The sequence below is a fragment of the Vibrio sp. D417a genome (assembly GCF_030248595.1).
GTDB classification, from domain to species: domain Bacteria; phylum Pseudomonadota; class Gammaproteobacteria; order Enterobacterales; family Vibrionaceae; genus Vibrio; species Vibrio alginolyticus.
Genome location: NZ_JAHGAM010000001.1, coordinates 173015 through 230685, shown reverse-complemented (window position 1 = coordinate 230685; position 57671 = coordinate 173015). Strand labels below are relative to the sequence as shown.

Annotated in this window: 49 protein-coding genes (2 of these 49 running past the window's edge); 33 read left to right on the top strand and 16 right to left on the bottom strand. The window is 45.1% G+C overall.

Translation table 11 applies throughout. The annotated features are described in order from the left end of the window. A protein-coding gene (locus KI742_RS01100) for an AraC family transcriptional regulator (RefSeq protein WP_132937005.1) crosses the window boundary here: on the top strand, window positions 1-163 show its 3' end. It extends 860 nt beyond the left edge of the window; the window shows 163 of its 1023 coding nt (coding positions 861-1023); the start codon falls outside the window, past its left edge; it ends in the stop codon at window positions 161-163. Window positions 164-183: 20 nt separating this feature from the next. On the opposite strand, the gene KI742_RS01095 is transcribed toward KI742_RS01100, so the two are convergent. Continuing rightward, a complete protein-coding gene (locus KI742_RS01095) occupies window positions 184-1617 on the bottom strand; it encodes a PLP-dependent aminotransferase family protein (protein WP_081248204.1) in 1434 nt (477 codons plus the stop codon). 271 nt (window positions 1618-1888) lie between these two features. On the opposite strand from KI742_RS01095, the gene doeA reads away from it, so the two are divergent. From doeA to KI742_RS01065, 6 genes are all read left to right on the top strand, one after another. Next, complete coding sequence (gene doeA, locus KI742_RS01090; RefSeq protein WP_005373780.1) at window positions 1889-3076, top strand: ectoine hydrolase DoeA; 1188 nt, start codon at window positions 1889-1891, stop codon at window positions 3074-3076. 54 nt (window positions 3077-3130) lie between these two features. Then, the gene (gene doeB, locus KI742_RS01085) at window positions 3131-4138 is read left to right on the top strand and encodes a N(2)-acetyl-L-2,4-diaminobutanoate deacetylase DoeB (protein ID WP_005373782.1); all 1008 of its coding nucleotides are present in this window, start codon (window positions 3131-3133) and stop codon (window positions 4136-4138) included. 123 nt (window positions 4139-4261) lie between these two features. Further along, window positions 4262-4741: an Lrp/AsnC family transcriptional regulator gene (locus KI742_RS01080; protein ID WP_005373784.1), complete on the top strand. Its 480-nt coding sequence runs from the start codon at window positions 4262-4264 to the stop codon at window positions 4739-4741. Window positions 4742-4896: 155 nt separating this feature from the next. After that, entirely contained in the window at window positions 4897-6417 is a 1521-nt protein-coding gene (locus KI742_RS01075) for an NAD-dependent succinate-semialdehyde dehydrogenase (RefSeq protein WP_285384957.1), read from the top strand. A 41-nt stretch (window positions 6418-6458) separates the two neighbouring features. Continuing rightward, the gene (locus tag KI742_RS01070; protein WP_285384958.1) at window positions 6459-7862 is read left to right on the top strand and encodes an aspartate aminotransferase family protein; all 1404 of its coding nucleotides are present in this window, start codon (window positions 6459-6461) and stop codon (window positions 7860-7862) included. 172 nt (window positions 7863-8034) lie between these two features. Then, on the top strand, window positions 8035-8556 hold the full coding sequence (locus KI742_RS01065; RefSeq protein WP_186585493.1) for a DUF2058 domain-containing protein: 522 nt from the start codon (window positions 8035-8037) through the stop codon (window positions 8554-8556). Between the two features lie 92 nt (window positions 8557-8648). On the opposite strand, the gene KI742_RS01060 is transcribed toward KI742_RS01065, so the two are convergent. The 3 genes from KI742_RS01060 to KI742_RS01050 all read right to left on the bottom strand — a co-directional run bounded on the left by KI742_RS01060 (window position 8649) and on the right by KI742_RS01050 (window position 10622). Beyond that, complete coding sequence (locus KI742_RS01060) at window positions 8649-9263, bottom strand: LysE family translocator (protein ID WP_285384960.1); 615 nt, start codon at window positions 9261-9263, stop codon at window positions 8649-8651. A gap of 77 nt (window positions 9264-9340) precedes the next feature. After that, window positions 9341-9733, bottom strand: coding sequence for a ribosome recycling factor family protein (locus tag KI742_RS01055; RefSeq protein WP_017819813.1), 393 nt, complete (start codon window positions 9731-9733; stop codon window positions 9341-9343). Between the two features lie 19 nt (window positions 9734-9752). After that, a complete protein-coding gene (locus tag KI742_RS01050; RefSeq protein ID WP_005373812.1) occupies window positions 9753-10622 on the bottom strand; it encodes a LysR family transcriptional regulator in 870 nt (289 codons plus the stop codon). A 105-nt stretch (window positions 10623-10727) separates the two neighbouring features. Here KI742_RS01050 and KI742_RS01045 point away from each other — a divergent pair, with 105 nt between their 5' ends. Both KI742_RS01045 and ansB read left to right on the top strand, forming a co-directional pair. Then, entirely contained in the window at window positions 10728-11984 is a 1257-nt protein-coding gene (locus KI742_RS01045; protein ID WP_005387066.1) for an adenylosuccinate synthase, read from the top strand. Between the two features lie 370 nt (window positions 11985-12354). Continuing rightward, window positions 12355-13419: an L-asparaginase 2 gene (gene ansB, locus KI742_RS01040; RefSeq protein ID WP_285384961.1), complete on the top strand. Its 1065-nt coding sequence runs from the start codon at window positions 12355-12357 to the stop codon at window positions 13417-13419. A 76-nt stretch (window positions 13420-13495) separates the two neighbouring features. Here the strand turns inward: ansB and KI742_RS01035 are convergent, their stop codons facing one another. Next, on the bottom strand, window positions 13496-14332 hold the full coding sequence (locus tag KI742_RS01035; RefSeq protein ID WP_005373820.1) for a pyruvate, water dikinase regulatory protein: 837 nt from the start codon (window positions 14330-14332) through the stop codon (window positions 13496-13498). 251 nt (window positions 14333-14583) lie between these two features. On the opposite strand from KI742_RS01035, the gene ppsA reads away from it, so the two are divergent. The 4 genes from ppsA (at window position 14584) to tyrS (ending at window position 20247) form a co-directional block, all read left to right on the top strand. Next, the gene (gene ppsA / locus KI742_RS01030) at window positions 14584-16956 is read left to right on the top strand and encodes a phosphoenolpyruvate synthase (protein WP_005373822.1); all 2373 of its coding nucleotides are present in this window, start codon (window positions 14584-14586) and stop codon (window positions 16954-16956) included. Between the two features lie 170 nt (window positions 16957-17126). Next, window positions 17127-17906, top strand: coding sequence for a hypothetical protein (locus tag KI742_RS01025; protein WP_005373824.1), 780 nt, complete (start codon window positions 17127-17129; stop codon window positions 17904-17906). Window positions 17907-18099: 193 nt separating this feature from the next. Next, a complete protein-coding gene (locus tag KI742_RS01020) occupies window positions 18100-18906 on the top strand; it encodes a response regulator transcription factor (protein WP_206970464.1) in 807 nt (268 codons plus the stop codon). Window positions 18907-18987: 81 nt separating this feature from the next. After that, window positions 18988-20247 (top strand): tyrosine--tRNA ligase, encoded by a 1260-nt coding sequence (gene tyrS, locus KI742_RS01015; protein WP_206970382.1) that lies wholly within the window; start codon window positions 18988-18990, stop codon window positions 20245-20247. Between the two features lie 106 nt (window positions 20248-20353). On the opposite strand, the gene KI742_RS01010 is transcribed toward tyrS, so the two are convergent. Both KI742_RS01010 and KI742_RS01005 read right to left on the bottom strand, forming a co-directional pair. After that, on the bottom strand, window positions 20354-21388 hold the full coding sequence (locus KI742_RS01010) for a PotD/PotF family extracellular solute-binding protein (RefSeq protein WP_047102765.1): 1035 nt from the start codon (window positions 21386-21388) through the stop codon (window positions 20354-20356). A gap of 137 nt (window positions 21389-21525) precedes the next feature. Then, window positions 21526-21885, bottom strand: coding sequence for a DUF6559 family protein (locus KI742_RS01005; RefSeq protein WP_054577718.1), 360 nt, complete (start codon window positions 21883-21885; stop codon window positions 21526-21528). A gap of 167 nt (window positions 21886-22052) precedes the next feature. Here KI742_RS01005 and KI742_RS01000 point away from each other — a divergent pair, with 167 nt between their 5' ends. Further along, complete coding sequence (locus KI742_RS01000; RefSeq protein ID WP_206970384.1) at window positions 22053-22307, top strand: hypothetical protein; 255 nt, start codon at window positions 22053-22055, stop codon at window positions 22305-22307. 101 nt (window positions 22308-22408) lie between these two features. On the opposite strand, the gene KI742_RS00995 is transcribed toward KI742_RS01000, so the two are convergent. Beyond that, on the bottom strand, window positions 22409-24817 hold the full coding sequence (locus KI742_RS00995; RefSeq protein WP_285384964.1) for a glycoside hydrolase family 2 protein: 2409 nt from the start codon (window positions 24815-24817) through the stop codon (window positions 22409-22411). Window positions 24818-25120: 303 nt separating this feature from the next. Here KI742_RS00995 and KI742_RS00990 point away from each other — a divergent pair, with 303 nt between their 5' ends. Next, window positions 25121-26707 carry a BCCT family transporter gene (locus KI742_RS00990; protein WP_005373846.1) on the top strand — a complete coding sequence of 529 codons (1587 nt, stop codon included), beginning with the start codon at window positions 25121-25123 and terminating at the stop codon, window positions 26705-26707. Between the two features lie 62 nt (window positions 26708-26769). On the opposite strand, the gene KI742_RS00985 is transcribed toward KI742_RS00990, so the two are convergent. After that, on the bottom strand, window positions 26770-27498 hold the full coding sequence (locus tag KI742_RS00985; protein WP_085569182.1) for a UTRA domain-containing protein: 729 nt from the start codon (window positions 27496-27498) through the stop codon (window positions 26770-26772). 210 nt (window positions 27499-27708) lie between these two features. On the opposite strand from KI742_RS00985, the gene KI742_RS00980 reads away from it, so the two are divergent. The 9 genes from KI742_RS00980 (at window position 27709) to KI742_RS00940 (ending at window position 38231) form a co-directional block, all read left to right on the top strand. After that, window positions 27709-28776, top strand: coding sequence for an ABC transporter substrate-binding protein (locus KI742_RS00980; protein WP_005373851.1), 1068 nt, complete (start codon window positions 27709-27711; stop codon window positions 28774-28776). A gap of 12 nt (window positions 28777-28788) precedes the next feature. After that, complete coding sequence (locus KI742_RS00975) at window positions 28789-29613, top strand: alkaline phosphatase family protein (RefSeq protein ID WP_054574544.1); 825 nt, start codon at window positions 28789-28791, stop codon at window positions 29611-29613. Further along, window positions 29610-30500, top strand: coding sequence for an ABC transporter permease subunit (locus tag KI742_RS00970; protein WP_262635986.1), 891 nt, complete (start codon window positions 29610-29612; stop codon window positions 30498-30500). Before KI742_RS00975 ends, KI742_RS00970 begins: the two co-directional genes overlap by 4 nt. A gap of 2 nt (window positions 30501-30502) precedes the next feature. Next, window positions 30503-31291, top strand: coding sequence for an ABC transporter permease (locus KI742_RS00965; protein WP_005373859.1), 789 nt, complete (start codon window positions 30503-30505; stop codon window positions 31289-31291). Beyond that, window positions 31288-32307, top strand: a complete 1020-nt coding sequence (locus tag KI742_RS00960) for an ABC transporter ATP-binding protein (RefSeq protein ID WP_005373862.1) — start codon at window positions 31288-31290, stop codon at window positions 32305-32307. The genes KI742_RS00965 and KI742_RS00960 overlap by 4 nt, the downstream gene beginning before the upstream one ends. 2 nt (window positions 32308-32309) lie before the next feature. Continuing rightward, window positions 32310-32969 (top strand): HAD family phosphatase, encoded by a 660-nt coding sequence (locus KI742_RS00955; RefSeq protein WP_213972651.1) that lies wholly within the window; start codon window positions 32310-32312, stop codon window positions 32967-32969. A 192-nt stretch (window positions 32970-33161) separates the two neighbouring features. After that, a complete protein-coding gene (locus KI742_RS00950; RefSeq protein ID WP_158173376.1) occupies window positions 33162-33818 on the top strand; it encodes a TetR/AcrR family transcriptional regulator in 657 nt (218 codons plus the stop codon). After that, window positions 33805-35133: an efflux RND transporter periplasmic adaptor subunit gene (locus KI742_RS00945; protein WP_042523281.1), complete on the top strand. Its 1329-nt coding sequence runs from the start codon at window positions 33805-33807 to the stop codon at window positions 35131-35133. Before KI742_RS00950 ends, KI742_RS00945 begins: the two co-directional genes overlap by 14 nt. Next, window positions 35130-38231 (top strand): efflux RND transporter permease subunit, encoded by a 3102-nt coding sequence (locus KI742_RS00940; protein ID WP_176311435.1) that lies wholly within the window; start codon window positions 35130-35132, stop codon window positions 38229-38231. The genes KI742_RS00945 and KI742_RS00940 overlap by 4 nt, the downstream gene beginning before the upstream one ends. A 482-nt stretch (window positions 38232-38713) precedes the next feature. Here KI742_RS00940 and KI742_RS00935 read toward each other — a convergent pair whose 3' ends face one another. From KI742_RS00935 to KI742_RS00915, 5 genes are all read right to left on the bottom strand, one after another. Then, the gene (locus tag KI742_RS00935; RefSeq protein ID WP_151515783.1) at window positions 38714-39577 is read right to left on the bottom strand and encodes a DNAase; all 864 of its coding nucleotides are present in this window, start codon (window positions 39575-39577) and stop codon (window positions 38714-38716) included. A gap of 164 nt (window positions 39578-39741) precedes the next feature. After that, a complete protein-coding gene (locus KI742_RS00930) occupies window positions 39742-40590 on the bottom strand; it encodes a DNAase (protein WP_151515784.1) in 849 nt (282 codons plus the stop codon). Between the two features lie 395 nt (window positions 40591-40985). After that, complete coding sequence (locus KI742_RS00925; protein WP_005373876.1) at window positions 40986-41252, bottom strand: hypothetical protein; 267 nt, start codon at window positions 41250-41252, stop codon at window positions 40986-40988. Window positions 41253-41576: 324 nt separating this feature from the next. Further along, on the bottom strand, window positions 41577-44735 hold the full coding sequence (locus KI742_RS00920; protein WP_285384965.1) for an efflux RND transporter permease subunit: 3159 nt from the start codon (window positions 44733-44735) through the stop codon (window positions 41577-41579). Between the two features lie 13 nt (window positions 44736-44748). Further along, window positions 44749-45906: an efflux RND transporter periplasmic adaptor subunit gene (locus tag KI742_RS00915; protein ID WP_285384966.1), complete on the bottom strand. Its 1158-nt coding sequence runs from the start codon at window positions 45904-45906 to the stop codon at window positions 44749-44751. A 518-nt stretch (window positions 45907-46424) separates the two neighbouring features. On the opposite strand from KI742_RS00915, the gene KI742_RS00910 reads away from it, so the two are divergent. Both KI742_RS00910 and KI742_RS00905 read left to right on the top strand, forming a co-directional pair. Next, complete coding sequence (locus KI742_RS00910; RefSeq protein ID WP_285384967.1) at window positions 46425-47942, top strand: phospholipase D family protein; 1518 nt, start codon at window positions 46425-46427, stop codon at window positions 47940-47942. 90 nt (window positions 47943-48032) lie between these two features. Beyond that, the gene (locus KI742_RS00905; RefSeq protein ID WP_285384969.1) at window positions 48033-48620 is read left to right on the top strand and encodes a bifunctional 2-polyprenyl-6-hydroxyphenol methylase/3-demethylubiquinol 3-O-methyltransferase UbiG; all 588 of its coding nucleotides are present in this window, start codon (window positions 48033-48035) and stop codon (window positions 48618-48620) included. Between the two features lie 54 nt (window positions 48621-48674). Here KI742_RS00905 and KI742_RS00900 read toward each other — a convergent pair whose 3' ends face one another. Next, window positions 48675-49145, bottom strand: a complete 471-nt coding sequence (locus tag KI742_RS00900) for an ASCH domain-containing protein (RefSeq protein ID WP_138939740.1) — start codon at window positions 49143-49145, stop codon at window positions 48675-48677. Between the two features lie 200 nt (window positions 49146-49345). Between KI742_RS00900 and KI742_RS00895 the strand changes: the two genes are divergently transcribed. Both KI742_RS00895 and KI742_RS00890 read left to right on the top strand, forming a co-directional pair. Further along, on the top strand, window positions 49346-50191 hold the full coding sequence (locus KI742_RS00895; RefSeq protein WP_005373890.1) for a tetratricopeptide repeat protein: 846 nt from the start codon (window positions 49346-49348) through the stop codon (window positions 50189-50191). Window positions 50192-50204: 13 nt separating this feature from the next. Then, entirely contained in the window at window positions 50205-50600 is a 396-nt protein-coding gene (locus tag KI742_RS00890; protein ID WP_005373896.1) for a DUF2391 family protein, read from the top strand. A 9-nt stretch (window positions 50601-50609) separates the two neighbouring features. On the opposite strand, the gene soxR is transcribed toward KI742_RS00890, so the two are convergent. Then, window positions 50610-51044 (bottom strand): redox-sensitive transcriptional activator SoxR, encoded by a 435-nt coding sequence (gene soxR / locus KI742_RS00885; RefSeq protein ID WP_005373898.1) that lies wholly within the window; start codon window positions 51042-51044, stop codon window positions 50610-50612. A 201-nt stretch (window positions 51045-51245) separates the two neighbouring features. On the opposite strand from soxR, the gene KI742_RS00880 reads away from it, so the two are divergent. The 5 genes from KI742_RS00880 to fusA all read left to right on the top strand — a co-directional run. Further along, on the top strand, window positions 51246-52454 hold the full coding sequence (locus KI742_RS00880; RefSeq protein WP_042523295.1) for an MFS transporter: 1209 nt from the start codon (window positions 51246-51248) through the stop codon (window positions 52452-52454). A gap of 154 nt (window positions 52455-52608) precedes the next feature. After that, window positions 52609-53490: a LysR family transcriptional regulator gene (locus KI742_RS00875; RefSeq protein WP_085569193.1), complete on the top strand. Its 882-nt coding sequence runs from the start codon at window positions 52609-52611 to the stop codon at window positions 53488-53490. Window positions 53491-53591: 101 nt separating this feature from the next. After that, the gene (gene dgcN, locus KI742_RS00870; RefSeq protein WP_285385018.1) at window positions 53592-54596 is read left to right on the top strand and encodes an N-acetyltransferase DgcN; all 1005 of its coding nucleotides are present in this window, start codon (window positions 53592-53594) and stop codon (window positions 54594-54596) included. Window positions 54597-54646: 50 nt separating this feature from the next. Next, window positions 54647-55639, top strand: a complete 993-nt coding sequence (dgcA, locus tag KI742_RS00865; protein WP_285384970.1) for an N-acetyl-D-Glu racemase DgcA — start codon at window positions 54647-54649, stop codon at window positions 55637-55639. Window positions 55640-55932: 293 nt separating this feature from the next. Next, window positions 55933-57671, top strand: partial view of an elongation factor G gene (fusA, locus tag KI742_RS00860; RefSeq protein ID WP_285384971.1) — the 5' portion only. The gene runs 286 nt beyond the window's last position; only the first 1739 of its 2025 coding nucleotides appear in the window; it begins with the start codon at window positions 55933-55935; the stop codon falls past the right edge of the window.

Sequence of the window (57671 nt, the reverse complement as noted above, 5' to 3'; positions counted from 1 at the left end):
GCGATTGCATGAGAATATTCAGAGTATTACCGATATCGCGTTGCAACTGGGCTATGCAGAAACTGCGGTCTTCAGCCGCCACTTTCGCCGTTGGACGGGGAAATCGCCGAGACAATGGCGACAAGAAAAAACTCAGTTACAAACGTTTAAGCCCATCAGATAAAAGCATAGATAACCTATCGCTCAGACCAAAAAGTGTGAGGTGGGAGGGTTGGTATCGAGAATTTCAGCAATCACAGATAACCCGTGTTTGATGTAGCCTCGGTTTGTTTCTGCTCCCAAGCTGATTCGCACGTAAGGCATTGGCTGATTAGTATCGAGAACAAACGGTTTATATCCAGTGATCTGCACCCCTGAACGCTTTGCCGAAGCAACCAGGTCATCGCTATTCCACTGCTCGGGTAGTCTCAACCAAATGTGCTGTCCATTCGGGTGCGAGCTATAAACATGCCCTTCTAAAGCGGCTTTTGCTATTCGCTGTCGCTTAGCAAACTCATTGACTTGAAAGCGAATAAGTCGATTTAACGTACCGTTTTCGATCCACAAATGAGCGACTTCAAATGGTAATGGAGTCGCAGACCAACTCGTTGCCGCTAAACGACCAATCGCGTGCTGCAAAAAATGACGTGGGACCGTCAGATAGCCAGTGCGCATGCCTGGCGCTACAACTTTGGTTAAACTGGTGACATAGAAAGCTTGTTCGGGTAACAATGTGGCAAGGGGTGGGACACGGTTAGGTTCTAGTGCTCCATACACGTCATCTTCAATTACATAGATGTCGTATTGCTGCGCAATATTCGCTATCGCCTCTCGGCGTGCAACATCCATATGCGCACTAGTCGGGTTAGCCATGCTCGGTGTGCAACACAATACCTTGATTGGTTTGTGTTTACATGCCCATTCAAATGCATCCGGCGTTATACCAAACTCATCCATTTCAAGTGGTTGCAACTTAAATCCAAGCATTCTCGAGCGAGAGATCAAGCCATGATCAACCAAGTGACCACAAGCAACTACATCACCGTGTTCAACAACTGTGCTTAAAGCCAACGTTAAACCATGGCATGCACCATTTGTGAGTAATATTTGATCGGCACCTACATCCAGCCCTTGGCTACTTAGAAATCGTGCTCCTGACTCAATATGATGAGGCTGACCTGTTACCGGCTTTGCTTTACTGATCAAACCACGATTGTTTGTTTGCCCAGCAATCTCCATTAACGCCTGATTAAAAAGCGTAATGTGGCGATCGGTCACCACTGGATGTGCAATCGACATATCAATTTCATCCGGCGTTTCTTTCATCTCTTGTGTCAGCATGAACTCCGTGTCCGTACTTTCATCCACAAAACCTGATTTGACAAAAGTACCATTCCCAACCCAAGACTCGATCGCCCCTTTTTTCTCTGCATAACCATATGCATGGCTCACCGTTTGTACGCTGACGCCAATTTGCTCTGCAAACTCACGATGTGTGGGTAATCGAGTCCCCGGTTTTAGATAACCACTGCGGACACATTCGACAAGATAGTTACCAATGGAGATGTATTTAGCGGTGCCTGGCCGAATGATCGGGTTCAAAGAAATTGTCATGACACAATATTTTAATTGATTCATTTTTAACGCTCATTGTAACTTCCATTTAACAAATGGCGAACTTTAACTCACAAAACGAGGTGAAATGCACAAAAATAAACCACAATTGTAATGATTGACATGAAATGTATGGGTTAAACAAACATGTTAAACAGCATCGTTCAATCCAAATACAACCCCAGAGGTAAATTGCAATCATTTTTAACGCAGATCTGGCTAGCTGGTAGAAGGTAGAAATACCTCAGCGTCTCCGAAGGCCCATAAGGCGTCGGATTTCTAACAAGGAGAAAATATGAGAGGCGTTGCTTTGCATTTTACACTGGATGAGTTCCAGGATCGGTTAACGAAAGTTCGGCAATCAATGGAAGAAAGAGAATTGGATGTCCTTATCATTCATGACCCTTCTAACATGGCGTGGCTGACAGGCTATGATGGGTGGTCTTTTTACGTGCCACAATGTGTCGTTGTTGGTCCATCTGATGAACCCGTTTGGTTTGGACGCTGCCAAGATGCCAACGGAGCATACAGGACTGCGTATATGTCGGCAGAAAACATCACCTACTATCCAGACCATTATGTAATGAATCCGCCGCTACACCCGATGGATTTCCTGGTCGAAGCCGTACTGGCTCCGCGCCTTTGGGATCGTGGTCGTATCGGTGTAGAAAAAGATAACTATTACTTTAGCGCCACCGCTTACGAATCACTCACTACGCACCTACCGAATGCTCAACTTCTCGATGCAACCGGACTAGTCAACTGGTGCCGCGCCGTTAAATCCGATCAAGAACTGGCATACATGTACCGTGCCGCTCGCATTGTTGAAAATATGCACCGCGTCGCGTTCGACATGATTGAACCAGGATTACCGAAACACCACCTTGTTGCCGAGATTAACCGCCAAGCCGTGCTCGGGCATGAAGACCACTTTGGCGATTACACCGCGATTGTGCCGCTTTTGCCATCAGGTTCTGATGCTTCCGCACCTCACCTGACTTGGGATGACAGACCCTTCAAGAAAGGCGAAGGGACGTTTTTTGAAATTGCAGGGGCGCACCGCCGTTACCATTGTCCACTCTCACGCACTATTTTTCTTGGCGAGCCTGACGACAAGTTCAAACGAGCCGACGAAGCCCTAACTTTAGGACTTGAAGCAGGCCTAAAAGTGGCAAAGCCCGGAAATACCTGCGCCGACATCGCCAATGCACTAAACCAGGTTCTCGATAAAGCGGGATTCTCACGCGAAGGTGCCCGTTGTGGCTATCCAATAGGTTTGAGCTACCCGCCAGATTGGGGGGAACGAACCATGAGTTTGCGAGACACCGATAAAACCATCTTGAGAGAAGGCATGACATTCCATTTTATGCCGGGGCTGTGGTTCAAAGATTGGGGGTTAGAAACAACGGAAAGTATCGTCATTACCCATGATGGAGCAAAAACATTGTGTGACTTTCCACGCCACTTATTTGTTAAACACTAATTTTTCAAACCTTAAGCTCTGTTGAGCCAGGTCTGAGAACTAAAAGGACTTGATATGCAAAAAAGCTCGATCACAGCCACCATAGACTTTGACCGAGAAGGTGTACAGCACGGCTTTTTAACGCTGCCCTATTCACATGACGACTCCGCTTGGGGCAGTATTATGATACCTATCACCGTGATCAAAAATGGTCACGGACCAACCGCACTGCTTACTGGCGGTAATCACGGAGACGAATACGAAGGCATCACCAGCCTGCTAAAATTGACGAACTCGCTTCAGGCAGATCAAATCCAAGGTCGTGTCATTATTGTACCCATGATGAACTTACCTGCGGTACAAAATGCCTCACGTACGTCGTTTATCGATAAAGGGAATTTAAATCGCAGCTTTCCCGGCAACCCCATAGGCACAGTGACCGAGAAAATTGCGGATTATTTTACTCGTTACCTAGTTCCTAAGTGCGATTTTGCGTTAGACATTCACTCAGGTGGTAAAACGTTAGATATCGTTCCGTTCGCCGCTGCCCATCGTCTCGACAATCTCGATCAAGAAGAAGCCTGCATATTAGGTGCAAAACTGTTTGGCGCACCTTACACCATGATCTTGCTCGAAATGGACGCCACCAGCCTGTATGACACTGCCGTGGAGTCTCAGGGAAAAATCTTTGTTACCACCGAACTAAGAGGAGGCGGAACCAGCACTCCAGAAACCATCGCTTATTCCGACCGTGGCATTCGCAACTTCTTACGCTTCTCAGGCAACTTGCCCGGTGACTACGAACAACCAACCCAACCAACTAAGTTATTAGATATGCCTGATGCAAGTTGTTATGTGCAAAGCCAGCACCACGGCATCACAGAATACTTATTTGATCTTGGCGATACCGTCAAAAAGGGAGATGTATTAGTGAGAATCTTCTCGACCGAGCGCACAGGTACCGCCCCCGTTGAGTACAAGTCACAGCGCAATGGTATTTTCGCGGCGCGTCGTTTTCCTGCTATGGTGAATATCGGTGACACTATCGCAGTTATAGCCGAAGACTGCGGCGAGATAGGCTGATTGAAAAGCCAACTAAAGAAATCAAAACAAATGGCATACCAGAAGCAAACTGGAAAGCACCTTATAACAGCGACCAGTCATCAGCCTTTATGAAATGATTAGTATTCAACAGGGAGACTCATAATGCGCCTCGATCGCTACGACGTAAAAATTCTACAAATACTTCATGATAATGGTCGTATCACCAAATCTCACCTTGCCGAGGCCATCAACCTATCCGTGAGCCCTTGCTGGGAGCGCGTCAAAAAACTGGAAGAAGCAGGCATCATTGAAGGCTACGGAGCAAAAGTAAATACCGATATTTTGTTCAAACGAACGTCAGTTATGGTTGAAGTTACGCTCAAAGAACACAACGCCCAAGCGTTCAAACGCTTCGAGCAACTGGTTCAACATTCACCAGAAGTCACTGATTGCTATGCCACGGGCGGTGGTGTCGATTACATCCTTAAAATTCAGTCAGAAGATATCGACCAATATCAGCGGCTTATCGACAACTGGTTAGACTCAGATGTGGGCATTGAGCGCTACTTTACTTACATTGTGACAAAAACAATCAAACGTGATGCGGGCACATTCGAAGTAAACCAAAACGCTTTGTTATAAAAGGGAAAATGCGCATCAGGCGTTAACAGAAAAAACACCATATTTAACGGCACTAAAAAGAAAGTTCTGACGTTTTAAACCTCGGTATCAGAAATTATTTCGGTCACTTCTCCATTACAGTTTCATTATGGACAACGATGCTGGGAGAAGGACTCATGACAGCACTGCACAGCTTACACGCTGAAGAATTAAAAGCCTCGCACGACATGATGGCGATAATGAAAGACGTACGTTTGGTGAGAGGTTTAGCGTACGTGAATGGCAAATGGGTAAGTGGTGATCAATTTCATCCGGTGGATAATCCAGCAGATGGCACGGTCATCGGTTACATCACTAAGCTATCTCAGCAACAACTCTATCAAGCGATTGATGAAGCCGACCAAGCCTTTCGTCAATGGCGAAAAATGCAAGCAGAAGAGCGCGCTGAAATTCTCATGCGTTGGCACGACCTGATTCTAGAATCAAAGCAAGATCTTGCTCATTTGATGGTGATGGAGCAAGGAAAAACACTAGGTGATGCTGTAGGTGAGATTGACTACGGCGCATCCTTTGTTCGTTGGTTTGCCGAAGAAGCACGCCGCTGTTATGGCGAAACCATCCCAAGTCATATTCCGAATGCGCAGCTATCAACGGTGCGCGAGCCAATTGGTGTCGCAGCACTGATTACGCCATGGAACTTTCCTAATGCCATGATCACACGCAAAGCCGCAGCCGCACTAGCAATAGGCTGTCCGGTGCTCATTAAGCCCGCCAGTGAAACGCCTTTTTCTGCGTTAGCGTTGGCAGAGTTAGCAGACCGAGCTGGCTTTCCACCTGGTGTATTTAACGTGATCACTGGCGATGCGGTGATGGTGTCACAAACCTTGTGTCACTCCGATAAAGTCAAAGCGCTCTCGTTCACAGGCTCAACTCGAGTAGGCAAACTGTTGCTACGCGACGCGGCACAAACCGTGAAGAAGTGCAGTATGGAGCTCGGTGGTAACGCTCCTTTCATCGTGCTGCCAGATATGGATGTCGAGCAAGCAGCCAAAGCCGCCGTGGATGCGAAGTTTCAAGCCGCAGGACAAGACTGCTTGGCCGCAAACCGTGTTTTCGTCCCTGACGATAAGTACGAAGCGTTTTTGGAAGCGTTTGCCAAAGAAATGAGCCACATCGTTTTGGGCAATGGTTTAGACGAAAAAACCACCATGGGACCACTTATTAATCGCACTGCGGTGGATAAAGCGCATGATTTGGTGCGTGACGCGCTCGACAAAGGCGCACGATTGGTAGCGGGATACCACCAGCCCGTACCAGGCGAAAACTTCTTCGCGCCGACATTGCTAGCCGATGTCACCCCTGAAATGGCGGTGTATCGCGAAGAGAATTTTTGTCCTGTGGCAGGCGTATTGCCTTACCAAGACTTAGATACCGTGATTGAAATGAGCAACGACACTGAATACGGCTTAGCTGCCTATGTTTATGGTCACGATATCCACCAAATTTGGCACTGCATGCGCGGTTTGGAGTTTGGCATGGTGAGCGTGAACTCCGTCAAAATGACAGGGCACCCTATCCCATTCGGCGGCGTGAAACAGTCTGGTCTTGGACGAGAAGGAAGCCGTCACGGATTTGAAGAATACAGCGAAATCAAATACTGCTGCTTAGGCGCTTTACCAACCGTCAGTGGCAGTTGAGACACGAAATATGGATATCCAATTATTCGAGGAGAAGGATCATGAGTAACAAAACCCAACAACTTTTAGAGATCGATCGTCAGAGAGTATTTCATGCCTCAACCCACCTGAAGCAGTATGCGGCCGGGGAGCTTCCGGGAAGAATGATCTCGAGCGGAAGCGGAATACGCATCACCGATTCAGAAGGCATCGAGCTGATAGACGGCTTTGCCGGGTTGTATTGTGTAAACATTGGCTATGGCAGGACCGAAATGGCCGATGCGATTTATGAGCAAGCCAAAGAACTGGCGTACTACCACACGTACGTCGGTCATACGAACGAAGCGCTCGTGACACTGTCAGATCGCATCATCAAAATGGCGCCTGAAGGCATGAGCAAAGTTTACTACGGCATGTCAGGCAGCGACGCGAACGAAACTCAACTTAAGTTGGTATGGTATTACAACAATGCTCGTGGTCTACCAGAGAAGAAAAAAATCATTTCGCGTAACCGCGGCTACCATGGTTCAAGTATCGCGTCCGGTTCAATGACAGGTTTGCCGCTGTTCCACGCCCATTTTGATTTACCACTTGAGCGTATCAAACACACCATCGCGCCATATTATTATCGCCGTGAAGACGAGAGTATGTCTGAGCTAGAATTCTCTCAATATTGCGCAGATCAACTCGAAGCGATGATCTTGGAAGAAGGCCCAGAAACGGTAGCAGCAATGATTGCAGAACCAGTGCTCGGTACTGGCGGTATTGTGCCACCACCAGCATGGTACTGGCAGGCGATTCGCAAAGTGCTCGACAAATACGATGTGCTCTTGATTGCGGATGAAGTGGTGTGTGGCTTTGGTCGCCTCGGCTCCGATTTTGGCTCACTGCACTACGACATGAAACCAGATCTCATCACGGTAGCGAAAGGGTTAACCTCAGCGTATCAACCGCTGTCTGGCGTGATCGTCGGTGAACGAGTTTGGAGTGTGCTAGAAAACGGCACCGACCAATGGGGCGCTATCGGACACGGTTATACCTACTCTGGTCACCCAATGGGAGCGGCAGCCGCGAACTGCAACCTCGATATCATTGAACGTGAAGGCTTGGTAAAAAACGCGGCCGAAGTCGGCGCTTACTTGCAGCAACGCATGGCGGAGACGTTTAGCGATCATCCATTGGTCGGTGATACTCGTGGCGTTGGCTTGTTGCATGCGTTGGAGTTTTCTTCAGACAAGCTCCGCCGTGCACACTTTGATCCAAACTTGAAAGTAGGCCCGCAAATCGCGGCTGCCTGTTTAGAGCAAGGCTTAATCGCTCGCGCCATGCCACATGGTGACATCCTCGGATTTGCTCCACCGCTTATCGCGAACCGTAACGATATAGACACCATTGTCGACAAAGCGCATCAAGCGGTAAACAAAGTGATGGATAACCTTGTCACATCTAAACAGTGGCAGCCATAACCCACCTAGATTTCAGTAACGCTCGCGGGCTTTGGAGAAGGCCCGCTTTGCACTTTCCATTAAAGAGATAACAAGCCAACCAAACATTTTAGACCCATAGAAAGCACTATTATTTACTACAAGTGGCAATAGTGGGTAAAATGCCCAAAATTGCGCACTAACTGGATAAAACATGGCAAAACTTACCCTTCAAGAACAAATGCTGAAAGCTGGCTTAGTTAATGAAAAGAAACTAAAGAAAGCGAAGAAAGGCTCTAAAAAATCACGCGTTCAAGCACGCGAAGTAAAAGCGGCGGTTGAAGAGAATAAACGCCAACAGTTAGAGCGTGATAAACAATTGAGCGAGCAGCAAAATGCTGAGCGATTAAATAAAGAGATCAAAGCGCAGATCAATCAATTGATTGAGATGAACAAGATCGACTTAAAAGATGGCGACATCAAATACAACTTCACTCACGGTACGCTAGTGAAATCACTTTATGTAGATTCACTTATCCGCGAGCAGTTGATCAAAGGTATTTTGGCAATCGCAATTGTTGGTGAAAGCTATGTTGTCATTCCACGTGGAGTAGCGAATAAAATTGCTCAACGTGATGAGTCCGTCATCATCGAACAAAAAGAATCTGAATCGGACATTCCAGCAGAAGACGACCCATACGCAGATTTCGTCGTGCCTGACGATTTGATGTGGTAACAATAAATAATCGATGCATCAACTAAAAGAGCCGCTGATGTAACATCAGCGGCTCTTTTTATAGAAAAATAATCTACAGAGATGATGTGTTGTTATTGCTTACTTAGTAGCCAATTCGCCCCTGATGCGGCTAAAAACAACGAACATCCGCGATTGAAACGTTTCGCCATTTTTGGATTTGAAAACCAGTGTCTCAAGTACAAACCAAAGATGGCATAAATTGAAATGGCGACCATTTCTAATATCAAAAACGTCGATCCAAGGGCAAAAAACTGCTCTTGAACGTTGGCACTGGCATCAACAAATTGCGGCAAGAATGCAGTAAAAATAAGAATCGCTTTCGGGTTGCCAGCAGCAAGCGTAAATTCTTGCTTCGCAAGTCCTGCGTAGTTGCGCGAATTGTCTAAGTCAGAGATCGGGCTGGACTCTGAGCGCCAAAGGTTAAACGCAATCCACAGTAGATACAGCGCCCCTACCAGCTTTATTGCCAAAAATAGCATTTCTGACGTATACAAAATCACAGCCAGACCTGATGCAGACAACGCAATCATCGCTGAAAAAGCAGCAATTCTGCCTAAACTGGCCGTAAACGCGGCCCTAAAGCCGTAACAACGAGCATTATTCATTGCCAATAAATTGTTTGGGCCTGGAGCCATATTTAGAGCAAAGCAAGCAGGAATAAAAAGGAGAAGCTGCCAAATATCCATAATAAAATGGTCTTAGTGAGTGATTTTGATCGGTACCCTAACATCTGTTAATAAAGTGAGTAAACCACAAACCGATCTTAAAGCAACTCAGCATCAAATCGTGCCGTGCGAGCTTGAACTAACGTGCAGTTCGTTTCAGCCATCAGCTCCGCTAAGGTGATGTTTGGGTTTTGTCTCACCAAACGTATCAACTTCACGTCCAAAGGTTCCAATTTGTCTTGGTGAGCAAGTAGAGCTTGTTCGATTTTGTTGATCGCAAATCGCATCGTCTCTGCTTCTTCGTTTTTGAGATGCTCTAAAAACGCTTTTACATCCAAAGCCTCGCCCGAGATTTGCCAGTGACGAGATCGTCTAATTCGCTTAAGATCGCACTGTTTTTCTGCTGCGAGTGTTTTCGCTCGCTTGGCATGGTCGCCCCCAATACGGTGAATCAAGGATGGGAGCGAAATCGTAATCTTCGTCTCTTTCATGGCCTTTTCTTTCATCGTCTTAGCCCTCAACCACCGACACATTCTCGCCAACCCAAGCCAACAACTGTTTTGCCGCTTTGGATAACACCTGATTTTGACGCACGATGTAGCCGAAATCAGTGTTTGGAAAACTTGGCAAAGGCGTAACTTCACGAGAAAGCTTTAATCTCGGATCGAGCGAGAAATCCGGCACAATAGCAGTCCCAAACCCCGCTTCCGCCCAGTCGATTTGTGCTTCTACACTGCCCACTTCCATCACGCGATGCTTAGGCAGATTTAGCTCAGGTAAAGACGCATCAATCAGCTCTCGGGTTCGAGTATCGTGCCCTAGCAGGATTAGCGTCTGGCTCTCTTTTCGATTGTCTTGCCACTCAAAAATGTTATCGCCAAACGCACACCAGTGAATTTGCGTGAGAGGCGTAAAATGCAGCGGTTGACTCTCTTTTTGTGCGATAACAAAGCCGATATCGGCACGCGCACTTTTCACCAAATCCACCGCTTGAGAAGATGTGGTGTTGAACAATGCCAAGTCGATCCCCGGATATTCACTTTTGAATTGCTGAAATGGTTTGATAAGCAGTAAACGGGAAACAATATCGCTCGCCGCAATAGAAAGCGTCCCCTGCGTAAGATCGTTGATGGCATTGAGATCTGACTGACAAATTTGCAGCTCATTGAGCATCCGCTGCGCCGTAGCTAACAAACGCTTCCCCGCTTGCGTCAACTGCACGGGATTTCGCTCAATCAATTTCGTGCGCGTGGCTTGCTCCAACTGCTTGATATGCAAACTTACGTTCGGCTGCGTCATGTGCAGTTCCGTCGCTGTTTTACCAAAGTGTTTTACCTCTGCAAGAGTGACGAAGGTTCGCAGCCAGTTCAAATCTAACATTGCCAATTCCGATATGAGATTCTTATCAAGTTAATGAGTATAATTAATTTCTCTTATTATGGCGAACGTCTTAAGATTTTTGCATCTGTTTTTGGAGATTAAATTATGTCGTCTATCGTTGTTGTGGGTGCAAACTGGGGTGATGAAGGCAAAGGCCGCATCGTTGACTTTTTGGCAGAGCAAGCTTCTGCGAGCATTCGTTTCCAAGGTGGTAACAACGCGGGTCACACCGTGGTTAACGATCTAGGTACGTTTAAGCTGCACCAGCTACCAAGTGGCGTATTCAACCCAGACTGTTTGGCAGTGTTAGGTCCGGGTATGGTTATCAGCCCTGCGTTGCTGTCTCAGGAGATTGCGGAAGTTGAAGAAGCGGGCGTAAAAGTGAATATGTGCATCTCTGATCGCGCAACACTGTGTCTACCTCTACACGCACTAGAAGATACGCTAGAAGAACAACGTTTAGGCGACAAAGCATACGGTTCAACTCGTCAAGGTATTGCACCTGCGTACGGTGACCGCGTGATGAAGAAAGGCATCCTAGTTGGTTGGTTGAAGCAACCAGAAGTATTGGTTGAACGCCTTCAATTCATGATGGATTGGAAACTGCCGCAACTGCGTGCACTTTACCCGACGTTCGAGTTTGAACAAACCGCTGAAGAACTGGCGAACTGGCTGCTAGAAGTCTCTGCACCTTGGCGCGATTCAATTTGCAACGTAACGCTTCCTCTAAAAGAACTACAAGCGAAAGACAAAACTCTATTGTTCGAAGCGCAGCTTGGCGCGGGTCGTGACCTTGTTTACGGTGAGTACCCTTGGACAACATCTTCTAACGTTGTATCAATGTACGCGGGTATCGGTAGTGGCCTTCCGGCACTTCGTCCTGAACGCGTTATTGCGGTTGCAAAAGCATTCAGCTCATCAGTAGGTACTGGTACGTTGATCACTGCAATGGAAGAGCAAGACGCTTTCCGCGAACTTGCTGGCGAGTTCGGTGCAACTACGGGTCGTCCACGCGACATGGGCTACTTCGACGCAGTCGCTACGAAGAATGGCGTTGAACTGCAAGCCGCAACTGAAATTGCACTAACGAAAGTAGACTGTTTGACTGGCCTTAACGATCTGAAAATCTGTGTTGGCTACGAAGGCGACCACAGCAAAAACCCAATCTGGCCTCAAACTGCCTCTCTTGCGCCAATCTACGAGAAGATGGAAAGCTGGAGCGAGGACATCACAGGTTGTCGTAAGTTTGAAGAGCTTCCAGTAGCAGCACAGAAATACGTTCTACGCATTGAGGAACTCATGGGCGTACCAGTAAAAATGGTGTCTGTGGGTCCTGGTCGTGAACAAATGATTATGCGATAAGATGTGAATTAACACATCATTGGCAAGCGGCTTTTATCTGTTCCGGGGTAAAGCCGCTTTTTTTTACACTGTAAACTTTGGAAAATTGCACGGCTAAATTCATGTTTAATAACCTCATCACGAGACTCCTACCTCCTTTATTTATAAATCAATAAATTATAGGACTTAACACGTTGTGCACGTTACTAGCACATCTCACTTGTTAAAGAAGCACGTCAATTAGGTTAACTGGTTGATTTGATATTCTTTAAATGATTAGTTGATCACGATCTTCATCTGCAATTTGTTGAACTAGTACTCAAAAAATCTAACCCGCTGTTTTTAGGATAGATGAGTTCCCCAACATCCAACCTAACAGCAGGTGATTCCCATGACGAAAAATCTTTTCCGCCTCAGTACGATAACCCTTGGTTTGTGCCTTAGTTCTTTGTCTTTCGCGCAATCCGATCTTCCGAACATTAAAATTCTTGCCACTGGCGGCACCATAGCAGGCGCAGGTCAATCTGCAACAGAATCAAACTACACAGCAGGTAAAGTCGGCGTTGAATCATTGATTTCTGCGGTGCCGAGTATGACCAAGATTGCCGATATTTCTGGAGAGCAAGTGGTCAGTATCGGTTCACAAGATATGAATGATGAAGTGTGGCTAAAATTATCGAAAAGAGTTAATGAGCTACTCGCTCAAGATGATGTTGACGGCATCGTCATTACTCATGGTACGGATACGTTAGAGGAAACCGCTTACTTCCTTGATCTGACCGTCAAGAGCAAAAAGCCTGTCGTGATCGTCGGTGCAATGCGTCCTTCCACCGCAATGAGTGCTGATGGACCAGTCAACTTATACAATGCAGTCGTAACAGCCACCGATGAAGATTCAGAAGGACGTGGCGTGCTAGTCGCAATGAATGACACGATTTTCGATGCGCGAGATGTGACAAAAACCAATACAACCTCCGTCAGCACTTTCCAGTCACCCAACTTTGGTGCTATCGGCTACATTCATAATAGCGATGCCAAATATCAACGAAGCCCAGAGCGTAAACATACGACAGAAACCCCACTCGATGTATCAAAGCTTACTAAGTTGCCTAAGGTCGGTATTGTTTATAACTATGCAAATGCCTCCAATTTGCCAGTGAAAGCCTTTGTGGATGCGAAGTTTGACGGCATCGTAAGTGCTGGTGTCGGTAATGGTAACTTGTACCACACTGTGTTTGATGAGCTAGAGAAAGCGAGTAAAGATGGCGTTGTTGTTGTAAGAAGCTCCCGAACGCCTAGCGGCTCAACCACTTTGGATGCTGAAATTGATGACGAAAAATACGGCTTTGTTGCCGCTGGTACATTGAACCCGCAAAAAGCACGTATCTTACTGATGCTGTCACTGACTCAGACCAAAAACTATCAAGACATCCAAAAGATGTTCCAATACTATTAATTCTGTCTAAGGTTCATTTGATAGAGGAGGTACACACCTTACCTCCTCTTACACATAGCGACATGAGCGTCTCTTGTTAGCCAAACAAGCGACGCTTCATTCCTGCTTTTTCCAGAATACGCGTAGTAATTTCCTCAACAGACAGAGAGGACGTATTGATATATGGGATCGCCTCTCTTCTAAACAACGCCTCAACAGTGTCTAGCTCCAGCTTGCACTGCTCTGTGCTAGCGTAATCACTTCCAGACAAACGATTCTCACGGATTTCAGTCAAGCGCTCGGGATCGATCGTCAGCCCAAACAACTTATGACGATGGATCTCAAACTCAGGTAACAAACGCATCATCTTCACATCTTCCGCAATAAACGGATAGTTCACAACACGTAAACCAAATTGCATCGCCATATACAAGCTAGTCGGCGTTTTTCCACTGCGCGACACGCCAAGTAAGATGATATCAGCTTGCTCCAACCCTTTTAGCGTAATGCCATCATCATGCGCCAATGTATATTCAATGGCCGCAATACGGTCGAAATAGGTATCGGAATCTTTCCCCACGCTGCGAGAACGCTGCAACTTAGGCTTTGGTGCCATCTGAATGTCGTCTTGCACTTTCTGCACAATGCTTTCCAAAACATCGTAACTGTATGCCGGCGCTTCAAGCAGCATTTCACGTACTTCTGGAACGACAATTGAGAAAAAGACCAGAGGTTTGACGCCATTGCGCTGGTAGGAAGTTTCAATTTCTTTGACTACGTCAGTAGCTTTGTCCTGGCTTTCTACAAACGGAAAGGTTTTTTCGTTAGGAATGAACGGAAATTGACCGAGAACAACATGCCCTAATGTCTCACATGTTATCGCCGTACCGTCAGAAACATAGAATACATCACGACTTTGGTTATTTATTTGCATTTCTGTTTAATTTTTCAAAATCTTTTGAGTAGGATGGTACACATAATATTAATAAATCAGTTTGGCTTTCAGTTAGGTTCACCACAGCTTTAAAAATTCTTTTGAATTTTTTTCAGCCAGAACGTAATCGTTTGCCTTTGATATCAATCTAAATGAAGCAATGTATGGTCAACGTGTAATAACAGCCAACATGCGATTGTTTAGATCGATTTAAGTCCCCCTACTAAGCTGCAATGTTTCTGGAGAAAGACATGCAAAAGAACACCCTCTGGTTCAATGGCCTATCCATGGATGATGTCGACAAAGTCGGCGGTAAGAATGCTTCACTTGGCGAAATGGTTTCTAACCTAGCAAACGCAGGCGTTTCTGTACCAAATGGTTTTGCGACAACCTCATACGCGTTTAACCAATTCCTTGACCACGAAGGTTTGGATGAGCGTATTCACCAATTACTCGATGAACTAGACGTTGAAGATGTAGAAGCTCTGCGTAAGACAGGTGCAAACATTCGTCAATGGGTATTAGAGGCCCCTTTCCCTGCGGACCTTGAACAAGAAATTCGTGAAAATTACCAAGAACTGATCGAAGGCAATCCTGAGCTTTCAGTCGCAGTTCGTTCATCTGCTACGGCAGAAGACCTACCTGATGCTTCTTTTGCTGGTCAGCAAGAAACGTTTTTGAACGTGAAAGGCATCGACGCAGTACTAGAAGCAACTAAGCACGTTTACGCTTCTCTATTTAACGACCGTGCGATTTCTTACCGCGTTCACCAAGGGTTCGACCACCGTGGCATCTCGCTATCTGCGGGGATCCAACGTATGGTGCGTTCAGATAAAGCCTCGTCGGGTGTTATGTTTACACTAGACACTGAATCGGGTTTCGACCAAGTTGTCTTCATCACCTCTTCATGGGGTCTAGGCGAGATGGTCGTTCAAGGTGCAGTAAACCCTGACGAGTTCTACGTTCACAAGCCAATGCTTGAAGCAGGCGAACACCCAATCGTTAAGAAAACATTTGGTTCTAAGTTGATCAAAATGATCTACTCAGATAACCAAGAAATCGGCAAACAAGTTGATATCGTTGATACTTCTGATGAAGAGCGCAACACGTTCTCATTGAACGACGACGAGATCAAAGAGCTCGCAAAACAAGCAATGATCATCGAAAAGCACTATCAGCGTCCAATGGACATTGAATGGGCAAAAGATGGCATTGATGGCAAGCTGTACATTGTTCAAGCGCGTCCTGAAACCGTATGTTCACAAACGGAACAAAACGTGATTGAGCGCTACGAGCTACAAAACAAAGCGGATGTTTTGGTTGAAGGTCGTGCAATCGGTCAGCGCATCGGTAAAGGCGTGGTTCGCTTGGTTGACTCTCTGGACCAAATGTCTCTAGTCCAAGAAGGTGACGTGCTAGTTACAGACATGACTGACCCAGATTGGGAACCAGTGATGAAAAAAGCATCTGCAATCGTAACCAACCGTGGTGGCCGTACTTGCCACGCTGCCATCATCGCTCGTGAGCTTGGTATTCCTGCAATCGTTGGCTGTGGCGATGCGACAAGCAAGTTAACCGATGGCGCAACCGTGACCGTATCTTGTTCTGAAGGTGAAACGGGCTACGTTTACCAAGGTGAACTTGAATTTGATGTAAAACGCTCTTCTGTTGATGAACTGCCACTGCTACCAACAAAAGTGATGATGAACGTGGGTAACCCTGATCGTGCGTTTGACTTCGCACAAATTCCAAATGAAGGTGTTGGTCTTGCTCGTCTTGAATTCATCATCAATAAGATGATTGGTATCCACCCGAAAGCATTACTTAACTTTGATGCACAAAGCGATGAGCTAAAAGCAGAAATCACTCAGCGTATTCGTGGTTACAAAGATCCTATCGATTTCTACGTAAGCAAACTGACAGAAGGTATCGCAACCATTGCTGCGGCATTTTGGCCGAAACGCGTTATTGTTCGTATGTCTGACTTTAAGTCTAACGAATACAGCAACTTGGTTGGCGGTAAAGCATACGAACCGCATGAAGAAAACCCAATGCTTGGCTTCCGTGGCGCGTCTCGTTACATTTCTCCAGTGTTTGAAGACTGCTTCGAGCTAGAAACTCAAGCAATCAAACGCGTTCGTAACGAAATGGGTCTGAAAAACGTTGAAATCATGATCCCATTTGTGCGTACACCAAGCGAAGCAGCATCAGTGATTGATTTGCTAGCGAAGTTTGATCTGCGCCGTGGCGATCAGGGTCTTAAAGTCATCATGATGTGCGAACTGCCATCCAACGCGGTCCTTGCCGATGAGTTCTTGAAGTACTTTGACGGCTTCTCGATTGGCTCAAACGACATGACTCAGTTAACGCTTGGACTTGATCGTGACTCTGGCGATGTTGCACATCTATTTGATGAGCGCAACCCAGCGGTTAAGGTGATGCTTCAGATGGCGATTGACGCGGCAACAAAAGCAGGCAAATACGTTGGTATTTGTGGTCAAGGCCCATCAGACCACGACGACCTAGCGGAATGGCTAATGGATCAAGGAATTAGCTCTGTATCACTAAACCCAGATACGGTTATCGATACTTGGTTAAAACTAGGTAAAGTTAGCAGCAAGTAACACACGATAAACTCTAGCCCTCACACTCCCCTTGTGAGGGCTTTGTTATTCACACGTCATTTCACAATCAGTTCGTGATTCCTCTCTCAAGTTCGTCATTTAGTCAATTTCATTATCAAAGTCTGATGACCTAAAATGAATGGTATATCGATAACTCCAGAGAGAATTTGATGAAAAAGCCTATCGCACTCCTTACTACATTGATGCTCCTGGCATCCCCTGCTTATGCCGATTGGGATGAAATTTCCAATAAAATGTCTGAGCTTGGCGACGCAGTTTCTGATACTGCACAAGATGCTTGGGACGACACCAAAGCGTTTTCAAAACAAGCGTGGCAAGATTTCACGAATTGGTCCGAGGAAGCGATCAATACCGCAGGCGAATGGACAGAAGCCAGCATCGAGAAGAGCAAAGAATGGATAGATGCTGCCGACAAAAAAATTGATGAGCTGATGGAAGGCGATACGCCAGAAGAAGCTCGCCAAGCCGTGGACTTAATGGCAGATAGCGCTTTGCTCAAGTTATTTAATGAAAAGCCGGAGGCAAAAGCTATTTACGACAACGCGTACGGCTACGCGGTCTTTGATTCTCGTAAATTATCTTTGCTGTTTCACACCAACTCAGGGTCAGGAGTCGCAGTGAATAAGGAAACAGAAGAACGCACTTATATGAATATGTTTGGTTTGGGCGTTGCACTTGGGGCTGGCGGCAAATTTTACCAACAAGTGGTTCTGTTTGAGAGCAAAGAAGATTTTGATACGTTCGTCAACGAAGGATGGGAGGCCACAAGTGAAGCCTCTGCTGTTGCGGGCGAAGATTCAGAGCAACTTTCAAAACAATTTAACAGCGGCGTCGCCGTCTATCAGTTGAACGCTAAAGGTTTACTCATCGATGCTAACGTGTCTGGTTCTAAATATTGGGTTAACGAAGAGCTCACTAACTCGCAGTAATGCATAGCAACTAATCGCTTAAATAAAACCGTTGTTATGCACCCTTATCAATAAGTTAACGTGGATATGATTCCTCAAAACTGAGCACTTACGCAACTTTCTCTATGGAAGTCACCAGAAGATGGCGACTTCCCTTTCTCGTTGGATTGCTTTTGGTTATGCTTGCGCAAAACCACCTGCAATTCGGTATCCCATGCCTGACAATAACTTTAATAATCTGCTAGCAGAAGCAATTTCTGCTCTTAACACGCCTAACTTTACTCCTAAACTTATGCGTGTCATTCGCACTCTTTTTCATTTTGATTGCGCAGTTATTTTAGGTTACCGAGAAGGTAAACATCCTATTTATCTCTACGACTCAATTGAGAACGAGCGAGAGTTACTTTTTCAACGCTACCTTACTGACTCATTTCAAAATGACCCTTTTTTTCTCAAACTAAACGAGACAAAGCAACAAGGCGTATTTACGCTCAAAGACGTGGCGCGTAAAGGCGTTGACTTCACCTCATACTGCGAGCAGTTCTATCATCAAACAGGGTGGAAAGACGAGCTTAGCATGCTAGTCGAAGTTGAATCTGGCCGTTGGGTCATGCTGTACTTCGGATATATGACTGATGGAAAATACTTTTCTCAGCAACAAATCAATAAGCTAAAGCCCTATTTCCCGATAATTCAGTCGCTTTGTCAGCAGCATTGGAAACAAACGGAATTTACCTTTTCTGAGCCTGCTTTTGCACAGAGTGCTTATTCTGGCAGTATGCGATTAGCCATTGAGCAAGCTTTAGCAACGTTTGGCGTAGAATCACTCACCCGTCGCGAACAAGAGGTGGCTTCGCTTCTCGCTCAAGGGTTTGACACCAAAGAAATTGCCGCGCGGTTACACTTAGTTCAAGGCACGGTCAAAAATCATCGAAAGCGAATTTACTCGCAATTAAATGTGTCTTCATTGAGTGAGTTATTCCAGCTTTTCCTCAATCACCTCATTCTCCATTCAAGATAAAAACTGTCCCTTAAGGGATATATCGAGAAAAGGTGTCGCGTTTTAGTCTAAATGTAACAACCACTAAGACAGACAAAAAGAATGACGACACCATTACTGCAAGATTTACAAGATCGTGGCTTGATTGCACAAGCCAGCGATTTGGAAGAAATTCAGACACTTCTCTCACAGCCACAAACCGTTTACTGCGGCTTCGATCCTACAGCTGGCAGCTTGCATATCGGCCACCTCGTGCCTTTGATTATGCTTAAGCGCTTTCAAGATGCCGGACACCAAGCTGTTGCCTTGATTGGCGGTGCAACGGGCATGATTGGCGACCCAAGCTTTAAAGCGACTGAGCGCAGTCTGAACTCAGAGGAAATCGTCTCAGGCTGGGTTAACGATCTTTCTAATCAAATTCAGCAGTTGATGAACCACCAACTGACCAAGCCGATGATCATGGTGAACAACGCTGACTGGATGAAAGTGATCAATGTGATCGACTTCTTCCGCGATGTGGGTAAGCACTTCTCGATCAATACTATGGTCAACCGAGAATCGGTAAAACAACGCCTGCAACGACCTGACCAAGGTATCTCCTTCACCGAATTTAGCTACGCCCTACTGCAATCGTACGATTTTGCCGAGCTAAACCGTCGATACGGTTGCCGTTTGCAAATCGGTGGCAATGACCAATGGGGAAACATCGTCAGCGGGATCGATTTAACTCGCCGTCAAAATGGTGAGCAAGTATTTGGCTTAACTCTGCCGCTGATCACCAAATCCGATGGTACCAAATTTGGCAAAACCGAAGGCGGTGCAGTATGGCTAGATCCTAGCAAGACCTCTCCTTACGCGTTCTACCAGTTCTGGCTTGGCGCAGAAGACGCCGACGTTTACCACTTCCTGCGTTACTACACGTTCTTGAGCTGCGAAGAAATTGCCAGCATTGAAGCGCAAGACCAAGCAAGCCAAGGTAAGCCACAAGCACAACGTATCCTCGCTGAGGAAATGACGCGATTTGTTCATGGCGAAGAAGGCCTAGCTAGCGCCGAGCGCATCACTCAAGCTTTATTCAGCGGTAATGTGCAACAACTGAGTTTGGGTGAATTAAAACAGTTGGAGTTGGATGGTTTACCAAGCATTCAGAGCACACAACAAGATTTGGTTGAGCTGTTGATTGAGTCGGGCTTAGCAAGTTCGAAGCGTGTTGCACGCGAACACATCAGCAACAACGCCATCAGTGTAAACGGTGAAAAAGTGGGGGCTGATAACCCGAGTTTAAGCTTCCCACTGTTTGATCAATATTGGTTACTGCAACGCGGTAAAAAGCACTTCTGCCTCGTAAAGCGTGCCGCGTAGCAACACTCGCAGTACAAAGCCTATAAAAAATTCCCCTCACCACTTTCGTGATGAGGGGAATCCAAATTTGAACGATTTTAAGCCTAACAATAGGCAAAGACGTTGCTTATTGCGTTCTTAAACGTTGCCAGTACTTTTCGTAAATCGCTAACGTTTCTGCGCCAACATCATTAATAAACTCGCCTTTTTTCATGTCTTCTGATGAAGGGAAAATAGTACGGTTATTTTTCAACTCTTCTGGCAATTTGTCACGCCCAGCGTTCGTTGCCGACGCATAACCCAAACTGGTCACGATTTCCGCTTGGTTCTCTGATTGGTACATAAAGTTAATAAATTTATGCGCCAATGCTTTGTTTTTACTGCCAGACGGAATAGTGAAGTTGTCCATCCATAATACCGCGCCCTCTTCCGGCATCACGAACTTCAGCTCAGGCATTTCAACCTGTCCTTGGAATGCGTTGCCGTTCCATTGCATGCCGACCGATGTTTCACCGGACACGTAAGGGACTTGCGGCGCATCTGAGTTATACAGTAATACGTTGTTTTTCAGCGCAACTAGAGAATCAAAAGCCTGTTCGATTTCAGCTTCGTCTTTTGTGTTCACGCTATGGCCATTTTTCTTCAGCGCCATACCGAACACGTCGCGGACGTCATCAATCAACATAACTTGTTGTTCGTATTGAGACTCCCATAAGTCAGCCCATTTTGTCACTGGTTGCTCAACCATGGATTCGTTGTAGCTGATCCCTGTAATGCCCCAAATATAAGGCAGCGAGTAATCATTTTTCGGATCGTGCGCTTGGCCAAGTAAGCCGTCCATTGTGTCTTGCATGTTTGGCACTTGAGCGTGATCTATTTTCGAAAGCAGTCCTTCTCGACCCATTTTTTCAATGAAGTACGCAGAAGCAAAAACCACATCGTAACCAGAACCTTTTAGCAATTTTAGCTTGGTGTACATTGATTCATTATTCTCAAAGGTCGAATAATTAATCGTAACGCCTTCTTGTTTTTCAAACGCTTTTAACGATGCTTCCGGCAAATAGCCACCCCATGCATAAACGTTCAACGTTTTGCTATCTGCATGAGCAAACATGCTGAGCACAAGAGCACTCAGCCCCAATCCTTTGATGATTAATTTCATGGTATGCAATCCAACCAGTCCAGCGACGCGCTGGGATTCGGGTGCATAATTAGGTAATTGTTACCCAATTGAAAGAAAATTTAATTAATCTTTAACAGCAAAAATATTTATCGAATTTATAAAATTAACGCATGTTTTTAATAGCGACTGTGCATACCAAAATGATGAGACATTCCATCTTCCATTCGGCCGCCTTTCCAGCCACCAGAGCCGAGTAAATTAAGCACATCTTGAGCGGTATAGTCGGCACCAGAAAAGAAATCATGCGCCACGTCTGAGCGTATTGCTTGCAACTCTGGTTGGTTTTCCAAATCAAGATGTTGCGGATCCGCATATAATGCCAACGCAATTTTTTGTTGGCACGCGCTTAACTCGCTGGTGCTCGTCTTTACCTGACCAACCGAAAAGTACTCACGACTGCCGTATCCCACCACCAATCTGGTACTCATTAGTTTAATCACTTTCTTAATGCGGCGACGTTGTATAAATCTCAACATGTTTTGTTATTCCTGTATTAAGTTGGCTATGGTCGTATTCTTTTGTTCGAATTAAAACACTCTGTTTTATCCGCGAAATTTCTCTAGCGCTTTTCGCGATGATCGGTTGTATAATACGATCCTGAAATATTTTGTTACGTTACCTCGGTAACCCCTGAGACTGCAACATGAACAACAGCAGATGGGTCGGCTTTATAGGCGGCACGATTGTCTTACTTAGTACCTTTATCCTCTTCGGATCTTCCTTCCACGCTGCTTGGTACCGAATCCCTGCGGAAGCCATTCATGGTATCGCCTTCACTTTGGCTTTTGGTTTAGGGTTAAACAGCCTGCTGGCGTACGCGACGGCAGTGATTACTCTTGCTGCACTATTCTACATTGGCTTTGTCGTTAGCTATCGGGTCCATCAGAAGCTTAAATAAACTTCTGTCTCAACCTGAGCTTAATAACGGATACTTGGTAACTAAAAAGGGAGCAAACGCTCCCTTTTTAGTTATCAGCATATAGATGTTCTATGCCTGCTTTAATCATTAAGGTGGCATACCCTCAACGACTGCTGCATACCTGAAACATCATCACCTAAATACTCAACCGTCATTGGAACCTTGGCCAACAGAGTAAAACTAGAGTCACTGAACCTTCCATCAGCGTCACTCTCCAAATGAACAAAAAACGCAGGCTTATCCGCAATCAATGTAATTCGCCTCCCTTCAATAGAGACACCTATATTGGCTTTCGCTATCGGCAAGGTTTTTAGCTCATGAGTACTAAACCATGTGTTGCTTATTCTGTCTTCACCGATTTGCGCTTCAACATAGAAGAAGCCTGACGTAAGTTCGTCCTTCTCGATCGATTCATCCAATTGCCACAAAATCGTATTGCTGTCTGCTATGACTGTTTGTTCTAAGCTCCAACATTGCTTTTCTTCCCCTTGCCAATCTACCCACTTGAGCAATGCGTTGACGCTTGCGGACTCTTTGGCATCATTGAGCAAATGTAGGCTCAACTCGCCTGTATGCTCGGAAAATACCAAATACTGCGGCGCAAAAAAGCGTTTTGCATGGTAGTGCAACTGCTTCCATCGACCACTGTATTCCAAACTAGACCAAGAACTGACAGGCCAATTGTCGTTGAGTTGCCAGTACAGCATGCCGCGACAAACTGGAGAAATGGCACGCCAATGATCGCATGCAGTTTTGATCGCGATTGCCTGCTGAACTTGACTTAAATACAGCATGCTCTCAAATCCAGAGGGAAAACGAAAATAGCGCGTGAACATCTCTGTGATAATACTATTACCACGAGGGTTCTTCTGATGTTGTTCGAAAGCTGGGGATGTAATATTCCAGTCTTGCTCAGGGACAAACCGCTTAACTTCAGCAAAAGATGGCCAAGATTGAAAACCAAACTCAGAGCAAAAACGAGGATTCACGTCAAGGTAGGCACTGAATGATTTTCCTGAATGCCAAACGTCCCAAAAGTGCATATCGCCTTTACTATCATCATGCCACGCATCACCGAAATCCAGTTCACCATTACATGGGGAACTTGGCCAGAAACGGCGAGTGCTATCTTGCTCGGTAATCTCCTTCTCAATCATGCGGTTGAGGCGATCGTAGTTAACCGTGTATTTGACTTTACTGCGCTTAGATTCGTCATACCAACCAATAGCTCCAATCACTTCATTGTCACCACACCAAAGTGCGATTGATGGGTGCTCCTTGAGCCTCGGGATTTGGAATCTAAGTTCTTCTTCTACCTCTTTTAAAAACTCGTCGTTTGATGGGTACAACGAGCAGGCGAACATCATGTCTTGCCACACCAACAAGCCAAGTTCATCACAAAGGTTATAAAAGATTTCACTCTCGTACTGACCACCGCCCCATACGCGAATCATGTTCATGTTGGCGTCAACCGCACTTTGCAAAAGGTTGCGATAACGTGTTTCGCACTCTCGCCCCGGCATTGCGTCAATAGGGATCCAGTTGGCACCTTTAGCATTAATCGGTACGCCATTGACGATAAATTCCATTGCAGAGCCGTGCTCATCAGCTTGATTATTTAGAGTTAACTGACGCAAACCAATGTTGTGCGTTAACTTTTGCTCTCTGCAAGAAATGGTAATGGGATAGAGATACGCTTCGCCATAACCCGATGGCCACCAGCGTTGAGGCTCCAAAATGTGGAACTGGCAATGATAGTGACCACTTCCTTTTGTTTGAATACATTGACGCTCACCATTAAATTCAACCATCATTTCATGGCGTTGACTGTCCGTTTCCACTTCAACTACTACATCAAGAAACACACTCCCATCGGCTTGCCATTGCTGCTCTGTCGAGAAGCCTTTGAGCCAAAGCTCATTCACAATGTCGATTTGAATGGGGTCGTAAATACCCGACACCATCAAACAAATGCCCCAGTCCCATCCGGAATGGCATTGTGTTTTGCGGATCAAGTTCATGTGTGGAATTTGGTTGTTGCCCATTGCCGATGGAATAGGAAATGGCAATTTTTTTGCTCTTGCGATACCTTCTAAATCCACCCGAGCAAACTCAACCCGAATCGTGTTAGTACCTTGCTTTAAATGCGGTTTAATATCCACACGTTGCTGGGTAAACATGTTGCTGCAAGTTAGTGCTAGCTCACCATTAACATAGAAGGTTGCCAAGGTATCTACACGAGTTAGCGTCATCCAAATTTGCTTGGCAGACAACGTAAACGCGTCGACTTCAAACTCACGTGAGATATGCCACTCACACTCTTCAATCCATCGAACTTTGTTTTCATTATCGGCAAAATAAGGATCTGGAATCTGCTCTGCTTGTAAAAGCGCCGACACATTATCGCCGGGAATAAACATTGGAATTTCAAGATTGGGGCGCTGTGGCGAGGTAAGCATCCACTGCCCGTTAAGTTCGAAGTGAGCCATCGAGTTAAACCTTAGCTTGGGAAAAACATGTTTTCTCAATGTAATCCTGATAATCCCATGCAAAAACAAGGGAAATGTTAATTACATACGAAATGCGGTGCATTTCACGTAAAAACTCTTTCTTTTGATCTCTACCCAAAAATCAGCAACTTGGCTAACCTGTTAAAAATTAATCGAAATCTAAGGTTATATTTGCAACTTCGACATGTTAACATCATCGGCTTTTTGAACATCCTCACACTTTTCGTTGAAACGATGTGAGGGGAAATGCACGGCTTCATAGCCCTAAAAAGCGAAGTAATTATGTCAAATATGACGAATGCCGCCTCCCACACAGCGCCTATTCAGGATGCTGACTATTCTGCTATTCATCCCCCATCTTTACTCAAGCGCCTCGAACTCACCAATCCTGTCTTTTGGTTGAGTGGTAGCTTCCTCACTCTATTCGTTTTACTTGCTCTAACGAATACCGACTCTCTAACCGCAATGGTTAACACCGGCTTCGGCTTTGCTACTAAATATTTCGGAGCTTACTGGCAAGTACTGCTTCTTCTGAATTTCCTAATTGGTTTGGCTCTTGCGTTTGGTCGCACTGGTTATGTGCGCCTAGGTGGTCTAGCGAAACCTGATATTGATAACTTTAAGTGGTTGTCAATCGTACTCTGTACTCTACTTGCAGGTGGTGGTGTGTTCTGGGCCGCAGCTGAGCCTATCGCGCACTTTGTGACTGCTCCGCCTCTATACGGGGAAGCCTCACCGAAAACTGCCGCAATCAATGCCCTATCTCAGTCTTTTATGCACTGGGGCTTCTTAGCTTGGGCGATCCTTGGTGGTCTATCTTCCATTGTCTTAATGCACTTGCATTACGATAAAGGCCTGCCTCTTAAGCCGCGTACTCTGCTTTACCCTGTGTTTGGTGATAAAGCCATTAAAGGCTGGATTGGTGATGTTGCTGACGCATGTAGCATCATTGCAGTAGCAGCAGGAACCATCGGTCCTATCGGCTTCTTAGGTTTACAAATTAGCTACGCGCTAAATTCATTGTTTGGCCTGCCAGATACGTTCGTAACGCAAAGTATGGTTATTATGGCTGCGATCCTGATGTATACCCTTTCCGCACTGAGCGGTTTGAGCAAGGGTATTCAAATCGTCAGTCGTTACAACATCATTTTATCTGTATTATTAATTGGTTACATCCTGTTCTTCGGGCCGACAAGCTTTATCGTTGATGGCTACGTGCAAGGCGTTGGTCGTATGGTGGATAACTTCTTCCCTATGGCACTTTACCGTGGTGATACAGGCTGGCTAAGCTGGTGGACAGTATTCTTCTGGGGTTGGTTTATCGGTTATGGCCCAATGATGGCGATCTTTATTGCTCGTATCTCTCGTGGTCGTACAATTCGCCAATTAATCATGTCTATTAGCATCGCGGCACCGCTGATTACTTGCTTCTGGTTTAGTATCGTTGGTGGCAGTGGCCTTGCGTTTGAACTTGATAACCCTGGTTTGATTTCATCTGCGTTTGAAGGCTTTAACTTGCCCGCAGCACTGCTAGCGATTACTGGTGAATTACCTTACCCAATGATCATTTCGGTTCTGTTCCTGATCTTAACGACAACATTTATCGTGACGACGGGTGACTCGATGACTTACACAATCAGTGTAGTGATGACGGGCTCAACAGAACCAAACGCAGTGATTCGCTCGTTCTGGGGTCTGATTATGGGTATTGTCGCTATTGCGCTTATCTCAATGGGCTCTGGTGGTATTTCTGCATTGCAGTCTTTCATTGTAATTACTGCCGTGCCTGTGTCTTTCATTTTGCTGCCAAGCATTTGGAAAGCACCCGGCATTGCAAGCAGAATGGCGAAAGAGCAAGGCCTCGTTTAAACCGCCTCTCTAACCAATATGCGAAAAAGGGCCTTTCATTGGGCTCTTTTTAATTCTGCGCTTTATCCTACGCTATCAATGCGAATCATCACTGCGTCTGGACGCCAATACTCGAATTCGCAGTCCATTAATTTGCCATCTTGTTTGTAGTTTACCCGCCGAATTTTCAGAACGGGTTGTCCTTCAGCTAGGTTCAACGCCTTAGCGACATGAGCAGGAGCTGACGTTGGAATTACATCAAAACGAGAGCGCTTTGTCTCGTAACCATACTTCTCACGATAAATGCCCGTCAGGGACATAGTGAGGTTCTCAGACAATATACCCTCAAACAGTGCCGCTTTGAGCACGTTCTCAACAAACAATACCGCTCGCCCATCAATAAAACGTAACCGTTCAATCACATAAATTGGGGTAATTCGCTCAACCTCTAACGATTTGGCATACTCACCTGCGGCCATTTCACTTCGCACGTTGAGTAGCTTAGTTTCTGCAATACGATGCTGCTCTCGAATCATCTGATGGAAGTGAGAACGAGACAACGGGTTGTAACAGATACGCTCAGGAGATACATACCAACCCCGGCGCTCTTCTCGATAAATAAGACCTTCAGTTTCTAAAGACACCAACGCATCTTTGATAGTGATTCGAGTCGTAGAAAACAGCTCACTGAGCTCTCTCTCTGACGGCAGTTTTTGTCCTTCCGACATGATGCCGGAAAGAATCTGCTGTTTTAAGCTGCTTCTAATTTTTCCTAATTGGGTACCAAATTGTCCGGTGCCTGTCGCTCTCATTCTGATCTAGTCCAACGATAATTTGACGAATAACATAAGGCGTTTACGTAACAAAAATATGACATTAATCAACAGAACACATACTGAACGTATGAAATATAAGTGCCATATAAAATCAGCAAAACTGTCAAATTACTTGCGCTAAATCGTCACATTCCATCCATAGCATACAAAGCGAACTTACTGACCTAGTCCAGAAGGATGGAGACAATGAAAACTTTGCTAAGTCGTTCAATTACCGCACCAGCGGCAATCATTGCGGTAACGCTCGCTACGCCAACAGTAGCGAAAGAAGCCGATATTGAATCTTTGGTAGCAGCAGCACAAAAAGAAGGGGCGGTTTACAGTGTGGGTATGCCTGACAGTTGGGCAAACTGGAAAGACACTTGGGCTGATTTAAAGTCAAATTACAACCTTAAGCACCAAGACACGGATATGAGCTCGGCTCAAGAAATCGCAAAATTCGAAGCTGAGAAGAAAAACGCGACCGCAGACATTGGTGACGTAGGCTTTGCCTTCGCACGTGTAGCGGTTAAAAAAGGCGTCACTCAGCCATATAAACCAACAACTTGGAATGACATCCCAGATTGGGCAAAAGACGAAGATGGTCATTGGGCACTTGCTTACACTGGCACTATTTCTTTTATCTCCAACAATAACCTCGTAAAAGACGCGCCAAAAACGTGGGATGACCTATTAAAAGGCGACTACAAAGTGACCGTAGGTGACGTAGGCGTAGCAGCACAGGCAAACAACGCGGTTCTCGCCGCAGCGTTCGCCAACGGTGGGGACGAATCCAACCTCAAGCCTGCGCTCAAATTCTTTTCTGAACTCGCGAAGCAAGGTCGTCTTTCATTTACCGATCCGAACATCGCCAACCTAGAAAAAGGCGAAGTTGAAGTGGCGATCATGTGGGACTTCAATGCATTGAACTACCGCGACAAAATTGACCGCGACCGCTTTACAGTGAGCATTCCTCAAGATGGCTCTGTGATTTCTGGTTATACAACCATAATCAATAAATACGCGAAGAACCCTAATGCAGCAAAGCTTGCTCGTGAATACATCTTCAGCGATCAAGGGCAAATCAACTTAGCAGAAGGTTATGCGCGTCCAATCCGCACCAACATCACACTGCCTCAAGCAGTGCAAGACAAGCTAATTGCTAATGACCAATACAGCAATGTTCACCCAGTGACTGACTTCTCAGCTTGGGAAAAGTCCGCACGTAAGCTGCCACGTCAATGGCAAGAAAGTGTCTTAATCCACCAGCAATAAGAGTAAGTCGTTATGAGCAATAAGGTCATCCTTGTTGTTCTAGATGGACTGAACTATCAGGTAGCCCGTGATTGCATGGGCTACCTCAATGGTCTTCTAGAACAAAGTCGTTCCCAACAAGAAACTCGCGCAACGCTTTATCCTGTGCAGTGTGAGCTGCCCTCTATGTCTCGCCCACTTTATGAGTGCATTTTAACGGGCGTTCGCCCTGTAGAAAGCGGCATCGTAAACAACAATATCGTTCGTCTATCCAAACACGATTCCATTTTCAGTTTGGCAAAAGCCCAAGGAAAAGTGACCGCTGCGGCTGCCTACCACTGGGTAAGTGAGCTTTATAATCGCGCGCCATTTGAACCTGTTCGCGATCGTTTCACGCATGATGAAACCCTGAATATCCAGCACGGCTACTTTTACCATTGGGATCATTATCCTGATGAAGCCTTGTTCCTGGACGCAGAGTATTTACGTCGCAACTATCAACCTGATTTCTTACTGATCCACCCGATGAATATCGACGATACAGGACATAAGTTTGGCCTAGACTCTCGCCAATACCGCAATTGTGCGCGAGGTGCAGACATTATTCTTTCCAACTACATCGATCAATGGCTTGCTGATGGGTATCAAATCATTGTGACCAGCGATCATGGCATGAACAACGATCTTTCTCACGGTGGGATTTTACCTGAAGAACGAGAAGTTCCCCTGTTTGTCATTGGTGATAAGTTTACCCATCAAGATTGTCATATTAAGCAAACTGATATTTGTGGCACCGTTTGTCAATTGCTAAACCTTGACCACACGAAGCCATACACTCAGGAATTGTTAGCACTATGAGCAGTTCTGTCCTCTCCCCTAGCTCTAGCGAATCACGCTCAAATTTGGCAAGTACTTGGTTAAAGCGCTTTAAGCCAGCCATTTGGTTGGCGCCTTTCGCGCTGTTTTTCTATCTATTTCAACTCGCACCGATGATTTGGGTGCTGTTAAACAGCTTTATCTACGATGGCGAGTTTGCCTTCGATAACTACATTGAAGTGCTCGACTCCGCCTTTATGATGCAAGCGTTTGGCAACAGTTTGTGGTTAGCTGTATGGTCGAGCATTTTTGGCTTAGCCATTGCGACTCTGTTGGTCTCTTCTCTACGCAGAGTCGATTCTAAAGTCCGCGACGGTGTGATTGCGTTTACGAACATGAGCAGCAACTTTGCAGGCGTACCTCTGTCATTCGCTTTTATCATTATTTTGGGCACCAATGGGGCGATTACCCTTTTGCTCAAGCAGTATGGCTTACTCGGTGATTTCGACCTTTATGGTAAATGGGGTCTGCTGGCCATTTACATCTACTTCCAAATCCCGCTGGCGGTGTTGTTGCTCTACCCTGCGTTCGACGCGTTGAGTGATGATTGGCAAGCAGCAGCTGCGCTACTGGGAGCCAAAACATCACAGTATTGGGCGAAAGTCGCGCTGCCAGTGCTCTCACCAGCCTTATTCGGTACCTTTATTATCTTAATAGCCAACGCAATTGGCGCTTATGCGAGTGTTTATGCGCTGACCTCCGGTAACTATAACGTCATCACAATTCGAATTGCGAGTCTGGTATCGGGAGACCTGTTCCTTGAACCTAATCTCGCCGCTGCAATTTCGGTGATTCTAATGGCGTTACTTGCCTTTATCACAGTGATTAACCAATGGCTCATTTCGAAAAGCTATGCAGGTAGGAAGTAGTCATGAACAACGTTAATACTCGATTCCATAAAACGGTGGTTTATTCCATTGTTGGGATCATGCTCATCCCGATTTTAGCGACCTTTGTCTATTCGCTTTCATCACGCTGGGGCGCCACGGTGCTTCCAGATGGTTTCACTTTTGATTGGTACGTTAAATTGCTGACCGACCCACGCTTTTTGCAAGCGTTTGGGCGTTCGCTGTTTATTTGTATTGCTTCGCTAACCCTCAGTGTGATTCTGGTTCTGCCAGCGATATTCGTGGTGTTTTACTACTTTCCAAGGCTCGATAAGCTCATGAACGTATTGATTTTGCTACCATTCGCTGTACCACCAGTGGTGTCCTCCGTCGGCTTGCTTCAACTTTATGCTGACAGTGAAATCTCCCTTATCGGTACTCCTTGGATTCTAGTAGGTACTTACTTCACCATAGCGTTACCGTTCATGTATCGTGCGATTTCTAATAGCTTCGAAGCAATTAACCTTAACGATTTAATGGACGCTGCACACTTGCTAGGAGCAAGCACAACCAAAGCGTTTTTGATGGTCATTTTACCTAACCTCAAAAAAGGACTGATGGCATCGCTTTTCCTTTCATTTTCATTTCTATTGGGAGAGTTTGTGTTCGCCAATATTTTAGTCGGCACACGTTATGAAACCCTGCAAATCTACTTGTATAACATGCGTCAGACGAGCGGCCACTTTACGTCTGCCTTAGTGATGACCTACTTCCTATTTATTTTTTTACTGACTTGGTTGGCAAGTCGTTTCAGCCGAGGAGTCAAACAATGAGCTACGTAACAGCGAAAAATCTAACTAAACGTTTTGGTGATAACACCGTATTTGAGGATATTCACTTTAACATCGAGCAAGGTGAATTCATTACGCTTTTGGGCCCTAGCGGTTGTGGTAAATCGACACTACTTCGCAGCCTTGCTGGGCTTAACCCTGTCGATGGAGGCGAGATTTGGGTAAACGGAGAAGATATCACGCATCAAGTCCCGCAAGAGCGTGGTATTGGGATGGTCTTTCAATCGTATGCGCTGTTTCCCAATATGACCGTCGAAGGCAACATTGCATTTGGCTTAAAAATGAAAAAGCTTGCGAATGATGATATTCGACGTGAAGTGGCTAAAGTCATCAAACTGGTGGATCTGGCAGGTAAAGAAAAACACTATCCGCATCAACTTTCTGGCGGTCAGCGCCAGCGTGTCGCACTCGCTCGAGCGTTGGTGGTGAAACCTCGCATATTATTGCTTGATGAGCCACTTTCTGCGCTTGATGCCAAAATCCGCAAACACCTTCGTCAGCAAATCCGAGACATTCAGAAAGAGATGAATCTCACCACTATCTTCGTAACTCATGACCAAGAAGAGGCGATGATTATGTCTGATCGTATCTTCCTAATGAGTAAAGGGGAAATTGTTCAAGCAGGAACACCTGAAGAAATTTATACTCATCCTGCTAACGAGTTTGTGGCCGGTTTCATGGGGCACTACAACCTTGTAGAGGCCAATAAAGCCAAGCAACTCTTCAACATTGATACCGAATGGAAAGTAGCGATTCGCCCAGAGTCTATATATGTAAAAGAGCAAGGTCGTCAATATGATAGCCACATCTCAGCGCCACAAGTAGGTACGATCACCAACCACCAGCTTCTAGGTAATGTTATTCGCTATCAAGTGAACGTTGAGGAGTGTGAGCTCACTGTTGACTTGCTTAACCGCTCTTCAGAACGCTTACTAGCGAATGGCAGCCAACTAGAGCTACTCTTTAACCTAAACGAAATTCAACCAGTGAGAGCCTAAACATGTCCAAACCTTTGTATGTTTTTGATATGGATGAAACCCTAATAAACGCTGACTGCGCAATGATTTGGAACGAGTTTATGGTTGATAGAGGCATCGCGACTGATCCTTTATTTATTAAGGAAGATCAGCGTCTAATGGCCTTGTACTCTGAAGGAAAAATGGACATGGAAGATTACCTAGCGTTCTCCATGAAGCCACTAGAAAACATGCCGATTGAAGAAGTAAACGCCTTGGTTGAAGAATGTGTTGAAAGCCATATTTTGCCTAAACAGTTCCCTCAAGCCAAAACCCTGATTGAGCAACTGTCTCGTGATGGTATAGATATGGTTATCATCTCTGCCAGCGTCACTTTTTTGGTGGAAGCCGTTGGTCGCCGTCTTAATATTCCAACCGCACTCGGAATTGATTTAATCGAGAAAAACAACCGTTATACTGCTGAAATCGACGGTATCCCGAGTTATCGTGAAGGCAAAGTCACGCGATTAAAACAGTGGCTAGAAAATCAGCCTGAGCCTTATTCCGAAATCCATTTCTATACCGATTCAATCAACGATTTACCGCTTTGTGAATACGCGAACTACGCTTATCTGGTAAATCCATGCCCACAACTAAAAGAACACGCCAACAGACCGAATTGGAGTGTGTTAAGTTGGGGGTGATCTAGCCTCAAAAGACCGTTTTTCCTAAGTAAATACTTTTCTATTTGTTCAAAGAGCAGTTCTTTCTGCTCTTTTTTACTTCTCTTCATCACAAATTAATCACTTGATTAAATACTGATTAATTTTTCACATGTCGCATGAGAAATCAGCGTCTTATAATTAATCAAATGTTTAATATTTTGAGAGAAGATTGTGACGGAAGCGCATCGAAGGGCGGGAAGACCCACAGATAATATCGACGCACGGGAAAAACTGATTTTCCACGCGCGCGAACTCTTCACCATTATGGCTTATGACAAGGTCTCTACTCGCCTAGTCGCGCAGAAAGCAGGCGTGAACGTGGCGATGATTCGTTACTACTTTGGCAACAAAGAAGGCTTGTTCGAGACCATGTTGCGCGAAACACTGTCACCGATGCAAAAGCAGATGCAGACGTTGGTATCCAACAGTAACGAGCAAAACTTTCTCGATCTAATGCGCACCTACTACCGCGAAATGATCAAGGTACCACAGTTCCCACGCTTAGTTGCCCAAGTTATGAATATGCCCCCATCGGAAACCCAACGCAAACTGCTCGAAAAAGTCTTCGCAGATATCAGTAAGCCAATGCAAGGCGTGATCTTTGATAAGTTGATCGACAGTGGCGTTTTACGAAAAGACGCCGACCCTCAACTTTGTCGCGTCTCTTACATCAGCTTGATGGTATTTCCTTTTATGGCACCACCAGCACTGCTCGCCATTCATGGCATTGAACTTTCTGAAGCCTTCTTGAACCGATTATTCGAACACAACATACAACTGATGAAACATGGATTTTTAGACTCGGGCGAACAATATGAAGATAAATAAAAAGCTGCTGTTCTTTCCTGCTCTTGCGGTGGGGGTCGTCATTCTGTTTTTGGCGATTAGCCTCAAACCAGATTTGCCCGTAAAACCCGCTGGAGATCGTGCACGGTTGGTCGAGACGATTCCACTTGAGCTCAAAGCCATTGCTCCAGTAGCCATAGGGTTTGGCAAGATCGCCCCAAAAGTGGAATGGAAAGCGATAGCCGAAGTGACGGGGAAAGTGGTCTACCGCCATCCGCAGCTGGAAAAAGGACAAGTGTTGCAAGCAGGGACAGAAATCTTGCGAATCGACCCACTCGATTACGAGTTGAAACTGGTTCAAGCTCAAGCCGATCTCAAATCTGCTCAAACCTCTCTGGCTAAGCTGAACCAAGAAGAAGCGAATCTCAAAAGCACACTCAAGATAGAAGCCAACCGTCTGGTTATCGCCAACAAAGAGTTAGACCGTAAACAAAACCTACGTAAGAAAGGCTTAACCTCGCAATCGGATGTAGATCAGCAAGAGCAAAGCGCGCTCTCTCAACGTAAGTTAGTACTGGATATTGAAAATCAAATTGGTTTGATGCCGGATGAGAAACGAGTCGCGGAAGCCCTAGTTAAAGTTAATGCATCAAAAGTGGATGAGGCCGAACGCTCGCTTGATAAAACCATCATCACGCTTCCTTACGATTTGCGTATTGCTGACGTAGAAATTGAGAAAAAGCAAGTGGTTAACCTCCAACAAACCATGGTGACAGGACATGGTATTGATGTCATGGAAGTGGAAGCTCAACTATCCATTCATGACATGCAAACTTTGGCGGCGAGCATCGGTGAGTTTGTCCGCGATGAATCTGGTATTCCACAACCTGATATGAATGCGATTCATGCCAACATTGAACTCAGCAGCGGTAACCTCTCTGCAAGCTGGCCTGCGAAAGTTGCACGCATCAGTGAAACGGTTGATCCAAGCCAAGCGACGGCCGGTGTGATTCTGGAAATTGAACAAGACTACCGTGCATTAAACCCAACGTCTGCGCCTCCATTGGTGAACGGCATGTTTGTGCGTGCCTTGATTGAGGGACAAGAGAACCCGAGTTGGGTCATCCCAGAGCGTGCGCTTCATGGCGATAAGATTTACCTGATGGGAGATGACAACCGTCTGCAAGTCGTCACGGTTGAAGTGTTATATCGCCGCAATAACCAAGTGGTGATCGATGGTGAACTAGAGCAAGGTCAGAAGCTGATCATCAACGATTTGCTGCCTGCGATTAACGGCATGCTATTGAAAGAGTCACCTGAACAGTCAGAAACGGCTATTGAGGAGTCTGATTCATGATCCGATTCTTCGCCAAGCATCCAACAGCAGCCAACTTGCTGATGCTAACGCTGCTGATATTGGGGATTTCTTCACTTTCCACGATTAAGCGTGAAACTTTTCCTGAGTTTGATCCGCCCTACATCCTAGCCGGTGTGGTTTACCCTGGCGCTTCCCCTCAAGAGGTAGAAGAGAGCATCTGTATCCGAATGGAAGATGCTGTCGATGGCCTTGCCAACATTAAAGAAACTCAGTGTGAAGCGATTGAGGGTTCTGCGCGTCTTATCTTAAAACTGAATGAAGAAGCCGACATTGGGCGCATGTTGGTTGATGTTCAAACCCAGATCAACTCGATAAACGACTTCCCACAAGAGATTGAATCTCCTGTGGTCCAAGAGCTCGATTGGAACGAGCCAGTTGTGGATGTCGCGATCACCGCAGATACCACATGGCCAGAGCTAAAAGCGTATGCCGAACAGCTTAAACGCACGTTAAAAATCGATTACGATGTCTCTTTGGTTGAAGTTGCAGGCTTCTCTGACCACCAATACCGAGTAGAGTTAGATACTCAAGCCATTCGCCAACTTGGCTTGAGTGTGGGTGATATTGCAGAGCAGATTGGTCGTCAAAACGTCAAGTTGCCAAGTGGTAATGTCGAAACGCCAGATAAGAACTTTCTGATCCGCTTTGACGAACGACGCGTAACGCCGGAAGAGCTTGAGACTATCGTCGTGGGATCTGGTCCAAATGGATCAATCATCCGTCTAAGAGATATTGCGACGATTACCGACCGGTTTGAATTGGACGAACAGAAAGTCCTCTTCGATGGTCACCCTTCTGCCCTACTAAAAGTCAGCAAAAACAAAGAAGATGACGCACTGCGTATCAAGGAACGGGTTGCTCAATTTGTCGAAGAACAACAAGCTATCGCGCCAGACGGTGTGATGCTACAAATGACCAATGACCTTTCATCCGTACTTTGGGATCGCCTGACCATGATGGTCAAAAACGGTTGGCAAGGTATCATTCTGGTCTTCGCCACCATGTGGTTGTTCTTTAGTTTTCGCTATTCCTTTTGGGTCGCAGCTGGTTTACCCGTTGCCTTCTTAGGTGGGTTATTTTTGATGGCGCAACTTGGCCTGTCCATCAACATCATGTCTTTAGTCGGGCTACTCATGGCCATCGGTATCATGATGGATGACGCCATCGTTATTGCCGAATCGATCGCCGCTCACCTCGACCGAGGAGAAGAGATCGATGATGCCGTAATTAAAGGCGTGAAAAAGGTACTGCCGGGGGTAATTTCTTCCTTCCTAACCACAGTGTGCATTTTCGGTAGCTTGTTATTCCTGCAAGGTGAAATGGGTGCGGTACTTAAAGCAGTTCCTCAAGTTCTGATCCTCGTATTGAGCTTAAGTTTGGTGGAAGCCTTCTTGATCCTACCTAACCACCTTTCTCACTCACTACACAAACAGAAACAAGAGCGAAAGACACCGAAGTTCAAACAAAAGCTGCTCGCTTCTTTTGAAAACTTCCGCAACACCACCTTGGTCAACGCAGTGGATAAAGTGGTCGAGTATCGCTATGCCTTTATGGGGGGCGTAGTTGCATTACTTCTTATCTCCGCTGCCACGTTAGTAGGTGGTTTACTCAAGTTCCAACCCTTCCCTGAGTTGGATGGCGACATTGCAGAAGCGCGCATTATTCTTCCTCCGGGTTCTTCTCTGTCTCAAACGGAAGCTGTCGTCGATAAGATCGTCGCTTCCGCTCAAAAGCTAGATAAAGAATGGACAGAGAAAGTGGAAGACGGCAATCCATTGGTTCTACACATCACCAGTCAATTCAACGCTAACGCCGACGCGAATGAATCTGGCCCTCACATTGCCACGGTACGTCTGGATTTGCTGGGCGCCGAGAGTCGTAACACACTCATCGATGAATTTATCGACGCATGGCGTGAAGACATTGGTGAACTTGCGGATCCTATCTCACTGGTATTTAAACAACCGACCATGGGGCCGGGTGGACGAGCGATTGAAATTCGAGCGAAGCATGATGAACTGGATGCGCTCAAAGCCGCCTCTATCGACATTCAACAATACTTAAATGAGTTTGACGGTGTCCATGGCGTGTTGGATGACATGCGTATGGGTAAAGAAGAAGTCTTGGTAAAACTGCGTCCGGGCGCAGAAGCTTACGGGATTAACGGCCAACTCATCGCCAATCAATTGCGTGCAGCTTTCTTTGGCCAAACCGCAGACGAGATCCAAGTTGGGGTAGAAAACATTTCAATCGAAGTTCGCCTCGATAAAGCACAAGCCGGTGACTTACAGCAATTGGCAAACTTTCCGATTATCTTGTCCGATGGCAGTCAAATCCCCCTCGCAACCATTGCGACTTTGGATTTCCAACGTAATTACGTAAGAATCCAGCGCATTGATGGCTTGAGGACTGTGAGCGTATTCGGCGATATCGACAATACGAAAGCCAACTCAACCGCCATTATTCGTCAGTTCCAACAAGATGAAGCACCAAAGCTTATGCAAAAGTATCCTGGTCTTCGCTTTGATTTTGAAGGCGAAGCCAAAGATACCGCTGAAACTGGGGCATCAATGGGTAAAGGCTTCTTGCTTGGTTTGTTTGGCGTGTTTGCGATTCTGAGTTACCAATTCCGCAGTTATTTGGAACCATTCGTCGTCATGCTTGCGATTCCCCTCGCCTTTATTGGCGTGGTATGGGGACACATCCTACTCGGTCACTCATTGAGTATGCCAAGTATGATGGGCTTCGTCTCATTAGCGGGGATTGTGGTGAATGACTCGATTCTGTTAGTTCAGTACATACGCCATCATGTCGATGAAGGGGATAATGTGCACGACTCGGTCGTCAAAGCCAGTCGGGAACGCTTTAGAGCAGTATTCCTGACATCAATGACCACTGCAGCAGGTTTGCTTCCGTTACTGACTGAAACCAGCCTGCAAGCACAGGTTATCCAACCACTGGTTATCTCCATCGTGTTTGGTATTTTCGCATCCACTCTGCTGGTGTTGTTTATGATCCCTGCTGCGTATGCCATTTTAGCTGACTTCGGCCTAGTCCATAAGCACGAAGAAATCTAAAACGACTGATAAGTAAACTTATCAAAATGAACAAGAGCGGCTTAGGTCGCTTTTTGTTCAATACCAATGCGTTAAAAAACACACAATCACTTAACAAACAGAGGGTTATTGTGTCTCATTAAGTGTAAATATGAACAGTTAAGGATTAAGTATGTTGAGTTTTATATAACCAAATCAAATAACCAACACAAGATTTATAATATGTTTTATTGTCAAAAACGGCATTTCACAGAGTAAAAATACACACAGGCAACACATTCACAATTTAAACTCACGATAATGAAAACATTGATTGAAGAATTAACATTTTAACAATCATTACAACAATGTTAACTTTAGCCTCGTTGGTCGCGCTGGTGGTAAGCCTCTCACCAAGCCTATTGTCAGTTTTATATGGACGTTCGACCACCTCCAAAATGAATAGACACCCAATTTGGTGCCCTTTTTTCGCCCGTGAAAGCATTCTTCGCGGGCTTTTTTCTTTAAGTTAAGTATGAACGCTCTGGATCAACTTTTTTTGCCAACCTTTCGGATTTGGAGGTAGTATGCGAATCAATAAGCGGAGACAGTGCTAGCAACTCTAAAACGTTTTTTTCAAAGATTTCATCCGCGTGTCTTACCCAATCTAAAAACTTTTTTTGAGCAAATATAGGCTCGATTTCATATAAAAATTCAATACTAAAGTAAAACTCATTTTTGATAGGCAAATTGTACACTCTTCGATAGTCTTTTTTATACTCCAAATTTCCTTCTACATATTTTGAAAATGTATTTTCACCAATCTTGATATCTTGGCATTTGATTGGAGGATAACCACGAAGAAACTCTCCTACAAGGAACTCTTCTTTCGCTCTCTTTTTTTCTTCGTTTATCGGGTCTATTCCCCAACGATGATTTGCGTACGCAATGGCATCATTCATCAACTCTGTATGATCACCTTTTTGAGAACCGTCAGGTGACTCTACAGCATGATAAAAATCCACGTACTCTTTCTCTATAAATGAGGATAGTTGATTAACACTAGTAATATTTTCATCTAAAGATTTAATCCTTAACCTAATATATAAACCACCTTGTTTATTGATTGGTAATAGTGGATTTATTATTTTCTTTTTAAAAGAGAAATAAATCGTGGCCAATTTTATAAACTTTTCATGCCGCTCTACTTTTGAATCAATATTGAACCGTTGTAATTCAATAAAATCTTGGTATACATGACATTCATATATATTGTTCGGACATTCAAATGATAGTACTAAGTCATCTATCTGGAATACATTATGTAACAAGTGTGCAAAATCTGGTTTCCCTCTAAACCCATCTTTAAAGATTTTGATAAAATTCATATTTATATCTCTTGTTATTTAAATATGTATTGATATTTGTGATAAGCTCTATACTAAATCCATTGGCTTTATGTGCGCCATGGCGTACAAAGGTAAATAGACATCCAATTTGATTCATTTTTCTCTCATGGCTACATACTTTGCTAGCTTTTCTTGACGCTGTGTTACTCTGCCTTAGTTTTTTCGTTCAATCCCTTTACCGCTTTGGCTATATACGAGTCGATGAGCGGAGACAAATCCAGTAATTCCAATACTTTTTTTTCAAAGGTTTCATCCGCACTTCTCACCCAATCTAAAAACTTCTGCTTAGCAAACATCGATTCGTACTTATACCAAAACTCGATGCTCAGGTAGAATTCATTTTTTATGGGTAAATTGTATACTCTTCGTAATTCACTCTTATACTTAAGATTACCTTCTGAGTATTTTGAGTATTTGTTTTTTCCAACTTCAACTAGCTCACACTTTATTGGTGGATAACCACTTAAGAAACCTCTAATTAAATATTCTTCTTTTTCTCTTTTTCGGTCTTCACTTTCTGGAATTTCTCCCCATTGTTTATTCACACGCTTAGTCAATTCTTTCATCAAGTCTGTATGATACCCCCTCATAGAGCCTTCACTTTGCTCCGGGGCATGATAAAAATCATAATACTCTCTCTCTAAAAATGAAGACAATTGACTAATATTATTAATATCTTCTCCAGCAGATTTAACCCGTAACCTAATATATAATCCACCTTGTTTGTTAATAGGAAGCAAAGGGTTTAATATTTTCTTCTGAAACAAAAAATATACCGTAGCTAACTTTACAAACCTTTCATGCCTCTCTACTTTTGATTCAACATCGAACTGTTCTAAATTAACAAGATCCTGGTATACATGTCCTTCATATATGTTGTTCGGACACTCAAATGACAGCACTAAGTCATCTATCTGAAACGCATTATGTAACAAGTCAGAGAAATCCGGCTTTCCTCTAAAACCATCTTTACACATTTTAATAAAACTCATATGTCTATCTCTTACTCTTCAAATATGCATCAATACCTTTAAACGAGAGCCTGCAATATGAGTTCTAATTCAAGTAAAGGTAAGCCACATACTAAGGTATTATGAAGGTCAAAAAGGAGATCGGATCTTTTCTAAATTTTAAATATCTAACATCACCTCCACTTTACTGAAATCTACACTTTTGAAAGTTACATCCGCTCCATCCAGCAATAGCTCATCAAACACGCCAACTATTGATAATAAGCTTGAGGATCTGATCTCCACCCATGAAATGAGAAACAAAAAAGCCAGCCTTAAAAGGCTGGCAAGTAGAGCAACAAGGTCAGTGCTTACTGCTAACTAACACCGAACTCGTATTGGATTCATTTTCGTCTGTTAGTCTCTTTTAGCGGCGTTTATGACTTGCTTGCTTTCTCTTTGTGGCACGTTACCTTTACTAACTGTTCTTGCTCATCTTTAATGTTTTTCACGATACGCTCATCACGTGCGTGAATGGCATCCATGTTCATTTGCTGAATATCTGCTATAGCTTCATGTTTCATTTCAGAAAAGTCCTGACGTAAATCTGAGCTCCACTCCTCTTTGTCTAAAGTGTTAGCAGCAGCGATTGGTGATGACATTACAGCAATAAGACTTAGAGTAGATAGAAATACGCTTTTCATAATAAGCTCCTTGAGGATTAGCAGTTAATTTTAATTACAATTTATATATTGCACATACGATGCCAACTTTTATTTTGTTATTTTTCAATAACTTAAATAAAACCTCATATTCAACGTTATCTTCGTCTGGTAAATTTCGCTAACCAAGTGTCAAATTAACCATGCAAATTTAAAACATTAGAAACATACATATTAGAAATACTTTGTCAGGCAGTTTTCTCATCAGATAATTACGTAACTGCCCACTAAAAAATCACTTTGAATCAAAATGCGGAAACAAAAAAGCAGCCCGAAGGCTGCTCCTAATCGTTAACATCAAGCTTGTTAAGTCGATAAGCTTGCTTCAATGCTCGACGTCACTGGCGACTTTCTGAAACGATTAATCAAACGATGGATAAACCTCTTAATCGATCTGAAAATATTTTTAATATCTTCAAGCATTAAATACAAACAAGGCACCAACACTAAAGTCAGAACCGTTGCGTACAACACCGCAAAGCCCAAAGCGACAGCCATCGGTATGACAAAACGCGCCTGCAAACTCGTTTCAAACATTATCGGCAATACACCCGCAAACGTCGTTATTGAGGTGAGCGTGATAGCTCGAAAACGAGCACAACCCGCCTCAACAACCGCTTGTTTGATGTTCATACCCTTTTCTCTTACTTGGTTTACGTAATCTGTCATAACCAGAGAGTCGTTGATAACCACGCCAGCAGCGGCGATCAAACCAAATGTCGACATCATACTGATGTCTAAACCTAGCCAGAAATGGCCCCAAATCGCCCCCGTCAGACTAAACGGAATGACGGACATTACAATCAAAGGTTGGGTATAACTTTTTAACGGTACAGCTAACAAGATGTAGACGATGATCATGCCTGCAATAAAGAACAAAATCTGTTCATTACGCTGCGCAGCCTGCTCTTCAATATCACCGCCCAATTCTGTTTTCACAGTTGGGAAGGCTTGCTTCATATCCGGTAAGATATTGTCGTCAATGACCTTAACGATTTCTTGAGGTTCAACCAATTCTTCGTCTATCGAACCATAGACATAAACGGTTTGATACCCGCCTTCACGTCGAATGCTACTCACGCCCGGCTGCTCATTGATCTTCACCACATCACCCAACATGACCTTCTTACCTGCTGGTGTGGTAATCACAGCGTAACGCAATGATGAGAATGCTTCACGCGTCAATTGCGGGTAACGCACCATAACTTTAATTTCTTCACCATCACGAATAATGCGCTGTGCTTCGCCACCATAAAAGCTGCCACCAACTTGCTCTGCGATCATGGTGAGATCCAGACCGAGATCGTACGCTACAGGCGCAAGAGACAGGAGTACTTCTTTGCTTCCAGAATCAATAGAAGATGAAATATCATATAACCCTTCTTCCTGCTGTAAACGCTCTATCAAGTAACGCCCAGCCTCGTTGAGCTCATTGATGTTAGAACCAAACAACAAGTAACCAAACTCATCTCTGTCACCACCACCCGCACTCTGCTCGCGGATTTTGATGCTCTTCATACCTGGAATAACAGGCATAGCTTCACGCCAACGTCGAGCCAGTTCAAATGTATTGAACGGGCGTAACTCTTCATCAACCAGAGGTACTAATACACGACCTTCGGTGCGGCTTCTGTTGTACGACAGCACATCACGAATCATTCCTTGACCATGTTCCGCAATGGTCTCAGATTCGATCTTTTGCATGACACGTTCAATAGTCTTGAGTGCACTGATTGTCTGCTCACTTGAAACGGTATCATTCATTTCAATAGTGATCGCAGGATAGTCGGTCGGCACTTTAGGATTAGGGATCACCCGAACATAATTCGCGTTGATCAAAGCCGCGCTGATCAGCAGTAAACCACAGAACACCGCAAACACTGTCCAGCGCCAATGGGTGCATGTTGTTACAAAGTTACGATACGGACCGTTTACAAAACCAAAAAAACGTTGGTTAAATCGGTCACGCCAGCCACCTGGTTTAACTGGCTTAAAATGAGTATGCGCAAGGTGTGCAGGAAGGATCAGCTTCGATTCAATCAAACTGAAGATCAAACAAAGAATCACGACCCCCGCGATACCATAAAAGAAGGCACTATCAATACCACTAGACAACAAGAAAGGGGCAAACACAGCAATTGTGGTTAACACACCGAAAGTGGCTGGTGTGGCAACACGTTTTACACCACGAACCACGTTTTCGACGCCACCGCCTTTTTCTTCAATTTCGCTGTAAGCGCTCTCTCCCATCACGATGGCGTCATCAACTACAATACCGAGCACCATAATGAAGGCAAAAAGAGACACTATGTTTACCGTGATCCCTAATGCAGGCATCATCATTACAGCACCGAGGAAACAGACAGGTAGCCCAATCATTACCCACATAGCCAAGCGGAAACGTAGGAAAATGGTCAGCATAATCGCGACTAATGCAGCGCCTTGCAGCAAGTTTTTCAACATCATGTCGAGACGCCCATTTAAATAATAAGTCGTATCAACTAAGACTTTGAGCTTAACATCCTGCGGCAATGTCTTGTTTTTTGCTTCAATATAATTACGAACGGACTGTGCAACAGGGATAATGTTCTGATCACGAGTTGCTTCAACAGACATGTAGATCGCATTTTGCCCTGAGTATTCAAAATAGCGCTCTTCTTCCGTAAAGCCATCTTTGATCGTGGCGATATCTTGCAGTAAAACCTTCGCACCATTTGCGCCAAGCTTTACAGGAATATTTTTAAACTCATCACCACGGTAGTATTGGTTTTCAATCCTTACTGCAATCATCCCTGAGTTTGTTTTTACTTCGCCCGCAGAAAAGTTGGCAGAGTAACGGCTGATCGCGCTGCTGATATCGCTCAACGTCAGGTCGTATTTACGAAGAACAAGTGGGTCAACTTCAATCGCTATTTCTTCTTCTGGCGCACTCAGGTACACCAGCATGACGTTTTCTAACTGAAGTAATTCATCTTCGATTTGCTTAGCAAGCGGTTTAAGCTCCTCGAGCGGTCGGTCCCCAACTAACCCCATTTCGATTACATCTTGGCGCCATTCAACTTGGTAGACATTGATTGGTTCCATACCCGCTGGTAAGTTAGACAAGGTATCAATACGTTGGCTTACATCACCCAAGACACGCTTGATATCGGCATTAACGTCTACCTCGATGGAAACATACGCGCTACCTCTAGAGGCCGTTGAGACTGCTTTTTTAATCCCGGTGACGTCTTTAATCGATTCCTCGACCTTAACGAGAATACTCTCTTCTATCTCTTGAGGAGAAGCGCCAGGATAAGTCGCACGAACATCAATGTAGTTCACCTCAATATTCGGAAACATCTGCCTTTGAATAAAGAGAAAACTCACCACACCCATGATAATGATGAACACCATCAAAAGGTTGGCAGCGACGGGATTATTCGCAAAATAGGCAATTAAGCCCTTTTGTTTAGTATCTTCCATGACATACTCCTACTTACTGTACGACGGTTTCGGAGTCGTCACTCTTTTTTGCGATTTGTACCGCCATGCCTTTTTGAGGGTACTCTGGTAAGGTCAGTACCAACTTATCACTTTGCTCTAAACCTTCGCCAACCAGCAAAAACTCACCTTCTGCTCTCAAAACCGTGACGGTTCTGGGTTGAAGTTGATTATCGCCATTCACCACCCACACGGTACGGTTTTTAACTAATTCCTGTGGCAAGCGGTAGATGTGCTTAAGTTCCTTACCAGTGAAGCTCACTTCAACGTAGGAGCCGAATTTAATTGGAGGCTGCTGGTTATCGACACCGTATGGGTCCGCGATTTGAATGACCATGTTAATCATTCGGGTAGCGCTATCAATCATGCCTAGATCACGAACTACTCGACCTTCTCTAGTGGTAGAAAACACACCTTGCTGCGTCACTGTCGCAGTGAGTTCACCAAAGGATTCAGGTAAAAATGCACTATCAAAACCGGCAATGGGTACGTGCACCTCTGCCACTTCGATGTTGTTTAACGTGGCAACTCGAGAACCAGATGTAACAAATTGACCAACACCAATATCACGCTCAACAACCAGCGCATCGTAAGGTGCAACGACTTTGCAATTTTCTAACTCTCTTTTTGCTCGTTTGAGTGCCGCTTGAGCCGACTTCACTTGGGCTTGTGCGCTCAAAACGTGAGGTTTGCGTAAATACAGATCCGTCACTTGCTTATCGCTCAGTCTCTTTGCCTGACGTTTTGCCACTTCGGCTTTCGCTTGTTCCTCAATCAAGTTTGCGCGTGCACTAGCTAAATCGGCTTCAGCTTGTAAAACCGACGCTTCATAGTTGTCGCTTTCAATTGTGAAAAGAACCTCTCCTCGTTTCACGATGCCACCCGTTACAAAATTCGGGTGCCAACTTATCACTTCACCACTGACTTGCGCGGAAAGGTGTGTTTTTTCAAAAGGGACTAATTCACCGTGACTGGTAATCACCACTTTGTGATCAGTAGGAAAAAGAGAAGAAGCCTGAACAGTAGGTTCTGTAATTGCATCTTTGGTTGACTCTTTTTCCGGCGCAGTTGCGGCAATTGCAGCATATCCTGCATAAGAGCCTCCAACGACGACGAAGGGTAAAAGCCAACGTAATATGGGTTTTGCTAACATCGAAAATCCTTTTTTATTGTTGTTTTCAACACCACACTTTTATTCAGTCCATTGCTCCCGGTAAGCATGGTGGTGAGAGAATTGAATTTGAATAAACATCAAAGCGGCACTTGCCTAGTCTTTTAAGCAGCTAACTAGATAGTTATTGCCAATTCAAAGTTAATAAAATTAACAAAAAATTAACCAACTGCGCAAGTTGCTCTGACTTAACTTTTATTCTAAACAGCAAATGACATGCCAAGCATTTATTTATTAAAAATCATATGGTTATATAAAAACCATTATTTTATCCAGTGTGCTATTGGTCATAATCACCAGATATTAGTGATTATGACCAATACGGCCATAATGATAATTAAAATAAATGATTATCTGCGCTCTAAAAGTTGAACTTAGTGCAGGCTCTATGGCAATTCATTGATTAATCGCTCGTTATCAAACGGTTCTGGGTGCATGTGGCGTCAGCTTAAGTCTATAATTTGGAGTAGGTAACACTCTGTAAGACAAGGAAATGTGCTTTGTTACAAACGCTCGCTAAGTTGCTCTTCCCCTCGCTGCTCACTCTTTTATCGGCATGCTCATCCGTATCGTTGAATGACGCCAGTGAAAAGTCCACCAGCTTTCAGCTCGGTTATCAAAAGGATTCTGTTCTTGCGCAGTACTTTGAAGCTTACGGGAGAGATCCTAAGTCCATAACTGGCTTTGCACCGTTAAATCAGGGACACGATGCTCTTCTGGCTCGAACCTCTTTGATCGAGTCCGCCCAGAAAAGCCTTGATCTTCAATACTATATTTACCGCGGTGACGAAACGAGTCAGCTAATAACGTGGCGCTTGTATGAAGCGGCAAAGCGTGGTGTTCGAGTAAGGCTGTTGCTTGACGATATGCAAAAGCGAAACGACGATGTGATGGCTGCCCTCAATGCACATCCTAATATAGAAATCCGCTTATTTAACCCGCATCAGTATCGCGACTCCCGTTGGTTCGCTCTTGCTAGCGATTTTGAACGTCTTAATCGTCGTATGCACAATAAGTCTCTGATTGCAGACAGTGTTTCCGCCATTGTCGGAGGTAGAAATATCGGCAATGAATACTTCTCTTTTGAATCGCAAGTTGAGTTTGGTGATTTTGATCTTCTGCTCTATGGTGAGGCGGTACAACAAACTGCCGATCAGTTCGACCTCTACTGGAATAGCGCCTATTCGATACCAATGGAATGGATTACACCGAATTCACAGCAAATTACCGACCAAGCGATTCAAAAGCAGGTCAATAAACTCCGGTTAGAGGAAAAGTTTTCAACCGGCCGCTATGACTTCACTCAACTGGATATGTACCAAGATCTAAAACAAGGCAAACTCAAGCTCTACTGGGGAGAAGCGAAAGTATGGTTTGATCTGCCCGATAAAGTCGCGACCCGAGAGAGCCAACTTATTGATAATTTGTCGGAACTGGTTAAAAGTGTTGAGGATTCATTTGTGCTCATTTCTCCCTATTTCGTTCCAACTGAAGCAGGTACTCAAGCATTAAGTAACGCGGCCAAGCGAGGCGTTGATATCACGATTGTGACCAATAGCCTCGCGTCTAACGATGTGTTTGCCGTGCATGGTTGGTACGCAAAATATCGAAAAGATCTACTCGAAGCTGGAATCAAGCTTTGGGAAGTAAAAGCGAGCGCGAAACTCAAAAGTAAGTGGAGCCTCACGGGGAGTAGCAGAGCAAGTTTACACGCTAAAGCAATGACGATTGATAACAAAACACTTTTCGTTGGTTCAATGAACTGGGACCCACGTTCGGCAGCTTTGAATACCGAAATGGCCGTTGTTATCGAACAGCCAGAATATGTGCAAATGTTTCTAGAACAACTGCCGAATCAACTGTCGAGTAACGCCTACGCCTTAACTCTGCGCGACGGGGACATTGTCTGGATCGACGTAAAAACAGGCGAAGAATACGAGTCCGAACCAGAAGCAGGAGTATGGCGAAAAATGGGCGCTTGGTTCTCCGGAATATTACCGATTGAAGATCAGCTATAACAGTTGCCAATACTGCAAACCTCCCCAGTCACGCAAAACAAAATGGACGCTAGTTTTGGGCAGGGGACACAACCAACATAAGGAAGTTCAATGTCAGCGCAATGGAATGAATACTATCAGAAAATTTTAAGCCAACCTCACCGCCCAAACGTGGAAAATGCCGTAAACCAACTTAAGATAGAAGGCAAAGTCGCTCTTGATATTGGCTGCGGAATAGGTCGAGACAGCCACTTTCTCCTCGAACAGGGATTTAAGGTTCACGCATGTGATAGCAATGAAGATGCAGTAAAAACTTGTTTAACACGCTTTGAAGGTAATAAGCGATTTTCAGTTTCGCAGTGCTGTTTTACTGAATTTAATTACCCTCAGTGCAGCTTGGTTATCGCAAATGCCAGTTTGTTCTTTTGCCCTGACAAAGGCTTCAAACAAGTCTGGACAAAAATAGACAGCGCATTACAACCGGGCGGTATCTTCTGCGGCGATTTCTTGGGAGTGAAAGACTCCTGGGTGACCTCCGAAATGCATCCAAACATTACCGCATTAACAAAAAAGGAAGTGGAAAGCTTATTCGAGGGTTACGACCTCATTTCATTGCATGAAAGAGATGAAGACGGGACCACTGTAGTAGGAAGCCAAAAACATTGGCATATGTTTAGTGTGACCGCTCGAAAGCGCTAAAAATGGTCTCTCAATAAAGAAAGCAGCACTTCAAATCAGTGCTGCTATCAGAGATTAATTGACGGGATACACCACTTCAAAACGCTCTAAAACCAGCGTACGTTTCTCATGCCAATCGATGTTCAACTCATCGCATTCAGCTTTAAAAAATGCAGTATGAGAATCACGCCACCAGTTTAAGGTTCTATCACCTTCGCCTTCTGCGAAGGCAAACTCTGCGGTTACATCCTCATATTTGCATGTACTTACGTCAGTAATTCGTATCACGCAAACCGGGTCCCCATCCCAATTCGTCACTACTTGTAAATGACCGACTTGGGGCATGGTTTCACCATGTTCTCGATACCAAAGCTCCAAACTGCACGATGCAGTTTTCTGTCCAATACGAACCAAATCTGCGCATACATTCGCGTTGTATTCGTCGGCACAATAATAGTCAGCACTGACTGATGGTACAGCTTCCCTTTGTTCTGGTGATAATAATTCTAGGAATTGTTCTAAGTAATCCTTAGCTCGCGCGTCCATGCTCACTCCATTAATCATAAATTCGCAAGGAGGATAAAAGATATCACAACAAATAACCACCAGGAACAAACTGAAAAACAACAAGAATATGACTTCTACGTAGACGACTGTTATTTCTTTTGTAATAACTTTGCTAAACGTTTGTGCTATTTGCTATTGTTGCATGGTCTATCTGTACTCTTCTCGTGAAAGGACGTTATATGCGCTTATTTATTGGTATTTTTTTCTCGCTGATACTTGCCTTGCCAACAATGGCATCGGAGGAAAAGTATTCAGAATCGGATCTGTTAGATAGACCATTAATGGAACGCTATATTTTAGATGAACTAAAAGCGCTACGTCAGGACTATCAAAGCCTAGAAAAGCGAATGATCACAGAGATCACCGATCGCGAGCTAACGGTCGCAGATAAATCGTTGAACTATGCCAACGTGACCGTTACATACTTCTTCTACATCATTGCTGGTGTCGCATCGCTGATTGCCTTTGTCGGATGGCAATCTCTGCGCGAGTTTAAACACAACACCAAAGAGATGGCTGATAAACGATTGGAGAAGATCGCCCAAGAATACGAGAAAAAGTTTGTCGCCCTTGAGCGAGATTTAAAACGCAAAACTCGCATTATCAGTGAAAACAACAAAGAGATTGAGAAAATCAACGAGATCCATAACTTATGGCTACGTGCACAAAGCTCTCAAACTCCAGAACAACGTATTGAAATCTATGATGAAATCTTATTAATTCGTCCAGGTGATTTAGAAGCGTTGACTTACAAAGCCGACGCAGCGATGGAAATCAACGAATACCATTGGGCACTTAGCATTTGTAACCGCGTACTTGAAGTCGATTACACCAACGGCCCTGCACTGTATCAACGCGCGTGTGCATACTCTCGCCTTGGTATCGAAGAGCAAGCTATTGAAGACTTGGAACGCGCAATTGAATACAGCCCATCCATTCGTGATTTACTTGCCGAAGAACGAGACCTCGAATTGCTGCACGGTAATGAGCGTTTTGAAAAGCTCTTACATCTAGCAAGCGAATAATGGAATAAACAGCATGAGCAGCCACTTTAATCTAGAAGACGCTAGCCAAGTATTGGTTGGTGCTTTTGCCCTAGCAGTCCCGATCTCATTTTCGGAGGAGGCGTGGCGATTGGGTGAGAGCCTACCAATGGCAAACTTGCTCATGCTGTTAAGTCTTTCTGTCATTTTCCTCAGTTTTTTCGCGTATCAAAGCGTGTTTCAAAGCCACATCAAGAATCGCGTATCCATCTTTATTTTTCGTGTGGTTATCGCGTACCTCATTGCGGCCGTTGTGGTAGCGTTAGTTCTTTTCTGTCTTGATAAGCTGCCACTCATGAATGAGCCTTTGGTTGCGATAAAGCGCGTTATCGTCATCACAATGCCTGCTTCGATGGGCGCGATCGTAGTCGACAGTTTCGACAAAGAATAGAGATAATCGCTACTCTTCTTCTAACGTTAAGTTCGACCCCGAGTGGTCTTTCCCTAATACATCTTCTGGGTTTCGCAGTGCGCAGGTTTCTAACGACAAGCACCCGCAGCCAATGCATCCGCCTAAATCGTTTTGCAACGCTTTAAGTTTTTGAATCTTTTGTTCTAACTGTTCATGCCAATGGCTTGCCATTTCTTCCCATTGCGCTTTGTTAGGGGCTTGGTGTTTCGGCAGTTCATCTAACGCATGTTTAATTTCTTCTAACGACAACCCAACTTGCTGCGCTGCTTTGATCACCGCAACACGGCGCAACACACTGCGATGGTAGCGACGCTGATTACCTTGATTTCTCCAACTCGAAATCAGTCCTTTTTGCTCGTAAAAATGTAGGGCAGATACTTTCACTCCAGAACGTTTTGCCACTTCTCCTACGCTGATTTCCATCCTTGACTCCCTGTGTATCAATTTTGTTAAAAAAATGCTTTACCTCAAGTTTACTTGAGGTTTTAAAGTTGCACCATCTTAATTAACGCTAAACCCCGGCGATCTCAAGATAATGTGTTCAGCGCGAACGACTTGGTTGTTAAACACAAGACAGTTGGACATCAACCTTTTGAAATCCATCGGGAGTTAGAGGCAAACATAATGAAAAATAAAACTCAGCCGTACTTAGCTGGCCGCTTCTTCGACAGCATTTCCTCTGGCTTATTCATGATGGCACTGCCATGGGTCATGCTTTCCGAACCTAACATGGGTACATTCGTCGCTTTAGTTTCTCTGAGCTGCACCGCGATTTCTTTTCTAGCAACGCCTTTCTTTTCCACTTTAATTGACCGACATTCACGCAAAGTACTACTCGTGCTCAATCAATGGATTCAATCGGGTATGGCTTTGGTGGTGTTCATTGCTTATTGGTTAGGGTTCGAGTCACACTGGTTGCTGGCTTTTGCACAATTGGTGTATTGGGTTTCGAGTAATTTTGCATGGACGACCAACAACGCTTTCACCCAAGAAAATTATCAGCACCATGAGTATGCGAAAATTTCGGGTCAGCAAGAAATTGTAATGCAATCCACAACCCTCGGAGCTGGCGCGTTGGGTATTGTTTTGCTTGAAATGTGGGGTATGAAAGAGTTTGCTTTGTTTGCGGCCAGCGCCTCTGCGTTAGCAGCGATGTTCTATATTCTGACGCCTTATACCCAACAATTAAGGGCATCAAAATCCGTTGCTTTCATCGCGCAACTCAAAGAGAGCAAACAAATATTCCGTCTCGAACCCCGATTTTATGGCTTTATTCTGCTCTCTTGCCTCTCTTATCCTGCATTGACGTATTTGAGCAAACTGGTGCCGATTTGGTTTTCTGAACAAGGCATCTCTGGCGATTGGTTTGCAGGGTTCAACATCAGTTTTGGCCTCGGCTCGTTGCTAACCGGCTTTATTGTCACCAAAGTGCTAAGCCGTTCCTCCCATAGCCACATTATGTTCGCTTCGATGGTTATGGTCTCTTTTGCGCTTATCGGGATGAGTTTTGCGATGAGCCCGCTGACCATCTTATTGTTTACGGCGCTGTTTGGCGTATTTAACGCGCTAAATCGCATTGCGAGAGTCAACTGGATGCATCACACCGTAGCGGTTCATCAACGAGGTCGCGTCGATGGCGGCATCAGCATGTTTGCCACCACCATTCAATCTCTCAGTTACGTCCTGATTGCAATATTGAGTCATTACGAACTAACACAATACGGTTTTGCAATCGCAGCTGCTGTCATGGTATTAGCAGTTATTTTGATGGGATTACTCAGCCGAGACGTCGAGCCGTTTAACGACCTGCCCCTTCATGCAGCAGCAAAGTGAAGCATAGAAATTGAGAAGTTGAGAAATTGAAAAAGCGAGATAGGAAGGCAACCAACATCGTCTTCCTATTTTTTACGCCAGCACTTTTGCCTCTATCGCTTATCAGCAAGGTTGGGTATTCTGAGGTGACCAACATGAGCAGAGAGAAATCGCAGTGAACTTAAGGCAATTAGAAGTCTTTTACGCCATTATGCAAGCAGGAACGGTGTCAGGCGCGGCTCGCTTACTGCACGTTTCCCAACCTAATGTCACTCGAGTTCTCGCCCATACAGAACAACAACTGAGCTTCGCTTTATTTGAGCGTGTAAAGGGCCGTCTCGTTCCAACTCAAGAAGCCAAAGCCTTATTGCCAGAGGCTGAAAAAGTCTATCAACAACTCGGACAATTTCGCTCTCTGACCAACAAAGTCAAACAGGGAACTCAACATTTACGAGTTGGTGCTCCGCCTGTTTTGGCCGCACACTTGTTAACGCCGACTGTCGCGTTGTTGTCGAAAGAGCACAGCATCTCCTTTGAGCTCTTAACGGCCAATCGCGATGAGCTGTGCTCAGGTTTACTGAAACATGAATTGGATGTCGCCATTGCGTTCGGTGAAGAAACGCCACCAGCGATCATGGGACACATGTTATTAAAAGAAAACTTGGCGCTAATTGCCCCTAAAAGCGCAGCGATACCCACAGAAAAAACCGTCACTTTAGAAGAACTCATCAGTCACGATTTACCCATTATCGGTTTAGATAGCCGAGACCCTCTGGGCTTATTGCTGCATCAAACCTTATCGGCGCGTGACGAACATTATCAACATGCCATCACCGTCCGCAGCTACTCCGCGGCGGCTGAACTGGTGAAAAACGAAGCAGGATTCGCGATTGTAGACCCTTGGACTGCAAAACAATATCGCCAAGATAATGCCGTTTCCGTGCATGCTTTGGAGCCAAATATGTCCTTCTCCGTCTCTGTTTTATTCGCAGAGCACACACCTCAATCCATTGCGACAAAGCAATTTATCACCGCCCTAAAACAACAAATGGTTTAAAGGTATAACCTGAAGTTATGCCTGCCTAACAAATAAGTATTCGGTTTCCTAAATCAGTCTGGCTACATTAATGAGCAATAACGATGACGAAGGGAACCATCATGCAAATTGCTCAACCTTACCTACTCTTTCTTGGCGATGTAACCGATCCACTCGCAGCAAAAACCGCGCGTGGCATATACCAATGGCGACCTGAGATTTGTCTTGGCCAAATCCGCCTGACGCCAGAAACCGTATCGCTTGGTTTAACCGACATGACACTACAACAAGCGCAGCAGCAAGGAGCAAAAACGCTGGTGCTCGGCACGGCAAATCCAGGAGGCGTCATTCCCGAAGCTTGGCAAGCAACCTTACTTGAAGCGGCAGAGATGGGATTTGAAATTGCATCGGGCATGCACCAACGTTTGGCGGAATTTGATCCTCTTGCCGATCTAGAACAACGCGGATTAACCAAACTGTATGATGTTCGCCATTATGATGCCCCGCTCAAGGTCGGCAATGGCAAAGCTCGCGCAGGCAAGCGAGTACTTACTGTAGGGACAGATTGCTCCGTTGGCAAAATGTACTCAGCCCTTGCCATTGAGCATGCATTGAAGCGTAAAAACTGTCGTGCAGAGTTCAAAGCAACGGGTCAAACCGGAATTCTCATCGCAGGCAGTGGCATTTCAATTGATGCCGTAGTTGCCGATTTTATCTCCGGCGCAGTAGAAACGATCAGCCCTGAGTTCACCGATCACGATTGGGACATCATCGAAGGGCAAGGTTCGTTATTTAACCCTTCGTTTGCTGGCGTAAGTTTGGGCTTACTTCACGGCGCACAAGCTGACGCTCTGATACTGTGCCATGAGATTGGTCGCCCGCACATCCGCAACTTACCACATGCGAGCTTGCCAACCATTGAACAAACGATAGAAGCGAATCTGGCCGCTGCTCGCCTAACAAATCCAAACGCTCAATTAGTGGGTATTTGCTTAAACACTTCGGCGCTCAGCGAAGAAGATGCTGCCCAGTTATGCCAGGATTGGAGCGACAAATACCAAGTGCCCGTCACCGACCCTGTACGTTTTGGCGTTGATGCGGTTGTAGATAGGCTCCTTACGATTTAAGAAACATTTACGGTTTAGAAAATAACTGCGGTTTAGGGAAAACTAGTGAGATGAAAATTCATGTAGAACCTGTCACGATTGCCATGGCGACACCATTTCGCATCTCTCGCGGCAGTCGGACAGAGTGCCACGTAGTCCGAGTGACAATTGAACATCGAGGCATGACCGCCCAAGGTGAATGCACGCCATACCCTCGTTATGGTGAATCGGTTGAATCGGTGATTAAGGCGATTTCTCACGCCGCACATGAACTGCAAAGTTTGTATGCCAAAGGCGAAGCTGATGTCATGGTTCTCAAAAGCCAGCTTCAATCGTTATTGCCCACGGGGGCGGCAAGAAATGCATTGGATTGCGCCCTTTGGCATCTTCACGCGATTTTGAGCCACAAGCAGCAGGTTAACGACCTCTTTACGTTACCAGAGGCGATTGTGACGGCGATGACGGTTTCTATCGACACGCCGCAAGCGATGGCCAAACAGGCGCAAGCTTACGTTAGTCAAGGCGCAAAACTGCTAAAGGTAAAACTGGATGGTGAACACGTACTTGATCGCGTTGCAGCAGTACGCGATGCTGCGCCGCACGCGCAAATTGTTTTAGATGCGAATGAAGCATGGCAAGGCCTCGACCTCGCGACGGTATTTGCTCAACTCGAACCGCTAGATATCACCATGATCGAACAACCGTTGCCACAAGACTGCGATGACGTACTCGCCAGCATTCCGCACCCCATTCCACTTTGCGCCGATGAAAGTTGTCACACCAGAGAGCAATTGCATCAGTTGGTTGGCAAATATGAAATGGTGAATATTAAGCTAGATAAAACTGGCGGGCTCACTGAAGCACTATTATTAGCCGACGACGCCCAAAAACTCGGTTTTAGCCTCATGTCCGGTTGTATGTTGGGGACGTCGCTGGCGATGCGAGCCGCGTTACCTATTGCAACTCAGGCAAGCGTTGTCGATCTTGATGGCCCGGTGCTGCTCGGACAAGATGTAACGCCAAGCTTGGTTTATTGCGACGGCGAAATCGTTCTTTCCAAATAGCCTAAACAATCCAGAGGTTTTGCTCCAAAAGTCAGAACCTCTGAGTTTATGATCTCGATTAAAAGACAATCAGCCCCATCATGAAATAAGTCACATAAATTATATGGTTATTGAGGCATGCTAAGATTCCAGTAGTCCAAGAAGGTGGTCTTATGCATCGAGTCATCCGGAAAATGACGTGGAAAACGAATAGGCGGTAATCCCGCCCTACTCCAATGCAGTGCGTGGGTTTCTATAGCAACCCACTTCCTAGCAATTCGTAGGTTTTTCACGCCATCTTGCAAGGAGGCTCTATGCCTATCAACAAAATACGCAATATCGCTTTTGTCGGCCAAACCGGGACCGGTAAAACCACGCTGATAGAAAAACTGCTCTTCACCTGCGATGCCACGCACCATTTAGGCAGCGTAGAAAAAGGCGATACCGTTACCGACTTCGACCCTCAATCCATCCAATATCAACACAGTATTGAAGCAACGCCAGTCGCACTGCGCTGGAATAAACACCGGCTCAATATCATCGACACTCCGGGACAAAACGAGTTACTTGGCCGTACGATCAGCGTTTTTCCCGCCGTTGAAACATCCGCCCTTGTCATCGACCCTCAAACGCCACTCAACCAAACTTCCGATCGCTTATTCACCTTTGCTAAAGAGCAGCAAAAATGTCAGATGATCATCATCAATAAGCTCGATAACCACGGTAATCAGTTAGAAAGATTGATGGGGAACATCGTTGAGCATTTTGGTGACCACTGCTTGCCGATCAACTTACCTTCGGCTGACGGAGAATCTGTAGTTGACTGCTATTTCGAACCAGAATTGGGACGAGAAACCTTACTTGCAACAGTAGATGAAGCTCATGAGACCTTAATTGACCAAGTCATCGAAGTCGATGAAGAACTGATGGAACTGTATCTGGAACAAGGCTCCGAACTCACCGCAGAGCAACTGCATGATCCGTTTGAAGAAGCACTGAGAACTGGACATGTGATTCCGGTCTGTTTTGTCTCAGCACAAACCGGCGCGGGCGTCGAGTTGCTGCTGCGCACCTTGGCGGAGATCATGCCCATGCCAAACGAGGGTAACCCTCCTCTACTGGAAAAGAACGGCAAAAAAATCAAAGTAAATTGCGAAACCTTAGAGCACACCGTCGCACACGTGTACAAAGTCAGCGTCGACCCATATATGGGAAAACTTGCCTACTTACGTGTGTATCAGGGTGAAATCAATGCGGGCAGCCAGCTTTATATTGGCGAAAGCAACAAGGCATTTAAAGTTGGGCACTTATATCAACTGCAGGGCAAAGATAGAACCGAGATCCCTCGCGCGCTTGCAGGCGACTTCTGCGTTTTAGCCAAAGTGGATGATCTCGAATTCGATTCAATCGTTCATGACTCTCACGAAGAAGATGGAGTTCAACTCAAAACGTTGGACCTTCCTGACTCCATGTATTCTTTGTGCTTGAAGCCTCTTAAGCGTGGAGATGAGCAAAAATTAGGAGATGTGCTGAATAAAATTGCCAGTGAAGATCCTTCGCTGCGCATCGAACATCGCGCTCGCACCAACGAAACCATCATCAGCGGCCAAGGGGAGTTTCACCTCAAAGTCGCATTAGAAAAGATGGCGAACGTGTACAAACTGGACGTCGAAACCTGCCAACCAAGCGTCGAATACTTTGAAACCATCACCAAACCTGCCGAAGGGCATTATCGACACAAAAAACAAAGTGGCGGTGCAGGCCAGTTTGGTGAAGTGCAATTGAAGGTTCGTCCACTCGAACGTGGTGCCGGATTTAAGTTCATCAACAAAGTGGTGGGTGGCGCCATCCCAACCGCGCTCATTCCTGCTGTTGAAAAAGGTATTTTGCAAGCGTTAGAGGAAGGCGCGATTTCTGGCAACCCAATTAAGGATGTGGAAGTCACCGTTTATGACGGTAAATATCACTCCGTCGATTCGAAAGAAATTGCGTTTGTCATCGCAGGTAAGAAAGCCTTTTTAGATGCTATTAACAACGCCGATCCTATTGTGCT

Coding starts and splice junctions, on each gene's coding strand:
- KI742_RS01095 (WP_081248204.1), bottom strand. CDS start 1,617: ATGAATCAATTAAAATATTGTGTCATGACAATTTCTTTGAACCCGATC.
- doeA (WP_005373780.1), top strand. CDS start 1,889: ATGAGAGGCGTTGCTTTGCATTTTACACTGGATGAGTTCCAGGATCGG.
- doeB (WP_005373782.1), top strand. CDS start 3,131: ATGCAAAAAAGCTCGATCACAGCCACCATAGACTTTGACCGAGAAGGT.
- KI742_RS01080 (WP_005373784.1), top strand. CDS start 4,262: ATGCGCCTCGATCGCTACGACGTAAAAATTCTACAAATACTTCATGAT.
- KI742_RS01075 (WP_285384957.1), top strand. CDS start 4,897: ATGACAGCACTGCACAGCTTACACGCTGAAGAATTAAAAGCCTCGCAC.
- KI742_RS01070 (WP_285384958.1), top strand. CDS start 6,459: ATGAGTAACAAAACCCAACAACTTTTAGAGATCGATCGTCAGAGAGTA.
- KI742_RS01065 (WP_186585493.1), top strand. CDS start 8,035: ATGGCAAAACTTACCCTTCAAGAACAAATGCTGAAAGCTGGCTTAGTT.
- KI742_RS01060 (WP_285384960.1), bottom strand. CDS start 9,263: ATGGATATTTGGCAGCTTCTCCTTTTTATTCCTGCTTGCTTTGCTCTA.
- KI742_RS01055 (WP_017819813.1), bottom strand. CDS start 9,733: ATGAAAGAGACGAAGATTACGATTTCGCTCCCATCCTTGATTCACCGT.
- KI742_RS01050 (WP_005373812.1), bottom strand. CDS start 10,622: ATGTTAGATTTGAACTGGCTGCGAACCTTCGTCACTCTTGCAGAGGTA.
- KI742_RS01045 (WP_005387066.1), top strand. CDS start 10,728: ATGTCGTCTATCGTTGTTGTGGGTGCAAACTGGGGTGATGAAGGCAAA.
- ansB (WP_285384961.1), top strand. CDS start 12,355: ATGACGAAAAATCTTTTCCGCCTCAGTACGATAACCCTTGGTTTGTGC.
- KI742_RS01035 (WP_005373820.1), bottom strand. CDS start 14,332: ATGCAAATAAATAACCAAAGTCGTGATGTATTCTATGTTTCTGACGGT.
- ppsA (WP_005373822.1), top strand. CDS start 14,584: ATGCAAAAGAACACCCTCTGGTTCAATGGCCTATCCATGGATGATGTC.
- KI742_RS01025 (WP_005373824.1), top strand. CDS start 17,127: ATGAAAAAGCCTATCGCACTCCTTACTACATTGATGCTCCTGGCATCC.
- KI742_RS01020 (WP_206970464.1), top strand. CDS start 18,100: ATGCCTGACAATAACTTTAATAATCTGCTAGCAGAAGCAATTTCTGCT.
- tyrS (WP_206970382.1), top strand. CDS start 18,988: ATGACGACACCATTACTGCAAGATTTACAAGATCGTGGCTTGATTGCA.
- KI742_RS01010 (WP_047102765.1), bottom strand. CDS start 21,388: ATGAAATTAATCATCAAAGGATTGGGGCTGAGTGCTCTTGTGCTCAGC.
- KI742_RS01005 (WP_054577718.1), bottom strand. CDS start 21,885: ATGTTGAGATTTATACAACGTCGCCGCATTAAGAAAGTGATTAAACTA.
- KI742_RS01000 (WP_206970384.1), top strand. CDS start 22,053: ATGAACAACAGCAGATGGGTCGGCTTTATAGGCGGCACGATTGTCTTA.
- KI742_RS00995 (WP_285384964.1), bottom strand. CDS start 24,817: ATGGCTCACTTCGAACTTAACGGGCAGTGGATGCTTACCTCGCCACAG.
- KI742_RS00990 (WP_005373846.1), top strand. CDS start 25,121: ATGTCAAATATGACGAATGCCGCCTCCCACACAGCGCCTATTCAGGAT.
- KI742_RS00985 (WP_085569182.1), bottom strand. CDS start 27,498: ATGAGAGCGACAGGCACCGGACAATTTGGTACCCAATTAGGAAAAATT.
- KI742_RS00980 (WP_005373851.1), top strand. CDS start 27,709: ATGAAAACTTTGCTAAGTCGTTCAATTACCGCACCAGCGGCAATCATT.
- KI742_RS00975 (WP_054574544.1), top strand. CDS start 28,789: ATGAGCAATAAGGTCATCCTTGTTGTTCTAGATGGACTGAACTATCAG.
- KI742_RS00970 (WP_262635986.1), top strand. CDS start 29,610: ATGAGCAGTTCTGTCCTCTCCCCTAGCTCTAGCGAATCACGCTCAAAT.
- KI742_RS00965 (WP_005373859.1), top strand. CDS start 30,503: ATGAACAACGTTAATACTCGATTCCATAAAACGGTGGTTTATTCCATT.
- KI742_RS00960 (WP_005373862.1), top strand. CDS start 31,288: ATGAGCTACGTAACAGCGAAAAATCTAACTAAACGTTTTGGTGATAAC.
- KI742_RS00955 (WP_213972651.1), top strand. CDS start 32,310: ATGTCCAAACCTTTGTATGTTTTTGATATGGATGAAACCCTAATAAAC.
- KI742_RS00945 (WP_042523281.1), top strand. CDS start 33,805: ATGAAGATAAATAAAAAGCTGCTGTTCTTTCCTGCTCTTGCGGTGGGG.
- KI742_RS00940 (WP_176311435.1), top strand. CDS start 35,130: ATGATCCGATTCTTCGCCAAGCATCCAACAGCAGCCAACTTGCTGATG.
- KI742_RS00935 (WP_151515783.1), bottom strand. CDS start 39,577: ATGAATTTTATCAAAATCTTTAAAGATGGGTTTAGAGGGAAACCAGAT.
- KI742_RS00930 (WP_151515784.1), bottom strand. CDS start 40,590: ATGAGTTTTATTAAAATGTGTAAAGATGGTTTTAGAGGAAAGCCGGAT.
- KI742_RS00925 (WP_005373876.1), bottom strand. CDS start 41,252: ATGAAAAGCGTATTTCTATCTACTCTAAGTCTTATTGCTGTAATGTCA.
- KI742_RS00920 (WP_285384965.1), bottom strand. CDS start 44,735: ATGGAAGATACTAAACAAAAGGGCTTAATTGCCTATTTTGCGAATAAT.
- KI742_RS00915 (WP_285384966.1), bottom strand. CDS start 45,906: ATGTTAGCAAAACCCATATTACGTTGGCTTTTACCCTTCGTCGTCGTT.
- KI742_RS00905 (WP_285384969.1), top strand. CDS start 48,033: ATGTCAGCGCAATGGAATGAATACTATCAGAAAATTTTAAGCCAACCT.
- KI742_RS00900 (WP_138939740.1), bottom strand. CDS start 49,145: ATGGACGCGCGAGCTAAGGATTACTTAGAACAATTCCTAGAATTATTA.
- KI742_RS00895 (WP_005373890.1), top strand. CDS start 49,346: ATGCGCTTATTTATTGGTATTTTTTTCTCGCTGATACTTGCCTTGCCA.
- KI742_RS00890 (WP_005373896.1), top strand. CDS start 50,205: ATGAGCAGCCACTTTAATCTAGAAGACGCTAGCCAAGTATTGGTTGGT.
- soxR (WP_005373898.1), bottom strand. CDS start 51,044: ATGGAAATCAGCGTAGGAGAAGTGGCAAAACGTTCTGGAGTGAAAGTA.
- KI742_RS00880 (WP_042523295.1), top strand. CDS start 51,246: ATGAAAAATAAAACTCAGCCGTACTTAGCTGGCCGCTTCTTCGACAGC.
- dgcN (WP_285385018.1), top strand. CDS start 53,592: ATGCAAATTGCTCAACCTTACCTACTCTTTCTTGGCGATGTAACCGAT.
- dgcA (WP_285384970.1), top strand. CDS start 54,647: ATGAAAATTCATGTAGAACCTGTCACGATTGCCATGGCGACACCATTT.